The 57,671-nt window shown below is 62.0% G+C and carries 35 protein-coding genes and 2 pseudogenes (1 of these 37 running past the window's edge); 7 read left to right on the plus strand and 30 right to left on the minus strand.

What is annotated here, in order from left to right; genetic code table 11:
- The first annotated feature begins 174 nt into the window (after positions 1 to 174).
- Both QMX79_RS02695 and QMX79_RS02700 read left to right on the plus strand, forming a co-directional pair.
- On the plus strand, positions 175 to 810 hold the full coding sequence (locus tag QMX79_RS02695) for a hypothetical protein (protein WP_012480241.1): 636 nt from the start codon (positions 175 to 177) through the stop codon (positions 808 to 810).
- Positions 807 to 1,940: a hypothetical protein gene (locus QMX79_RS02700; RefSeq protein ID WP_282244129.1), complete on the plus strand. Its 1,134-nt coding sequence runs from the start codon at positions 807 to 809 to the stop codon at positions 1,938 to 1,940. Before QMX79_RS02695 ends, QMX79_RS02700 begins: the two co-directional genes overlap by 4 nt.
- A gap of 461 nt (positions 1,941 to 2,401) precedes the next feature.
- Here the strand turns inward: QMX79_RS02700 and QMX79_RS02705 are convergent, their stop codons facing one another.
- From QMX79_RS02705 to QMX79_RS02820, 24 genes and pseudogenes are all read right to left on the minus strand, one after another.
- Entirely contained in the window at positions 2,402 to 2,800 is a 399-nt protein-coding gene (locus tag QMX79_RS02705; protein WP_282244131.1) for a hypothetical protein, read from the minus strand.
- 998 nt (positions 2,801 to 3,798) lie between these two features.
- A complete protein-coding gene (locus tag QMX79_RS02710) occupies positions 3,799 to 4,809 on the minus strand; it encodes an ATP-binding protein (RefSeq protein WP_012480243.1) in 1,011 nt (336 codons plus the stop codon).
- A gap of 11 nt (positions 4,810 to 4,820) precedes the next feature.
- Positions 4,821 to 6,758 carry a hypothetical protein gene (locus QMX79_RS02715; RefSeq protein WP_282244135.1) on the minus strand — a complete coding sequence of 646 codons (1,938 nt, stop codon included), beginning with the start codon at positions 6,756 to 6,758 and terminating at the stop codon, positions 4,821 to 4,823.
- A gap of 1,091 nt (positions 6,759 to 7,849) precedes the next feature.
- Positions 7,850 to 16,888: a putative Ig domain-containing protein gene (locus QMX79_RS02720; RefSeq protein WP_282244137.1), complete on the minus strand. Its 9,039-nt coding sequence runs from the start codon at positions 16,886 to 16,888 to the stop codon at positions 7,850 to 7,852.
- Positions 16,889 to 16,933: 45 nt separating this feature from the next.
- On the minus strand, positions 16,934 to 17,527 hold the full coding sequence (locus tag QMX79_RS02725; protein ID WP_282244139.1) for a hypothetical protein: 594 nt from the start codon (positions 17,525 to 17,527) through the stop codon (positions 16,934 to 16,936).
- 63 nt (positions 17,528 to 17,590) lie between these two features.
- On the minus strand, positions 17,591 to 19,009 hold the full coding sequence (locus QMX79_RS02730) for an HlyD family type I secretion periplasmic adaptor subunit (protein ID WP_282244141.1): 1,419 nt from the start codon (positions 19,007 to 19,009) through the stop codon (positions 17,591 to 17,593).
- Positions 19,006 to 21,186 (minus strand): type I secretion system permease/ATPase, encoded by a 2,181-nt coding sequence (locus tag QMX79_RS02735; RefSeq protein ID WP_282244143.1) that lies wholly within the window; start codon positions 21,184 to 21,186, stop codon positions 19,006 to 19,008. Before QMX79_RS02735 ends, QMX79_RS02730 begins: the two co-directional genes overlap by 4 nt.
- A gap of 168 nt (positions 21,187 to 21,354) precedes the next feature.
- Positions 21,355 to 22,125, minus strand: coding sequence for a hypothetical protein (locus tag QMX79_RS02740; RefSeq protein WP_282244145.1), 771 nt, complete (start codon positions 22,123 to 22,125; stop codon positions 21,355 to 21,357).
- Positions 22,126 to 22,217: 92 nt separating this feature from the next.
- Complete coding sequence (locus QMX79_RS02745) at positions 22,218 to 23,114, minus strand: hypothetical protein (protein WP_282244147.1); 897 nt, start codon at positions 23,112 to 23,114, stop codon at positions 22,218 to 22,220.
- Between the two features lie 104 nt (positions 23,115 to 23,218).
- Positions 23,219 to 23,539: a hypothetical protein gene (locus QMX79_RS02750; RefSeq protein ID WP_282244149.1), complete on the minus strand. Its 321-nt coding sequence runs from the start codon at positions 23,537 to 23,539 to the stop codon at positions 23,219 to 23,221.
- Between the two features lie 640 nt (positions 23,540 to 24,179).
- A pseudogene (locus QMX79_RS02755) lies at positions 24,180 to 24,346 on the minus strand (conjugal transfer protein); the annotation flags it as partial.
- 435 nt (positions 24,347 to 24,781) lie between these two features.
- Positions 24,782 to 26,326, minus strand: a complete 1,545-nt coding sequence (locus tag QMX79_RS02760; RefSeq protein ID WP_282244151.1) for a DUF4365 domain-containing protein — start codon at positions 26,324 to 26,326, stop codon at positions 24,782 to 24,784.
- A gap of 419 nt (positions 26,327 to 26,745) precedes the next feature.
- Positions 26,746 to 27,432: an HNH endonuclease gene (locus tag QMX79_RS02765; protein ID WP_282244153.1), complete on the minus strand. Its 687-nt coding sequence runs from the start codon at positions 27,430 to 27,432 to the stop codon at positions 26,746 to 26,748.
- Positions 27,429 to 28,907 carry an AAA family ATPase gene (locus QMX79_RS02770; protein WP_282244155.1) on the minus strand — a complete coding sequence of 493 codons (1,479 nt, stop codon included), beginning with the start codon at positions 28,905 to 28,907 and terminating at the stop codon, positions 27,429 to 27,431. Before QMX79_RS02770 ends, QMX79_RS02765 begins: the two co-directional genes overlap by 4 nt.
- Positions 28,908 to 29,504: 597 nt before the next feature.
- The gene (locus QMX79_RS02775; protein WP_282244157.1) at positions 29,505 to 29,927 is read right to left on the minus strand and encodes a hypothetical protein; all 423 of its coding nucleotides are present in this window, start codon (positions 29,925 to 29,927) and stop codon (positions 29,505 to 29,507) included.
- 133 nt (positions 29,928 to 30,060) lie between these two features.
- On the minus strand, positions 30,061 to 30,363 hold the full coding sequence (locus tag QMX79_RS02780) for a hypothetical protein (protein ID WP_282244159.1): 303 nt from the start codon (positions 30,361 to 30,363) through the stop codon (positions 30,061 to 30,063).
- A gap of 237 nt (positions 30,364 to 30,600) precedes the next feature.
- Positions 30,601 to 30,903, minus strand: coding sequence for a hypothetical protein (locus tag QMX79_RS02785; protein ID WP_282244211.1), 303 nt, complete (start codon positions 30,901 to 30,903; stop codon positions 30,601 to 30,603).
- Positions 30,900 to 31,982: a low-specificity L-threonine aldolase gene (gene ltaE, locus QMX79_RS02790; RefSeq protein WP_282244161.1), complete on the minus strand. Its 1,083-nt coding sequence runs from the start codon at positions 31,980 to 31,982 to the stop codon at positions 30,900 to 30,902. The genes QMX79_RS02785 and ltaE overlap by 4 nt, the downstream gene beginning before the upstream one ends.
- Before the next feature lie 40 nt (positions 31,983 to 32,022).
- Positions 32,023 to 32,565: a hypothetical protein gene (locus QMX79_RS02795; RefSeq protein WP_282244163.1), complete on the minus strand. Its 543-nt coding sequence runs from the start codon at positions 32,563 to 32,565 to the stop codon at positions 32,023 to 32,025.
- Positions 32,566 to 32,784: 219 nt separating this feature from the next.
- Complete coding sequence (locus QMX79_RS02800) at positions 32,785 to 34,170, minus strand: NAD-dependent succinate-semialdehyde dehydrogenase (protein WP_282244165.1); 1,386 nt, start codon at positions 34,168 to 34,170, stop codon at positions 32,785 to 32,787.
- Between the two features lie 336 nt (positions 34,171 to 34,506).
- On the minus strand, positions 34,507 to 38,325 hold the full coding sequence (locus QMX79_RS02805) for a M48 family metallopeptidase (protein ID WP_282244166.1): 3,819 nt from the start codon (positions 38,323 to 38,325) through the stop codon (positions 34,507 to 34,509).
- A gap of 177 nt (positions 38,326 to 38,502) precedes the next feature.
- Positions 38,503 to 40,413, minus strand: coding sequence for a hypothetical protein (locus QMX79_RS02810; protein WP_282244167.1), 1,911 nt, complete (start codon positions 40,411 to 40,413; stop codon positions 38,503 to 38,505).
- A gap of 155 nt (positions 40,414 to 40,568) precedes the next feature.
- Entirely contained in the window at positions 40,569 to 42,083 is a 1,515-nt protein-coding gene (locus QMX79_RS02815; protein WP_282244168.1) for a hypothetical protein, read from the minus strand.
- Positions 42,080 to 43,759: a hypothetical protein gene (locus QMX79_RS02820; protein ID WP_282244169.1), complete on the minus strand. Its 1,680-nt coding sequence runs from the start codon at positions 43,757 to 43,759 to the stop codon at positions 42,080 to 42,082. Before QMX79_RS02820 ends, QMX79_RS02815 begins: the two co-directional genes overlap by 4 nt.
- Positions 43,760 to 43,931: 172 nt before the next feature.
- On the opposite strand from QMX79_RS02820, the gene QMX79_RS02825 reads away from it, so the two are divergent.
- Positions 43,932 to 46,085: a DUF262 domain-containing protein gene (locus QMX79_RS02825; RefSeq protein ID WP_282244171.1), complete on the plus strand. Its 2,154-nt coding sequence runs from the start codon at positions 43,932 to 43,934 to the stop codon at positions 46,083 to 46,085.
- A 184-nt stretch (positions 46,086 to 46,269) separates the two neighbouring features.
- Here the strand turns inward: QMX79_RS02825 and QMX79_RS02830 are convergent, their stop codons facing one another.
- Complete coding sequence (locus QMX79_RS02830; RefSeq protein WP_282244173.1) at positions 46,270 to 48,207, minus strand: WG repeat-containing protein; 1,938 nt, start codon at positions 48,205 to 48,207, stop codon at positions 46,270 to 46,272.
- A 162-nt stretch (positions 48,208 to 48,369) separates the two neighbouring features.
- Here QMX79_RS02830 and QMX79_RS02835 point away from each other — a divergent pair, with 162 nt between their 5' ends.
- Positions 48,370 to 48,897 (plus strand): DUF6622 family protein, encoded by a 528-nt coding sequence (locus tag QMX79_RS02835; protein WP_282244175.1) that lies wholly within the window; start codon positions 48,370 to 48,372, stop codon positions 48,895 to 48,897.
- Between the two features lie 28 nt (positions 48,898 to 48,925).
- On the opposite strand, the gene QMX79_RS02840 is transcribed toward QMX79_RS02835, so the two are convergent.
- Complete coding sequence (locus QMX79_RS02840) at positions 48,926 to 50,122, minus strand: serine hydrolase domain-containing protein (protein WP_282244177.1); 1,197 nt, start codon at positions 50,120 to 50,122, stop codon at positions 48,926 to 48,928.
- Between the two features lie 113 nt (positions 50,123 to 50,235).
- Here QMX79_RS02840 and QMX79_RS02845 point away from each other — a divergent pair, with 113 nt between their 5' ends.
- From QMX79_RS02845 to QMX79_RS02855, 3 genes are all read left to right on the plus strand, one after another.
- Entirely contained in the window at positions 50,236 to 51,018 is a 783-nt protein-coding gene (locus QMX79_RS02845; protein WP_282244179.1) for a hypothetical protein, read from the plus strand.
- Between the two features lie 169 nt (positions 51,019 to 51,187).
- The gene (locus tag QMX79_RS02850; RefSeq protein ID WP_282244181.1) at positions 51,188 to 51,598 is read left to right on the plus strand and encodes a hypothetical protein; all 411 of its coding nucleotides are present in this window, start codon (positions 51,188 to 51,190) and stop codon (positions 51,596 to 51,598) included.
- On the plus strand, positions 51,595 to 52,122 hold the full coding sequence (locus tag QMX79_RS02855) for a hypothetical protein (protein WP_282244183.1): 528 nt from the start codon (positions 51,595 to 51,597) through the stop codon (positions 52,120 to 52,122). Before QMX79_RS02850 ends, QMX79_RS02855 begins: the two co-directional genes overlap by 4 nt.
- Before the next feature lie 7 nt (positions 52,123 to 52,129).
- On the opposite strand, the gene QMX79_RS02860 is transcribed toward QMX79_RS02855, so the two are convergent.
- The 4 genes and pseudogenes from QMX79_RS02860 to QMX79_RS02875 form a co-directional block, all read right to left on the minus strand.
- Positions 52,130 to 52,948 (minus strand): aldose epimerase, encoded by an 819-nt coding sequence (locus QMX79_RS02860; protein ID WP_336618847.1) that lies wholly within the window; start codon positions 52,946 to 52,948, stop codon positions 52,130 to 52,132.
- 7 nt (positions 52,949 to 52,955) lie between these two features.
- Positions 52,956 to 53,972, minus strand: a complete 1,017-nt coding sequence (locus QMX79_RS02865; RefSeq protein ID WP_336618849.1) for a glycoside hydrolase family 43 protein — start codon at positions 53,970 to 53,972, stop codon at positions 52,956 to 52,958.
- Positions 53,955 to 55,418 (minus strand): annotated as a pseudogene (locus QMX79_RS02870) (MFS transporter); the annotation flags it as partial. The pseudogene QMX79_RS02870 and the gene QMX79_RS02865, both read right to left, overlap by 18 nt.
- On the minus strand, positions 55,405 to 57,671 hold the 3' portion of the coding sequence (locus QMX79_RS02875) for a glycoside hydrolase family 3 C-terminal domain-containing protein (protein ID WP_336618848.1). It continues 403 nt past the right edge of the window; the window shows 2,267 of its 2,670 coding nt (coding positions 404-2,670); the start codon falls outside the window, past its right edge; it ends in the stop codon at positions 55,405 to 55,407. The gene QMX79_RS02875 and the pseudogene QMX79_RS02870, both read right to left, overlap by 14 nt.

Here is a 57,671-nt window from a genome sequence, read left to right on the forward strand (position 1 = left end):
TTAACTCGGGCTGCCTTTGAATCGTCGCCCTATGCCCCCCCCCCCCCATGCCACCTGAGCGGACTCTGCTCTGGCACCGGGGGGGCATTCGCGGCGTTTCCCACCCGGTTGGGTGCGGGCGCCTCGCACTCGCAATCGCGGTGCCCTGCTCCCCTCATCGTCGGAGATCGGTCTATGGAACATGAGTACGCTGTCTTGGGCGGCTTCAACCGTGCCAATGTCGGCAAGTGGGTAATGGGGGCCTCTGTCGGGCTGGCCGCGGCAGTGAGCGCCTTGGCCGGCCTAGTTGTGGCATTGGTTGTGGATTTCGGTGTGGAAATGCCGCGACTGGTGCTCTGGCCGATCACCGCCGGCTCGATCTATCTACTGCTGTACGCGCTCTTTGACCGGTGGATGTGGCGGATACCGCGCCTTTCTAGGTGGCTGCGCGTTCCCAATCTTTCTGGCACATGGGTCTGCCACGGGCAAAGCCTGCATGCTTCTGACGATCGCCCCCTCCTGGCATGGGAAGGCGAGGTCGAAATTGCACAGAGCTGGGACAAGATCCAGATTCGCCTCAGAACGCGCCAGTCCGTCTCCAAAAGCCTGTCGGCAGCGCTGATTTATGACTGCACAGATGGCTACCGCGTCCTCTACAACTATCGCAACGACCCGGGCATCGGCGAGCCTGAACTCAAGGGGCATCGCGGCTGCGCAGAACTGCTGTTCCGCGCCGACCTGACCGCTGCCACCGGTGAGTACTTCAACGGCCACGGCCGCTACACCTACGGAACCCTCACCCTGACCCGAAAGGAAACCACGACACCATGAGTGCGGACATCACCAAACGTTTGCGTGCGCTTGACGCGCGGCGCCATGGCTTCGATCGGAGCTCAGTCATCTTCGACTCCGCCTCCGGGTTTGAGGCACGCGCGCACCTGAGCGAGACCTATCAGAAACGCAGTAGTGGGTACCATACGCGCTATGCACTGGGCGCCATGCAAGCGGTAGCCGCCAGCTACACCGCCCTGAGTGTTGCCGAGGCCGAGCGTGTGCAAGCGCAAATTGCAACGCGATTGGACCGCGATGGGCTGAGCTGTACGTTCCGTCTGCAGGGCTCCGTTCCGGGCAACATTCATATCCGCGGCGTCAGTGATGTCGACTTCCTGGTTCTGGAGCAGCGGTTCCATCACTACGATGCGACGGGGGTCTTGGCGCTGGCTGGGCACTACCGTAACCCGTACCTGCCGTCAGCCGTCGATACATTGCTCGATCTGCGTCACCGACTGGAGGCGGCGCTGAAGGACGCCTATCCGGCGGCGGAAGTCGACTGCACAGGTGCCAAGGCCATCCAGCTGTCGGGTGGATCTCTGCGTCGCGAAGTTGATGTTGTGCCAGCTTCATGGAATGACACCGCCGAGTATCAGCGGACACAGTCCGAGGACTTCCGGGGCGTCAACATCCTCGACAAGCCTGCGCGTCAGTTGATCCACAACCTGCCCTTCCTGTATCTGCGACGCCTGCGCGAACGTGATGACGAAACGTGGGGCGGGCTTAAAAAGGCCATTAGGCTTTGCAAGACACTGAAGGCGGACGCCATCAGCGACGGAAAGAAAGTTGAAATCAGCAGCTATGACATTGCCTCTGCACTGTGGAACGCTGCTGCTGGAACTCTGCAGGCGGGTATCGTTAAGGAACTCAGCATCCTCGCAGCAACGACCGACTACTTCTTGTATCTGGTCGCCAATCCTGCTTACGCGAAGACGCTTCAGACCCCAGATGGATCGCGCAGGGTATTTGACACCCAGGTCAAATTGGATGCCGCGGCGGTGCTCGCGCAGGAGCTGCTGGAGCTCTCTCGCGCCGTCAGTGAGGAACACGCCCCGCGCACAGCGCACGCCAGCCTGCAAAACGATTGGCTAAACACGCTCAAGCAAACCTCTGTGCCAGTTGTCGATTGAAAGCGTACCGCGTGGGAATGAAATCCCACTGACCTGAGCAGGTCGATCGTTGACGCCCCGCGAATAGCAACGGGGGCACTCAACAGGTTTGGGAAGTATCGGGCGCGTGAGGTAGATTCCTCACGCTGGCGCCTGCGGTACAAAAGTATGCCACGCGCACGCCCCCCCTCCCTCACGAGAGGTCCGCGTCACCACCGCTTGGCCTGGCTGGACGTTGAGGCCCGCATGCCAGGAATGCTTGATGGCCGCAGTTTTGCGGATTGGTCGCTGTTGCTGGCGTGGTAACGCAATGCGCGCGGGTTTCCCGTCAGTTTTGCCAGTGACCCTCAGCCCTTAGATTGAGGTACTGGAGCATCTCAAAGTCAGTTCGCCTACTCGTCAGATAGTATCGAACGACGCGACCGGCAACGTGGTTCTTCATGCAGCCGCCGGCGATCTAGCGTCAGGGCCGCCTGGCACACTCAGAGAAGGATGTCTGGCGTGATGTCCGTGGGGTCATCGCGCATCTTATCGACCCGCTTGAGAATCCGCTCCCTTTCTCGCCCCAGAGCGATGACATACGCTAGATCCTCCTGTCGAACGCGGCCCCTGTCGCAATAAGCACGGTTCTTCTGTTGGTCCAGACGCAGGTGAATAGGGCAGCTTTTGCTGGCACCCGGCTGATGCAGCGCCCAGTTCGGAGAACAGCGGAATTGCTCATACAGCACCGATTGCCTGTTGGAACGGTCGATCAGTGAATGTAGACGGGCAAGGTTTGCAATCCACGCCTCGAACGAGCTTATGTAACTGGACACCGTTGCGTGCAGATCTGGCAACCGCATAGGGACCTCAGAGCGTCGATGCCCAAGGAGACGATCCATGCGAGACACGCTCATCCGCTCGGAGATCTCGCGAAGCTCCTCGCGCCGCTGCAGTAGCCATACGGCGTATGCCTGGCCTCTACAGCATAGGTGCGGCCTTAGAGTCACTGGAGCCCATCTGTTTCGCTGAGTGCGGCCGCCGCCTACTGTTCTCATGGCATGGACTCGGCAGCTGGAGTGTCCCCTGAGATAGGTGCGCCTAATTTGACGTGCAATGCACCTAAGAAGCTCCTCGTACGGCCTGATGGCAGTCTCGTGATCATCGGCAGGAAGGGGTAGCAAGAGTGCGGTCTTTGGCCGCTGCGTGAAGGAGGTTGGTGTTGGCAACAGCGCGTTGCGTACCATCGTGTTCGGGAGCTGGATCAGTGCGTACCAGTAACTGCCTGCGTTGCTCACAGCGTGATTCCCGTTCCAGCGTATTGTCGTTAGACCGCTGTGAGCCCTCTGGCAACCGGCGAGCGAGTCATTCGCGGTCCTGAGCCACTGGTGCAATTTGTCTAGGGTTCGCGCGTATGACGCAGCCTTGCGAGCGGTCAATTCACCGGAAACGTCGGACTCCAGCAAGGTGCTCCCGCATGATTTACATGTGAATCCGTGCACCAGTGTCCCTTTCGTGTCCAAAGCAATTCCACAGGACGGGCAGCCGGTCTTCAATCTCACTCGATGCAGGACGCAGCGAACAAATCGGTCATCTTGTTGATACTGGTAGTGTCTCCCAACTTGGATGCAAGCTGGACAGTAACGAAGAGCTTCAGCATCCAACCATCTGATTCGCTCACCCAGGACTGACTGAACATCGCGCAGCTGCTCCGAACAGTTGGGCGGGCGCTGCTCGTCAAGCCTCTGCTCCGAGAGATACACGGTGGAGCGCGAAAGCAGAAGGCACCAGTCCTGGCGACCATTCATCCACTTGGCATCGAAGCCGTTGAATAGTTCCAGCGTCTGGATGACGGTCCACGAGGAACAGTAGGCATCGATCAGAGCTCGACTCCATGCAATCACGGCGACCTCCGTGCGCGGCCTCTCCCGATTGCCGTTGCAGCCAGCACGGCAGGCGTCCTGCTCCGATAGCCTGAGTCAACGATGGCGCGCTCCCAAACTTCCCGCGAAATATTCATCCCTTCAGCATCGCTGCCCTCACTATCCTGCCCCACCAACATCAGGGCCTCAGCCACCCATTGCATGCTGATTCCCTCTTGGTCAACTGCACCTCCGGACTGAGAGCGAAACGCGTCGTACAAATCTGTGGCGCTGCGCGCCAAGCGGAATCCATTGGCATGTGCATTTGGCCACAAGTACTGTGTATAGGACCAGCCCGATCCACGGGGGTACTCAGTCTCGTCATCACATGACTTAAGGACCACGTGCAGATCTGCTGCATCTTGCAGACTTCTGAACTCAACAAGCTCCGCCATGAACCTGATGGTCAGATCTGGCATCTCGGCCATGAAGCGTTGATGCATCGTGCACAACTGACTCTGACCGAACAGTACGACAGTAACCTTTACCTCATGCGTGTTCAGCCAGTTCACCATGCGCTTGAGCCAGCCCAGGTCCTTGACGTGCAGGTTCTGCGCTTCGTCAATCACCAGAAAAAGGTGTCTGCCAGCGACTGACATGGCATAGAGGGCTCGCAGCAACTGATCGCGCTTTCCCGCGAGGGAACGCAATGCACGTGGTTCGAAGTCGATTGCGGAGAGCATATCTTCGATCAGAGCACCCTCAGCGGCCACGTCCTTGGACGAAGGCTCGTAGATCACAAAAGCCGCTCCCGGGTACTGGGTAGGGGCCAGCTTTTCCAGCGCAGAGATGCAGGAGGACTTGCCGCACAACGGGTGCGCCCAGAATGCTATTGAGGAGCGAAACCGTTGCGCTCGATCAAAGACCAGACGAGCCACCTCTTTGACTGGCGCGGTGGGAAGAATGGCCGCTGCCATGAGCAAGGGGTGCCGATCCCGTAATGATGGATAGGTTGCCTGGATTGCGGCAATGCTCTCGTGGCTCGTCATTGTTGACCTCCTCACTTTCCGATGATGGAGAAGTCGATGTCTCTAGACTTGCGAACACGGGACGCCAGTGTCTGCGTATTGACACGCTTTCCGGCGTTCGTAGGCGTCTTGCTCGGCGCGTACCCCTTCCTCTTCTCCTCGGCCAGGACAGTCGCCGCGTGCGTTGTACGGGGCGCTCTTGCGCAAGTATCCAAGGCTTTCTGAGCTAATTCTTGAAGCTCCACGCCAACGATGTCGGCAAAGGGCGCGTCCCGAGCGCCTTCGATCTTGGATCTGAGCAGTCTTCGGAGCTCTCGGGAGTGCGGATACCGCCACCGCGCGCTCAGTGGCACGAGCTCACCAAGCTCCCGTCCGTCACCTACATATGCATGAACACGTGAGATGTCGTAGGGATCTGCATGGAGCGTGACCGCCTGCCCAATCAGATCCCAGCGCGTGGCCAGGATGGGGGATCCGTACTCGACGCTCGCGTAGCTGACACGAGGCAGTCTGCCCTTCTTCTGGGACCCCCTGACGGTGGCTGAGGCCACATCCACTCGAAGCGGAGGTGTCAGCACGGGACGCGGCGGCCCCAGTGGGGCCAAGCAACCGGAGCCAGGGGCGTAGTACTCAAGCATTTGGTCAGTGGGACTGCTGCCGTAGTTGGCCTCTGTAGGCGTTGAGTTCCAGTGCGCAACGGCCTTGGCCGTTTCTTCCATCAGCTTTTCAAGGGTCACCTTATGCCTGACCGCTTGACGTTCCGGCTGGTTGCGCCGGGGGTCCGTTGGGCTGTTTCCCGTGGTCGCTGGTGATTGCTGAAAAACACTCGATGCCATCCAGCCAAACACTCGCTCGACGAGCGAACGGCGTTTCGGTCGCCTAATTGCGCCAAACGAGATCGCAGCGCCAGTTTCCGCTCTGACCCTGTCGGCTACTGTGTCTGATAGGTGCGCGAGCGCGTTGTCTACAAAGAGGCTGCCAAAACCAAGGCGCAATTCTAGATCGCCAGCTTCTACTGAGAGAGTGGCTTCCAGTGCGTGTTGCAGCTGGTTCGATAGGCACTGTCCAGCTGACGCATGATCGATGCACCTGAGGAAGTCGGAGCTGGAAATTGTCCGGCGGACAACGATGTCCCAGCCCAGAATGAAGTTGGTGAACCTATCGGCGATGACGATAAGCGTCATACGACGGCTGGGAACGTACTTGATTCCCTTTGGAGTATTCACACCCACGGCAAAGATGATGTCGGCCGTATGCTCGTCAGCCTCTACTATCTCAAATGGCGCCAGGGCAATGGGCCCCTCGGGTTGTTTGCCCGGCCTCCTTGAGCGCTGCCGGCACTCTTCGCCGTACTGCAGGGATGCAACCTTCTCGTGGTTTGAATTGAAAAATTGCTTCACGTAAACCCAGATTGCCTCTCTGCCATACCGGCCGACACAGAACGGCCATTGATTCTTGCCCAGCCCGGCATCACGACAGAGGTTAAGAAAGATCTGATGTGCCTCCTTGTTGGTGATCCGCCCCCGCTTTTCCCCGTCTGGAGTGACGCCAGTGGCGAGGTACTTGTCCAGGGCGAGGTGCACATTGGGCTGCGAATCAAGTAATGCTGACAGAGCGCCCGTATAGCCGCCGAATGACTGGCTTGGCATCGCGCCTACGGGCTTGATCCGCGTTGGCGCTTGCGTGCGAAATCCCTTGATGAGGCCGGCCCAACCTGCAATGCGGCCATCGTCCATGACCGCCACGCATCGATTGAGGTACCGCAAGACTTCAGTTCGCTCGATCCCGAATTGCGAGGCAATCTCGGCAGTTCGGACGCCGCCTAAGTACGCAACTAAGGCTTTCCGTCTTTGCTCAAACAGCGCCAGATCAGCCGGGTCCAACTGATTGGTTTCGCAAGCCGGCCACTCACGATAGTTCGCAAGATTTGCCGGAAGCGTTCTCCGGTTGAACTTAGATTGAGCGGTCATGTTCACACCTGAGCAGCCTTGTGTGCACAGACCATGGATGTGCATCCATATCCGAGCCGATGGATCGAGCGCGCAGCGCAAGAACCGCAGCTCCCACCACCGCTGCTGGGTGCCTTGAGTTAAGTCCTCGTATGACCTCTCCTAAGGTCAACTTGCCGCGTCGCCGAACCGCCGATTCGACTTCCTTTGCCAAAGAAGTAAGATCCGAACCGCGGCACCGGTGAAAGGCAGATATTGCCGCCTGCCAGTTGCGGATCCTCATCTTGGCCTGACCCAGCTCACGTGTGCTCAAGACGGAGACTGAATATCCAAACTCCGTGCCCAGTGCTTCGATATCTCGCCTGGCTCTGTCCGATCCATCGTCGATCATCCGAGCCTGAATAGAGCCATCAGTCAGGGTAGTAAGCGCATCAAGGCAGATTGAGCCGCTGCCTAGAGACACCTGTATCAGTTGCTCGCGATACTCTGCGTCACGGACGCTTGCGTCGCCTTCGCAATAGAAGAAGAGCTTCATCCTCAGGTCACCACTCAGCGTCACCTGGCACTCCGCCATAGGAGACTGCAGCGTCCAGAGGTTAGCCGAGTTGCTTGTCCGAGCTTGCCTCACACCTAGTCGGCGTTGCCTGGCCTTGGTCGTAACACTCATTCGCGTGCTCCAAATAGACCTCTCTGCGGGGGGCAGTGGTCTGGGCACCTACGCAGATGCATTCGGTCTCGGTGGTGCGTCATGGTCAACGCGGGCCTGAATCGCTGCCGAAAGCAGCGTCAGTAAGCATCGCTGACATGCTCTGGACGCTACTCCTGAAAGGCTCGGGGTGCAACCGATCCGAGAGTCCTGTCAGACCCCAAGCTGAACTAGTAACAAAAATACCTGCAGCTAGCGTACAAGTAACACATTTACCCCTGGGCGCTCACCTATTCAGCTTGTTAGGGATTGGAGGTCTGCGTCTGTAGACTGTTGAAATGAAAAGACTTCGAGGTAACACGAATACGTGCTCCATCAACAATTTGCGGTGCGCCAGCTCAAACTTGAAGCATCATCGATCGGGCCGCTGGCGGAAGGGACCAAGCTGGCCCCTTCCGCCTGGGCATTACAGCTCCAGTTGGCGTAGCCGCCCGTCGTAGCGCTGGCTGCCACCCCAGTAATTGCGGCTGCTGCCATGCAGACCCAGTTGCCGCTCTTCCAATGGGTCATTTGCGGCAGACGGCGCGCTCTGGTCGGTGAAGCTGCCGAGGCTGTCCACAAGGAGCTGCAGTTCTGCCTGCGGGCTGCCTGCCTGATTGAGCGACGTGGACGGCAGCGTCGTCTGCTGCGGCTTCTCGACATGGATCGCCGATGCCCCGGGCACCGGCCGCGTTGCGGCGATCGGCAGGGCCTCGGGCCCATAGGGCGGCAGCTCCAGACTTCCGGGTGCCTGCAGGAGCGCTCCCCGCACCGCGAAACCCTCCATGGCCTGGACCAGTGCAGTGGCTTCATCGACGGGCAACGCAATGCCGACAGACCCCTCGGTCACATGCATCGTCGACGGGCTTGCCGATGCGCGGCTGCTCCCCAGTGGCGTCAGCTGCCCGGCGATGGTCGCTGCCGAGATGGCGTAGCCGCCATCGCCGGGTTGCACGTAGGCGATGGCGTGCTCGCCGCCGAGGAAATGGTCGATCACGCGCATCTGTTGGCCGGCGTCGCCATCCACGCGCACGATGAGGTCGTCGCCGTCGCGGTGATAGGCCAGCCGAGTGCGCGAGATCGCGTCCAGGTACAGCCAATCGGTGCCGCCGCCGGTGTTGTCGATGGTGTCTGCGCCGGAGCCTGCGGCGTAGAAATACGTGTCATCGCCGGTGCCGCCAAACAGCAGGTCGTTACCGTCTTCGCCAACGAGCTGGTCGGCACCTGCGCCACCTATCAGGATGTCCACGCCCGAGCCGCTGAAGCTGCCGTTGCCGCCGGACAGGTAGTCATCGCCGTCGCCGCCATCGAGCTTGTCGTCGGCTCCCATGCCAAACAGCGTGTCGTTGCCACCCAGGCCCTTGATCAGGTCCCGCCCGCTGGTCCCGACGATCTGCTCGCCAGCCGCGGTGCCGGTCTTCACCGATGGGTAGTCGGCATCGTTGCCCGTGCCTGGGGTGCCGCCACTGCCGTTGCCGGGGTTCACCAAGGCGTTGATCGCGGCGGTGTTCAGGGCAGAGCCGCTGGCTGGTTGCAGGTAATCAATCGCCATGTCACCGCCGAGGAAATGGTCGTTGACGATGACACGTTGGCTGGCGTTGCCGTTGACCGTGATGACCAGATCGTCACCATCGCGGGTGAAGCCCAGCTGCGAGGTCGTGATGCCGTTCTGGAAGATCAGCCAATCGGTTCCGCCGCCGGTGTTGTCGATGAGGTCGCTGCCACCGCCGTAAACGTACTGGTCGTCCCCCGCCCCGCCCGTGAGGGTGTTGGTGCCGTCTTCGCCGCGCAGCGTATCGTTGCCCTGCCCCCCTTCGAGCACGTCGTTGCCGGAACCGGCACCACTGCCGTTGCCGCCGGCGAGGTAGTCGTTGCCGTCGCCGCCGCGCAGGGTGTCGTTGCCGCCCATGCCAAACAGCGTATCGGCCCCACCCAGGCCTTCGATCAGATCCTTGCCGGAGCTGCCGGTCAACTGCTCGCCGGCAGCCGTGCCGGTAATCGTCTGGTCAAAACCGTTGCCGGGGTTGCTGCCACCGTTGATGATCGCGGCGATCTGGGCTGAACTGTAGCGATTGTCACTGGCCTGCACATAGTCCAGCGTGGCGTCTCCGCCGAGGAAATGGCCGGTGACCCGCGCAGCCGGCGTGGTGGCTCCATCGATGCGGACCAGCAGGTCGTTGCCATCGCGGGCGAAGCTCAAGCGGCTGATGGCAATGCCGTTGGCGTACAAGGTGTCGGTACCGCCGCCGGTGTTGTCGATCACGTCGCTGCCGGTAGTGGCGTCGACTGCGTACAGGTCATCGCCCTCCCCGCCTTTGAGCACGTCGTTGCCATTGCCACCCCACAATGTGTCGTTGCCGGCCATGCCGCGCAGTTCGTCGTTGCCGTCCAGGCCCATCAGCGTGTTGGCAGATGCGTTGCCCTCGATGACGTTGTCCAAGGCGTTGCCGTTGCCTTGGGTGGCGCTGCCGGTGAGGCGAAGGTTTTCGACGTTGTTCGCCAGCACGAACTGGCTGCCGAAGCTGCGCACTATGGTGTCCACGCCCTCGCTCTGGTTCTCCAGCACCCGGTCGGCTTCGACGTCCACGTAGTAGGTATCGTTTCCTTCGTACCCATACAGGGTGTCGCTGCCCAGTCCACCATCAAGCGTGTTGTCCGAGGCATTTCCGTGGAGCGTGTTGGCTGTGGCGTTGCCGGTCAGGTTCAGCGATGCGCCCTCGCCCAGCCTGCCGATCTCCACGTTGGCGGACAGGGTCCAGGACACCGTGGTGGTGACATCGTCGGTGCCGCCATTGGCCAGTTCCACAACCACATCGCCTGCGTCGTCGACGTCGTACTGGTCATTACCCGCGCCGCCGACCATGCGATCGGCACCACCACCGCCGTTGAGATGGTTGTCCTGCGAGTTGCCGATCAGTTCGTTGGCGCCGGCCCCGCCGTACGCCACCCAGGCTTGGCTGCCTTCGACCATTACGAGGCGCTCGACTTCATCCGGGGCGTCGTAGGAGAACTGCGAGAATTCAACCGTGTCATAGCCTTCGCCAGCCAACTCGACTATGGTGGCCGTGTCGCTCTGGCCGATCACATAGGTATCGTCACCCAGGCCACCATAAAGCACGTCGTTGCCGCCGTTGGCGATGATGCGATCATCGCCGGCCAATCCGCGGATCTCCTCGCTTCGCGCCGTACCCAATAGCTCGTCGTCGCCCTGCGTGCCGGTCACTACCACCAGGATCTTCAGGTTCAGGTAGAGCGAGGCCTGCTGTCCAAACCTGTCCGTGGCCAGGATGGTGAAGCTTACGTACTCCTCGTCCACTGATGGCGTTCCACTGACCGTGCCGGTAGCAGGGTCGATGCTCATCCAGTCGGGTCCGCTCAGGCTGTAGGTCAGCACATCATCCGGTTCATCAACGAAGGTGCCTGCGGGCAGCAACAGTTGGAAGGCCTCGCCGGCACGCACCGGGTCCTCGATGCTGAACCAGTTCACCACCGGGGGATTGTTGGTGTAAGGCAGATGGTCCAGGCCGCCGCGACGAATGGTGCCGTCGAAGAAGACGAATTCGTCGACGGACTTCACCAGCGTGTATTCGCCTGGTGTGTCCTCGCGCCAATAGTTCTCCACGATCAAGCGGTCGTTGGGGTCGCTGCCCACCTGGACAATAAGACTGGTGCCGTCCTGCGACCAAGTGATCGCGTCCGGGTCGATGCCCTCGCCGAAGATCACCTGGTCCAGGTCACGGCTGCCGTTCACCGATCGGATACGGTCGGTGCCGTCGCCGATCTCATAAAAGAAGCGATCACTTCCGCTGCGATTATAGTTGTACTGACCGCCGTCAGTTCCAATCAACACGTCGTTGCCTCGCCCGCCGTAGAGATCGCCGCCGTAGACAGAGGCTTCGATCGTATCGTCGCCGTCCTCGCCGTACAGCAGGTCCACGCTGCTGATGTTGTTGCCCTCGCTCAGGTAGGGCAACTTGTAGTAGCCGCGGATCGTGTCATTACCTGCACCGCCGCGGATTTCGTTGGACATCATGTTGCCCATCAGCACGTTGTCGCCGGCATCGCCCTGCAAGTTGCCGCGCATGTAGATCGTGCCGAAGGGTCCCTGCGTGGCGACGTTGTCGAGCGTGAGGTTTTCCACGTTCGCATAGTCGGACACCGACACCCACCTGTAGATATCGGTCAGCTCGTCCCAGCCGGAAATGACCACGGTGTCGTTGCCGCCGCCGGCCGCTTCGATCACCTGATCCTTGAGCGTAACCAGATAGGTATCGTTGCCGCCCAGGCCGGTCAGCTGGTTTACGCCCGCGACGAGATGCCCTTCAAGCACATTGGCATCGCTGTTGCCAGTGGCTGACACGGCCGTGCCGGTCAGCCGGATGTTCTCCAGGTCCAGGCGAGTCTGGATGGAGTAGTCCAGGCCGGTTTCGACGGTGTCGATGGAGTCGAAGGTGGTGTTCTGCTCGATGATCACATCGGCATAGCTGTCCACCACGTAAGTGTCGCGGCTGGTGGTTCCCATCAGCGTATCGGCGCCAGCGCCGCCATCCAGGCGGAAACTCAGGCTGGACGAGAAGGTCATCTGGATCAGCTGGATTACATTGTTCAAGGCATTGCCCGTGAGCCGGCTGGGCGCGTCCCACCAGTAATTGGCCGCGGTCTGAACCATGTTCTCGACGTTGGCGCTCAGGGTCACATGGTAGAAATTGGTGTAGAGCGTGTCGATGCCGCCATCGTCGTCTTCTTCGATACCGGCGCCATCGAAGCGGGGTACGAACGCGCTCCAACCGTAGTTGTGCTGCAGGTAGTAGCCGTCGTTTCCGCTACCGCCGATATAGCGATCGATGCCGTTGTCGTAGTAGGCCATATGCAGGCGGTCGTTGCCCGCGCCGCCACGAACGATGTCGTTTCCTGCCTCGCCGTAAAGCGAATCGTCGCCGTCACCGCCATCCAACACGTCATCGCCATCGCCGCCATACAGCCAGTCGTTGCCGCCCAGTCCGGAAAGATTGTCGTTGCCTGCCATGCCTGACGCGACATCCGGCGTGTAGCTGCCCACGAAGACATCGTCGCCGGCGGTGCCGTCCCAGGTGCGTTGGGCAAAGTCGGCTGAGGTCATCTGCGCGCCCTCGGCGAATACAACCCGGTGGCGGCTGTTGGCGAGGAACCCCTCCAGCACGATGACGTTGTCAAGGCTCGCGTTGGGTTGCCCATTGTTGCCGGAGACGAAGATCGTCAAGTTGTGGCCGTCGATCTGGTAATTGGTCACCATGTTCTGGGTGATGCCGATCAGATTGATCGTGTCTGAGCCGGCGTTGGCGGCGCCCAGGTTGGCGATCACGTCGTAGCCGGACAACCGGGCGATGTTGTAGGTATCGTCGCCTGCGCCGCCATCTGCGAGGTCCTGTCCGAGTGGGCCGCCGTTGTAGACAAGGTTGATGACGTCATTACCACCTCCGCCCAGCACCAGATCTTCGCCCTGGCCGTCCGTCAGCGTGTCATCGCCGTCCCCGCCCTCGATCAGATCGTTGCCACCGAGCCCGTCGATGGTGTCATCGCCGCCTCGGCCATACAGCCGGTCATCTCCTTCGGTACCCAGCAGGTTGTCGTCGCCTGTGCCACCCCCGCCGATCGCGCCGTAGTAGGTGCCTGTATCCATCTGCATTCTGCTGATCCATGCGCCATCGCTGAACTGCAGCCACGCCGCAGCGCCGGCGACGAAGTATCCGGCGACACGTAGCTGGCTGCCGTCGTCCATCGCCAGCAACAGATCATCACCCTCACGGTTGAAGACCACCTCGTCGGCCGTGATGCCGTCATACAGGTAGATCTGGTCCTGGCTGGCGACTTCCAGCCGGATGACGTCCTGGCCGAACGCGCGGTTGAAGTAGTAGCGATTGAGCCCCGTGCCGCCCACCAGCGTGTCGTTGCCGGCGCCGCCGTCCAACATGTCGTCCCCGTCGCCGCCATTGATAAGGTCGTTGCCCTCATTGCCGAACAGCGTGTCGTTGCCGGCGCCGCCGTCGACGTCGTCATCGCCTTCCGCGGCGGTGACCACGTCGTTGCCTTCCTCGGCAAGGATGACATCGCGCCCGAAGCCGCCGTAGATGCTGTCGTCGCCGAGACCGGCCTGGATGAGATCGTCCCCGTCGTCCCCGTCGATGGTGTCGTTGCCGGCACCGCCGTAAATCTGGTCATTGCCGGCCTCGCCGTCGAGGATATCGTTACCGTCGTCGCCGTAGAGTACATCGCTGCCATCCCCTCCGACGATGGTGTCTGCGCCGTTGCCGCCGCCCAGGCGATCATCGCCGGCGTCGCCGTACAGCTTGTCGTCGCCATCGCCGCCGCCCAGCGTATCGTCGCCATCTTGACCGAAGAGAAGGTCCTTGCCGAAGTCGCCTTGGAGGTTGTCATTACCGACCCCGCCCTGCAGCTCGTCGTCGCCATCGCCGCCGTCCAGCGTATCGTTGCCGTCTTGACCGAAGAGGAGGTCCTTGCCGAGGCCGCCGTCGAGGTTGTCATTGCCGTCCCCACCCTGCAGCTCGTCATCGCCGCTGCCGCCGATCAGCTGGTCATCGCCCCCGTTTCCAATGAGCAGGTCGTTGCCGGCGCCGCCATCCAGGAAATCGTTGCCGTGGTAGGCCGCCGCCAGGGTCTCGTTGGTAGCCTTGTCGCCGATCAGCTGGTCGTCGCCATCGTCGCCATACAGCGTGTCGGCGCCCCCGTTGCCATCGATGATGTCGTCATCCGCGCCGCCGTGGATCAGGTCGCGGCCGTGCAGCGAGCCATCGATGTCCACCGAGTCGCCGGACAGCATGTCCGCACCACTGCCGCCGGCGATGACGTCGTCGCCGCCGTCGCCGTTGGCGATATCGTTACCCGCGCCGGCATCGATGTTGTCGTTACCGTGGCGAGTTCCCGCATCGTTGTTATCCCCCCAGATGACATCGTCGCCGGTACCGCCGAGGATGACGTCGTTGCCGTCGTCGCCCGTGAGCAGATCGTTGTCGGCACCGCCATCGAGGAAATCGGCGTCGGCATCGTTGCCGTCTGCGGGGCTGGACAGACCGCGGCCCCAGATGCGGTCGGCGCCATCGCCGCCTGCGAGCACGTCGTTGCCGCCGTTGCCACTGATGGTGTCGCTGCCGGCGCCGCCGTCGATCACGTCATTCCCGTTTGGGTTGGCCTGGTCGGAATGGCGCCAGCCCACCGCGATCGCGGCATTGGCCCCGTAGGGATAATCGCCGTTGATGATGTCGTCGTCATCTCCGCCGAAGATGACGTCGTTGTCGAACCCGCCGATCAGCTGGTCGCTGCCGCCGCCGCCCAGTATCGTGTCGTTGCCGTCTCCTGCCACGACGGTGTCGTTGCCCATGCCCGCGTCTATTGTGTCGTTGCCGCTCGGCGTTCCATTCGGGTTCAGCAGGCTCCATCCGGGCGCATTGATGACATGGGCGATGTACCATGCCTTGCCGCGGTCAAGCACGGCGGCGCCCAGCTGGGCTATCTCATCTTCAAACCTGTCCTGCTGGCTCTTTCCGGTGTCCGGATCCGGGGTGGTATCCAGCGGGTGGAAATCGGCCTGCTCATAGCCGTCATAGATGTAGTCGTTGCCGTCGCCGCCCAGCAGGACGTCATCGCCGGTTCCGCCGAGGATTAGGTCGTTGCCGGCGCCGCCGTCGAGATAGTCGTTGCCGGCACCGCCTTCAAGGCCATCGTTGCCGCCCAGCCCGCTGACGGTGTCGTTGCCGGCGTTGTTGCCGTTGCTGCCAAAAAGATCGTCTTCATTGGTCATCAACGACCCGCTGGCTGCAGGCACCTGCCCGCCCAGGGTAATGCCGAGATCGCCCAAGGCCCAATCCCGTACTCTGATAGTGTCCTGGGTATCGATCACATCGATGACCAGTGTGCCCTGGCCATAACCATTGTCCAGGAATGTCAGCTTCAGCTTGCCGGTGCTGTCCAGCCATGCGTGCTCGGAGGTACGCTGACCTGCAACCACGATATTGCCGTCGAACCAGATGCGGCCACTGCCGTCGGAGTCGATGATCTGGTCAACCGTGATGCTGGCCGAGTCGTTGCTGAAGAACCGGTAATCGTCGGTGCCCGCGCCGCCGGCCAGGTAGTCGTTGCCGGCCCCGCCCTCCAAATCGTCATTGCCTTCCAGCCCGTACAGGGAGTCGTCGCCGCCCGCACCCTTCAGGGTGTCAACCTCTTCGCCGCCGATGGCCAGGTCGTTGCCGGCGCTGCCGTCATAGGACAGCGCGCTGGTGCCATTTTCCACCACCAACGTCGCCAGGCCCGACAACAGGGGCGCAAGGTCTCCGCGCTCCTTGAGGAACGCATAGAGCGCCTGTGAAAGACGGAACTTGCCCAGTCCGTCGGAATTAGCAGCAATGCGGGACATGTCCAGTGAGATACCGCCGTTCACCTCCTCCACGATGCCGGAAGTCACCGCGGCGGTCGTGAAGTTATAGAATTCGGCCAGTACATCAAGGATTCCCTTGTTGAGCACCTTGTCGGCCACCGTGCCCGCCGTGCCGATCCGGAACAAATCCTGTCCCAGTGCGTCCAGCCTGGCCAAAGTGCTGCCATCGGCAAGGTCGGCCACGTGGTCATTCATCAGCTTGGTCAGAAGGTCCGGAAATCTGCCGTCCGGGCTGCGGCCGTAGAGTGACGTGCTGAGCAGCTCGCCTACGGCTTGGCTCTGCTGCGTCAGACCCAGCCGGAAGTCGTTGGAATACATTGCGGCCTGCAGCAACGTCATGGAGTGCAGTTCGATACGCGCGAGGGTCCGCGCCACCAGGCTGTCGGTCTCCAGGATGGAAGGCGTGCCGATGTCGATTGCCGGTTTTGCGTCGCCTTCGATGACGGACCACGGCTTGCGGATCAATTCAAGGATCTCGCCCTTGAGGAAGTAGCTGGTCACCTTGCTTTCGCGCCCGGCGAATTCCGCGCCGTCTGAATCGACGTACGCGTCGAATGCGGGGTTGCTGAATCCGGACAAGGCCAGCAGTGAGTGGATCGCTGACAGGGTGTAGGAGTTGACCGCTGTCTGCTCGAATGGCGCGGCGTCGAAGGTTGTCGCGTTCAGGTTGAAGAACACACTCATTAGTGAGGCCAGGCCTCCCCCCAATGAGTGTCCGGTAAAGCTGATCGTCGCACCGGGATGCGCGCTCATCACCTGTATCACCAACTTCATCGCCTGGATCACCTGCACCGACGTGATGCCGAGGCCGGCGGGGAAGTTCGCCAGGGCGAAATCCTCAAGCTTGGCCTGATTCGTGCCGGTGAACGAGATAACGATCTCGCCGCTGCCCTGATAAACGCCTGCCGAATAGCCACTGATCAGGTGGTCGTCATACCAGGCCAGCTCCTCCCATTCCTCCGGCAAGTTGATCTTGTTTTGATTTGGGCGGTCATACACCCTATTCGCCAACAGCGCATAATCAAGTTTGTCTGCCATGTCCGTTCCTTGAGCGTTGGTGTGACTTCCAGATGGGATGACGCACTAGCAGTTGGTTTTCCAGGACGTTGAGATCGACTTGAACTGGTCCGGTTCCCTACGCCAAAGCATTTCCTTGTCCGCCTCCCGGACCAGGCGCGGTTCGCCTGCCGGGCTAATCTCGGTCAACAGATTCGCGCGCCTGCCCGCCCAGCCCGGTTGCAGGGGCACGACACGCCACGCTTCCCCGCCGACCGAGATGTACTGCACGTATGGCGAGATCGGACGGCCCATGTCGTACCAAGTGCTGCAGAACACATAAGTGGCCACGACCGACCACGTTAGTGAAGACGGGTCGTAGTCCATGACCACCGGGATCAGGACCGATCGCCACACGGGCGGATTGGCTTCCCCAGCCAGCTGCGAGATCCGCAACGTGGTCTCTTCGGGTTTCCAGCCAGTAACACGCATTGCTATATCACGCGTGAGGGTTCCCTTCGCGGTGCGCTTTACTACGATCAGCCGGCCATCTGAAAGCCGCACTTCCTCTTTCCACGACTCACTCATGCGGCTGCAGCCAACCATCGTCAGCACCAGCGTGCACAGCAGCGTCAGGCTAAAAGCGCGGACCAAGGCTTCGGTTGCCCTTGCAATCTTCATGCTGAAAGCTCCAATCAACGTCAGAGAGTCATCATCTGGCCACGCGAATGCGGGCCGGAACGTTTACCGCTCCCGCAAAGCCTCTTGCCCGTGCTGTTGCAGCGGGCTCAGCAGGTAGTCGATCACCCGCCGCTTCCCGGTCTTGATCTCGGCGCTCAGCGTCATGCCGGCGCTCATGGCCACCACCACGCCGTCGATATCCAGCGTGCTGCCGTCCAGGCGAATGCGGGCAGGAAACACCAGGCCCAGTTGCTCGTCCTGCGCCGCGTCGTGCGAAACACTGACGACCTTGCCGGTGAGATAGCCATAACGCGTGTACGGGAAGCTCTCAATCTTCACCGTTACCGGCTGGCCGGGACGCACGAAGCCGATATCCTTGTTGAGCACGCTGGCCTCGACCTCAAGCGCTTCCTGCGGCACGACCGCCAGCAGTTCCTGCGCTGGCGTCACCACCCCGCCGACGGTATGAACCGCCAATTGCTGCACAGTGCCGTCTACGGGCGCACGCAGCGTCATCAGCCGGTCGCGCTGGTCGGCCTTGGCCAGCTCCGGCGTGCCCTGCGCAATCTGCTGCTCGGCTTCGCGCAGTTCGTCCCGGGTCTGGCGCCGGAAATCGGTAACCAGCACGCTCAGCTCCTCTTCGGCGGCACTGAGTGCGGACTCGATCTCGCGCAGCCGATTCCGCTGGGTGGCCAGCTCGCGCTCGGCCGCAATGCGCTCCTGCTCGCGCAGCAGGTACTCGTGGCGGCCCACGTATCTGCCCTCGACCAGGCGCCCGTAGTCCTCCGCCCGGACCTTGGAGATGCGTGCCGACTCCGAAAGCGGCTGGATCACATCGCGCGTGGTCTGCAGTTCGGCGCGCCGCTGGCCGATCGTGGCCAGCAGGTTGTGGCGCTTGGCTTGCAGTGCGTCGAACTGGCTGTTGGCCAAGGCCTGCTCGGCGGCAAAGCGCTCAGCCGGCACATCGGCGGCCGGGGCCAGCTGCGGCGTCGTGCCGCTGTCGATCGCCTTGTCCAGCGCAGCCAAGCGCAGCGAGGCCAGGCGTGCCTCGATCAGAGTCTTGCGGACCTGCACCAGTTCGGCGCCTGTCGCGGTGGCATCGAGCTCAATCATCGGCTCCCCTGCCCTCACCTTCTGGCCGTCACGCACCAGGATGCGGCGCACGACAGCAGTATCAGCAGGTTGCACGATCTTGGTCCGTGAATCGACCACCATCCTCCCGGGCGCCACCGCGACGATGTCGAGCTTGCCGATGCCTGCCCACAGCAGCGCCACGACGAAGAAGGCGATGATGACCCGCATGGTCCAGCGGGCCGTCGGAGAAGCCGGGGTTTCAATAAGCTCCAGGTGAGCCGGCAGGAACGCACGCTCATCCGCATGGCGCACCGGTGTGTCCATTTCGCGGCGCGACGCCCATGCAGCGCGGAACACGCCGAGATAGCGTTGCGCGAACGCCTTCCATCCTGAAATCACATGCTTCATGGCGTTCCCGCCTGCAGCCGGTGCAGCCGCGCATAGTGGCCGTCGGGCCGGTCGACAAGCTCGGCATGCGTCCCGGTCTCGACGATGCTGCCCCGCTCCACGACCACGATTCGGTTGGCGTGGCGCACGGTGGAGAGCCGGTGCGCGATGATCAGCACGGTGCGGCCCTTGCAGATCGAACGCATGTTGCTCATCACCGCGTGCTCGGACTCGTAGTCCAGCGCGCTGGTGGCCTCGTCCAGGATCAGGATGCGCGGGTCGGTGATCAGCGCCCGCGCGATCGCCACGCGCTGCCGTTGGCCGCCGGACAACCCTGCGCCATGCTCGCCCACCACGGTGTCATAGCCTTCGGGTAGTTCGGCGATGAAATCATGAGCGCCAGCCAGTCTGGCCGCGTGGATCACGCGCTCCAGCGCCATGCCAGGATCGGCCAGTGCGATGTTCTCGCGGATGCTGCGGTTGAACAGGAAGTTCTCCTGCAGCACCACCCCAAGCTGGCGGCGCAGCCAGGCCGGATCGGCCAGCGCAAGGTCATGCCCATCGATCAGCACCCGGCCGCGCTCCGGCGTGTAGAGCCGCTGGACCAGCTTGGTCAGCGTGCTCTTGCCGGAACCGGAACGGCCGACGATGCCAATCACCTCGCCTGCCTTGATCTCAAGCTCAATCCCGGCAAGCACTTCCGGCGCCTCCGGGCGGTAGCGGAAATGCACGCGCTCGAAGCTCACCCGGCCCTGGATCGGCGGCAGCGCCATCCGGCTGCCCGGCACTTCGGTTCGGGTGTTGAGGATGTCGCCCAGCCGCTCGACCGAAATGCCGACCTGCTGGAAGTCCTGCCACAGTTGCGCCAGGCGGATGATCGGTGCCGCCACCTGCCCGGAGAGCATGTTGAAGGCGATCAGCTGGCCGAGTGACAGCTTGCCCTCAAGCACCTGCTTGGCGCCGAAGAACAGGATCGCCACGCCCACCAGTCGCTGCACCAGTTGCACGCTCTGCTGGCCGATGGTGGCCACACGCGTGACCCCGAAGCCCGCGCTGACATATCCTGCCAGCTGGTTGTCCCACGTGCGGGTCGCACGCGGATCGACCGCCATTGCCTTGACTGTACCAATGCCGCTGATCGTCTCGACCAGGAACGATTGGTTGTCCGCTCCGCGCGCGAATTTGTCCTGCAGGCGGCGCCGCAGCACCGGGGTAATGCCGGCCGAGATCAGGACGTACACGGGCAACGACAGCACCACGACCAGCGTCAGCCAGCCGCTGTACCAGAACATCACTGCCAGGAATACCACGGTGAACAGCAGGTCCAACACTGAGGTCAGCGCTTGGCCAGTGAGGAAGGTGCGGATGTTCTCGAGTTCGCGCACTCGCGCGATCGTGTCGCCGACGCGGCGTGATTCAAAGTACGCAAGCGGCAGCGCCAACACATGCCGGAACAGCCGAGCACCCAGCTCCACATCGATCTTGCTGCTCGTGTGCGCGAATACATACGTACGCAACCCGGTCAGCACGACTTCGAACACCGCCATGCAGACCAGGCCGATGGCGATCACGTCCAGCGTCGTGAGACCGTTGTGCACCAGCACTTTGTCCATCACCACCTGGAAGAACAGCGGGGTAACCAGCGCAAACAACTGGATGAACAGCGAGACGACAAACACCTCCAGCAGCATGCGCCGGTACTTGATGATCGCCGGGATGAACCATGTAAAGTCGAAGCGTGCCAGCTGTCCCAGTACCGAGGCGCGCGAAGCGACCTGCAGCAGGCGCCCGTTGTAGCGCTCCTTAAGCTCCTTCAGCGGAATCTGGCGGGGGCGGCGCTCAGCCAGGTCATGAATCAGCGCCTGCTCACCCTGGATACGGGCGATCAGGAAGGCACGGCCATCGGTATCCCATGCCAGCGCTGGGAGGTTGGCCAGCGACAGGCGCGATGCTGCCAACGTGGAAACCTTCGCTTTCAGGTCGAGCTTGCGCGCCGCGAGCAACAGCGTGGTCTCGTCGAAGACCTCTCCATTGCGGCCAAACTCATGCGCGAGCTGTGCGGCATCGGCAGCGACACCGTGGAACTGCGCGAGCAGTACCAGGCCGCGCAGGCCCAGATCGTATTGATGCGTTTCGTCGGATGCGGCGCTATCGCCTTCCGCGCCCACGACGGTAAGTGCAGCGGTCCCCTGTTGCATAACGTCCCTGCTATGCGGGCCCGGCTGGGCCTTGTCTTGCTAGCATTTACACAAATGGAGGCCCGTGTCAATACCTGGGCGAGAACTGAGATGGGCCGCTCACTTTTAAGCCTGCTCAAGGCCGATGAAGGCCCCTGGAACCCCGGTCAGGGCTTGGGGTTGCGCGACCTAGAACTCCGCTTCCTTGCTGGCAGCAGGCTGCAGCACTTGCTGCCCCAGATCATTGCCGATGCTGAGGAACCCGATTCCGCCGGACAGCCCTTGTGCTCGCATGGGCTGCGATTGCACGACCGAAGAATAATCCGCAAAGAAATCGGGCTTGCGCCATTGCGCGGAAATCGAATCGCGGCTGCCGCCAAGATCGTTGTTCCAGGTCACCGCTTTCTCCGCACTGGGCGAGCCGAACTTGCGTTTGAGCAGCTCCATCACGCGCGGCTGCGCCTCGAACCCGGTGGTGTTGAAGCGCAAGGCGATCACGCGCCCGTTGCGCAGCAGGACCAGGCCGCCCGCACCTTCCAGAGAAAAAGCGTCACCTGCGCCCGCGCCGATCGCCATGCCGATGGGCGCAACCCACGCCGGGAACTCATCCGTGGCGAAGACCAGGTAACCGTACTCCCCTGCCCCGAACTCGGTATTGCCCACGGCCATGTTGGTCGTGCCGGGCGCGACGCACAGCCCTGTCGCCGGTGGGGTGGCCTTCGGCGGTTCCGGCGGCGGGGTCATCAGCTTGTTGAACGCCCTGGCCCCAATCCCTCTGTTGCTTCTGGGGGCGGCTGGAGCGGGCAAGGATAGCTCGCAAAGGGGCAGCGCCAATGGTGCCCCTAATTTGATGCCGAATACTTCAGGTTCCGCCGCAGAGACCGGGACGGTAGACGCCATGGACAGGAGAACGACAAGCGAACTGGCTGCTGCAGTGAAATGCATGGGGCTGTAATCCATCCTGGATCCTGATTGGGGGGAAGTATATCTCCTATGGGAGACCTGACTCTGGCGAGTGGTTCGGGGTCCGCTCAGCCGGGCAAGGCCCGGCTCTACGTGGCGGCGGGTGGCATCGCGCGCAGGATCGCCTCGACCTGGCGGTCAAATGCTTCGCGTTCGGCATCTGTGCCCAACCGTCTACGTGTGGCCTGCTCGAAAGTGCCCTCATAACACCAGCCCTGCAGCAGACACAGCCTGCTGGCTGGCGGGCTCTCTGGTCCGCAGTCAAAACCCATGCGGCAGGCCGCGACCTGCCAGGCGCGCCCGGCGAGCCAGCCCTCGGCCAAAGGCGTGTAGGGTTCGGCGACTTGCATGCCGCGGGTCTGACCGATGGAATCACCCAGGGCAAACACCGCCGCAGGATCGTTGGATGCCAGCACGTCTTCCAGCAGCGCAGCGGCTTGCACCTCACCCAGTGGTTGTTGCAGATTGAAGAGGGTCTCCGTAACCCGTGCAGGCAGATCGCCGCCCTGCGCCGCCTGCGCATACAGTAGGCGCATGTCATCCCAGTCGATCGGTGCCCCGCCCTCCACGGCAGCGCACTCCTGCAGAACGTGCTGCAGCAGGGGCCCCAACAAGGTCGCCTCTTCTTCGGTCTCCGCGCTCTGGATGCGACGCTGGATCTGCTCCTCGTACTGTTCGACGTTTGGATTACCGGCGTTTTGATTGACGACCATGCATCTTTCGTAGGCCTGTGCCAGCAGGCGCTGGGAAGCTGGGTCGCCCGCGTCAGCGCGCTGCTTCAGGGCCAGGAACCAGGCGCGCTGGGGGTTGGTTCTGGTGAAGTCATGCCTTTGAGAGGAACCGGCGGCAATTGGCGGCGCGGGCTTGCGGGCCGATGTCTCCGCTTGCGCGGTATGGGTGGGGAACAAGGTGGGCTTCCATGTCAGCCACACGACCAGGGCCAGGGATGCTGCCGCCAGTGTCAGGAGGATGCGCTTTGCTGCCATGAACCCAGGTTCGTTCCGTCGATCTTCCCTCATCTTAGCGTGTCAAACGGGGAGCTATGACGGCAGCCGGGGCGTCGCTGCCGGCGCCCCGCGTGTTGCCACTCTCACCCTACCGGCCCCAGCTTCCAACTGCCCCCGGTCTTCTCAAATCTGACCACCGCCTTGGACAGCGCCTCCGGCGACGGGTCTGCGGCCAGGACGAACATCTCACGCCCGATGCCCAGGTACATCCGCGTCCCAGGCTCAATGCCCAGCCCTCGCATCCACAGCCCCCTCGCCTTCAGGCATGGAATGGTTGGGCAGCCGGGATACGTTTCGAGCCCTTCATGATGAAGCGCATTGATCATTACGCTCTTCGGCGCGCGCCAGAAGCCCCTTAGGAGGGCGCGTTGCTCGGGGGTCAAGTTCGTCCAGTCGTCGTGCATGATGGTTCTCCTCTGTGTTCTCCCTCGCCGGGATGGCGAGGGAGTCGGGAGGTTCAGAACCGTGATGTGGATACGGTGCGACGTATTTCCGCGAGGGTGTTGTATTGCGCCACCCTCCCGACACAGGACGTTCAACATGCATTTCCACATCGGGTTCTGACACCCAAGGCACACCATGCGACAGACGTGAGCGTACTGGAACTCGACGTCGTCCGGTCGCGGTTCATGGCATCAATGGAACCTTGAAACGGGATGGGGCGAGCGAATCGTTTCGTGAGAATCCGTGCGCCGGCGCGCATTTGCGACGGCAACAGGTCGCATTTTCGGTTCTACTGGCGCTGAAAGAATGTTCGCCAAGCAGCCGGGATCACTGTCGCTCCCAACCCACACCGCGCACCCACAGCAATGCGCGGGCCGAACGTCCTAGTGCGCGAATTCAATCAGGCCCAGAAGCCCGGTGACCACAAGTAGCCACTCAATAGGCTACTACGGGGTGCTGTTCACGCTGGGGCCGCATGAACGTGCCCATTGGATAACCCAATGGATAGCCTAAGGACCAACCGAGCATTTCTGCTAACCGGGCGCGTCCCGCAGTTGCTGCTGGCTCGAACGTGAGAAGAGCGTTGAGCGAAATCAGCTACCCACGCGCCAGTGCGTGAACCGGTTGCGCGATGATGCCCCATACCAACAAAGGACGGACGGACTTCCCAATGTCCGCACCTGGCTGCGCATGACGGCAAGGTGATCCCCAGTCATTAGCAAAACGGCAAACCATTTCAATACCTCACTCGCGCCGCTTCGCATCATTTCCCTGGTGGCGGAAGCCGCTTCGGTTTCCGTTCTGCAGGGTGCAGAATCAAGGAGCGACCCAGCGGATCGCGTTTGGCCGTTGACGAGACTCCCCGCCAGTCCCATTGGGTCGCCCAGCCCCGCACCCGGGACGTGAATAATTGGCGGTGGCGCGTGGATGATTGCTCGGAAGTCCCATATGCAAAGACTTCGGGAGACAGCGTCCGAGTCGCAGTGCGAAGAGCAGGCGCGATTGATTTGAGTGGCTTGGTTCACCGGCCAGAGATGGCTCGCAGCCCACGCTTGCGATCTTCCCGGACTACCACACTTGACGATACGCGCGTGTCGGAACTCACTCCACTGTGCTCAGATTGATATCTGCCGCCAGCTCGCCTCGGTCAAGCGTTTCAGCGGGCAGTTCCCACCTGAAACCCCCATGAGCTTACTCACCAACTATGAGGAGAGCGGGCCCTGCCCATTTACTAAGTGCAGATCGTGCTCAGCGGAATCGGCTTCTTCAATTGTGGCGCTGCTGCCGACCTGACTACGGAGGAGCATGGTCCCGTCTGAAGTGTTGTCAATCCTATCGTAGTTTAGAAGCTCGATGTGCAGAGGTATTGTGCCGATAACCGTGTCGGCAACTCTGATTGAGTGATTGACCTTGCAGAAGTATGTGCCGTCAGCCTCATGGTCCGGAAAGTGCTCGATACCATCTACCCTGAGCTCAGGCATACCAACCACGACCTTCTCTCCGTTCAGTACGTCGTAGAAGATCTCAATCGTCTTGACATCCTCTCCTTTGAGCTGTGTTTCATCATCAATCGAGAAATCAGAATCAAAATGGCGCGCGATTTGCTGAAGGCGATGTAGATCGCGGATGAGACGTAGTACCTTGGGAGTTCGAGAGTCGCGTGAGGAAAGCGGCCATGTTGTCCGATGTCGGCTGTAGCTCGTCCCAAGTATGAAACCCCCTGCCTCTAACGACGCGCCTGCCCATGCACCGAACTCGGCCAAGCTAGGCGCCAATGCGAGCGGACCATTGCAAAGTTGCGCGAGGTCCAATCCGAGGCTGAAATTCGTTTTTGGTGGACCTTCACTAAGGTCAACACGAAGCTCAAAAACGGCAGGGGTGAGCCGGCGGCTACGCATCGTCGCCCCGCCGTGGCCATAGTACGCATCAACCGAAATCTCCATGGATGGTGCAGACACTAATGGACGCAGTCCAGCAAACAGCGTCACTACGCCAATTCTTCCATTTCGAATGATGTCAACCTTCGCAGGCTGCAGCTGATCGAGCTCCAGCTCACTAAACAGTGGAGAGCCGGAGACCTTCATCCCATCAAGATCCAGTGACACAGGTAGTCCGTACTTCACCGCTTCGTCCATTGCGGCTGCATCTGCGGCATCGCGCAGGACCATCTCGATCGGAACGGAGAATCCGCCCTCTGCTGCCAGGAATGTGTACGTCTCCGATCCTGCCTCCGTTGACACCCCAACTGAAAGTCGAGGGTCGATTGAGCTGAGGAGCTCACCTCTCCTTTGTGCCAGTTCGGCGAGCGCGCCTTGTCGCGCCTCAGTCGGGGTGAAAATCTTGGCAAGATAGGCAACGAAAGACTCTCGATCTTCAAGCCGCTGATTCACATCCATGCGAACGGATATCTTACCCTCGCCCTTGAGGCGCGCCCGATTCGACCGGGCCCACGGCTGAGCGTGCAGCCAGTACAGCGCCCCATCTGCAGTGACGCGAACAATGAAGATTGGATGGGGATTGTCCAGGTACTGCAGTAGCCTCTTTTTCCTCACTGGCGCGGTGACGTGCCCTCTGTTCTCAATGAGCGTCCCTTTCACCTGCACCAGAAAGCGTTGACCTTTGAATTGCTCAGAGTCAGGCTGGACGAAAAGGTCGTAGCCAATATCCTGCTCATCTTTTGCTGTCGCCCATCCCCAGCTGAGGAATAGATGTTTAGTTGCATTCTCGGCGAGGCCGCCGATCAGCATGTTCTGAGGTATATCCACTTATGCAGCCTCGCGCCTAGATCGCGAGATCATAGACGGTCCTGGTGCGAATCGCATCATCTTCTGCTCGAGCAATTGCTCACCGAAGTCAACTATCGAGCATTGATTAAATACGCGACCTGGGCCTAGCCGATTGACTTGGGTGGCAGCCCGAAAGGCGAGTCCCACCGATGGTTCGATGCCAATGGACAATTGAATGTGATACCGACAATAATTAGATAGTGATAGAACACCGAATTTGGGCGAGCCAGAACCCGCCTACCCTCGACGACTGCAGGTCGCCAGTCTAGTCAATTGGCCATCCAATACGATGTCCGTGGATATCTCCACTTGAGAGATCATCGGCGAATACCCGCACGACATTGAAGGACCAAGCCCTAGAGTTTCCGACCTCATGACCGTTAGATTTGACCGCCAGGCCTTGCCTTGATGTTCCAGTCATCATCAAAACAATCCTTCGCAGTTCCAATATGAGCGTCAACGAGGCGTCGGCGCATATCTGGATCATCGTTGAACGCATCGATCCAGATGCTAAAGAATCCGCTATGCTCGGCCAGCGCGACAACCGTGTCTCGAAAAACGTCACTGTCATTGAGCTTCAGTCCTTCACGCGTGCGTTGAGCAAGTCTCCATGCCTGCTCTCGATCCACGTAGCGCTTATCTCGGTCGGCAGGCTGCTTTGTAGCTGGCTGGCCGGGATGCCGATCCAGTCCTACAAGTTCAATAAGCGCGACAGCCTTCGGCAAGATATGCGCTGGCAGCTCCTGCGACGGTGAAACAACCCCCCCAGCCTTGTACTTCAAAGCTGCTAATGTGTTGTCCTTATCGGGCCACAGAAAGTCAACATCATTCGTGGGAGTATCCCCTTTCGCCGAATTGCAATTGGCGCAACCGAGGAGAAAGTTGGTCCAATCTCTTTCACGAGCTGCGTCAGAGATTTTCGGAGATACGTGCTCAACTGCCAGTAGAACAACGATGCGGCGCTCACAGTAGCTGCAGTAACGGCCGAAACAGGCTTCCAGGTCGTCAATGGCGTCACGGTAAGCCGCATATACTTTAGTTGAAGTGGCTCTCAGGACGGGCCTCATTTGCTCACACCATCCTTAAGCAGAATCGTTAGCAAAGCATGCAGAGCGGGATCCGATGTGAAAGGCTCACTTGCGTCTCGGTAGGTTTGCTCGGCCACGAGCAAGTCGGATGGCCTCACCACTCCTGGATTCCTCTCTTGCGCCTCAATGAGCGTAAAGTAGTGCTTCGCGGCAGAACTCAGCCGCTGCGCTCGAACGCTGCGCTGAGGCTGAGGCACGCCCTGAACATCCTCCGCTATGTCTTCCAGACTATTGCCGCCTCCGAGAATGGTCGAGGAGCTATGCGAATCGATAAATGTGACTCGCTCTCGACCGACCGCTTGAATCACAAACGGCGAATGAGTAGTCGCAATAAACTGACAATTGGGGAACAAGTCCTCTAGCGCTGGAACTATGCGGCGCTGCCACTTTGGATGGAGGTGCACATCAATCTCGTCGACAAGAATTATTGCCTCACCCTCGCCAAGCTTATGATGGTACTGACCGAGGGATAATTGCCTTGCGATATCAACAAACAATGAGAACAGTCGCTGCTCACCATCAGACATTTGCTTTAAGCTCAGCTCGCCGATTTTGCGCCTAAGCATAATTCGCGGAGTGAGTTTTACTTCCAATGAACAAGACATTATGAGGTCACGAATAGCCTCCGACGGAAACTTCATGCCGGCCCAGACATCGTTCAGCCGGGGCAAGTTCCTTTCGCCGCGCTTGCCACCCGCATCGTTGGGATACAGAACGACTTTCGATTGATCAGGCCAAGAGTAAGGCGCCTTTCGCTCCAACCTTCTCTCCTGGAGCTTGCGCATCGCAAAAGCTCGCGCAAGCTTGTGCGTGCTTGCATCTAGGGACTCGCTCGCCCCGCCCCCTGATGCGGAGACAAGGGAGCATTCATAAGGCTCGAATATCCAATAGAATTCGACCATGTCGGGGGAAAACGTGTGGAGCGCTCTTCCTACAAAATCTTTAACGGAGCGACTATCTCCGAACCTGCGCCCACTCGCAACCCTTGATCCTTGCGGAAAACCTTTTTCAATCGCATACAGGAATTCCTCGCTGGTGCGAAAGGATTCCCTTTCTGCCACGGAACTTCCTTTCGCGCGCTTTACCTTCATCGATGAGCATATGGCCTCATTCGATGAATAGAGGAGAACCAGCGGAAGGTCCTTCCGGCGAGCCGAATGCTTTGCGGGTTCCCAAAGGCTCTTCTCAAGTCCGAACTCCACGGGGTCCTTATTCGCGGAACACACCACGGCACAGACTTCGGCAGTGCGCTCCCTCAACCTAATATCGTCGTCTTCAAGTCTCGGACGCCTCCCCGTTTGCCGCGCGCTCCCCAATGCCGCCAACAAGCCGCGAAGGATGGTTGTCTTTCCGGCACCATTCTCGCCCACAAGCAAATTGAAACCAGGTTGAAATTTGAAGGTTCTCCGCTCGAACTGGCGTACGTTGGTCAATGTGAGACTGAATAGATGCATGGCGCGGGTTAGCGACGGCGCGTTTGGGGTCAGGGTGACTGAATAGCAGATTGCTTCGACGCTGTAAATCACCCCGCATCGCGATAGATCATCGCGGATTCTGCAGTATTACGAGAACGCCGGAAGCCACCACTCGCGCGCACATCGAAGCATCGTCGGGCTCTAGCCATAAGTTGTAGCTGCGCAGGCTTGACGATTGCCAATCGCAGAAGTTCAAAGGGGCGCCATCTCCATTGCGGGGTATCGGGCTCTACTTCCCCCTACTTTCCTCCGAGATTTCGGTCCCTGCTACGCCGGCCAGCAGGCTGGGGTGGCAATCCAGGTGCTTAACGCTGGTGATCCTTCAAGAACAACCACGTAATCACCGTAGCATCCCGCCCCTTGGGATCCGTAAACGGCAGCCCCCGCGCTTTCGCTCCACGCATGCCCCATCCCCTGCACCACGCAATGTTGCGCCAGCGTTTTACCGCCTCAGTGTTCCGAACATCCGTTTGTTCCCCATCGGCCGCGGCTGATGCTCGGGGACGTGCGTTATCGCCTCCCTCATTGGTCAAGGACCGTTTCCGGCCATGAGCGGAAATTCGCACCAGCGCAGCCTCAATCCTCGTCCATGCACCAGACGCATCCAACCGTCTGATCGGTCACGACCAATACACCAGTGTCGAACGTTGCGGACGTGACTGGAGTCCAGCCAACACCAAGTGCCGCCGTTGAGCGCCCCCACTCACCATTTGTGAAGAAGCGCGCATCGCTGCCAGCGAACGCCGCTACGAACTCTCCCGAACGCTCACGGGCGAGGGAAAAAGGCATGATCTCGGTGTTGTAGGCCATGTCCCTATGAAGGACGTTCTCTATGACCTTAGCTGCCTCGACAGCATCAATCTCTTCGTAGCACTCCGAGGACTCCAGCAGTCCAAAACTCCTTGCAACGTCGGTCACGGACGCTGAAGCAGCACCAGGAAGTATCCCGGCGATAGTGTCCTGTCCTCGCTCCTGCTTGATGCGCTCGGTGGTGTCCACAGCTTTCCCCGGCTACCTGATGGATGTGACTTGTGGCTCAAAGAACGTTCGCAATGGATCGGTGGCCGAGATTGCCATCCTTCCCAGCGGTCGGACTCGGCCCGGTGTCCGCTTTCGGCGCGGAATACTCGAATTAGTCGGTTACATCTGCGACGCGGCAGACGCCCCCGCCGATCTCTGCTTCAGCGACGACGTAAATGTTACCGGTAAAGTAAACGTCACCATCGCACGAAACAGCCCGCCCACCATCTACGTAGAGAATCCGAACAGCTGAGTCCGCCTTGATCTTGGGTCTCAGCTTTACTGATTCCCCTACCCCAAGCTGCCCAACATCGACAATCGCTCCACCAATTTCCACCTGCACTTGATGGAGCGGACCAGCGCCCACGTTCTTCACAATAACAACGGCTCCACCAACCCAGTGGCAGCCGCTCATGCAGAGCATCATCAAGACCGCCACCAGGAGTCCACGAGTTGCGGAGCGGGTGTGGCCTCTACCTGACATCCGGCTGATCATTGCTTGCAGCCTCCAAACAGATTGATGAACAAGCCCCTTGCTATTCATCAAGCGTGCTACGCGATGACGACTACACGTCTCGCCAAGGCCTTTTCTAGGATGTCACGCGCTTCAGTGACGCGGCGTAGCTCAGCCTTAAGGCGGCGCACTTCCGCGTCATCTGACAATGAACGACGAATGCCTTCCCTGATCGAATTCGAATCTGGAAACAGGAATGGTTTCGACAATCCGCCCCACACGCCCCGCGCAGTATTCATCAAGCGCGGCCCGTGCGTCATTTTCGTCAGCACCCACAAAAAACACAGCGTAACTATCAGGGTACTCATCCAGATCATCGTCAAATGGACTATAAAATATCCAAAAAAGAGATTTCTCACTTTCAGCAAGGATGATCCTTGGAAGGTCATGGAAGCCGCGGTATGCGACTATTCTGAAGTTCTTTCCAACAGGAACTTTCATTTGATGCGATCCACTTCAGGAACCGGATTTGGCTGAACCGGCCCGAAAGATCCGCCCGCCACCATGCTGCGGATCACTGAGACGGTCCTGTCAATGGCTTCCCGGTCGATCTGCCAATGGGTCACCAGGCGCATCTTGCCGCCGTACGCACCGTTGGCCCGTATGCCGGCCGCTTCCAGAGCTTCCATTAGGCCCGGCATGTCTACGCCTTCGGGTAGCGCGAACCACACCATGTTGATGTGGACGTCTTCCATGTCCACCTCAATGCCTGGCACTTGGGCTAGTTGCTGCGCCAGGTAGATTGCATTGTCATGGTCCACATCCAGCCGTTGCGTCATTTCAGTGAGCGCAAGAATGCCCGGCGCGGCAATCACCCCGGCCTGGCGCCACCCTCCTCCCAGCAGCTTGCGGTTGTAACGGGCGCGCTTGATGAAGGCCGCCGGCCCCGCCAGGATCGAACCGACCGGTGCGGCCAAGCCCTTGGAGAGGCAGCACATCACCGTGTCCACATGCTGGGTGATCGCTTTCACGTCGCACCCCAGGTAGGTGGCGGCGTTGAACACGCGTGCGCCGTCCAGGTGGATGGGAACGCCGTGTTCCCGGGCGATGGCGGCGGTGGCCTCCATTGTTGCGAGCGGGATCACGCGGCCGTTGCCGTGCGCGTTTTCCAGGCAGATCAGTCCGGTGCGGGGAATGTGGATGTCCTCCCCCACCCGGATGCGGGCCGCGATCTCGCTGGGTTCCAACTGGCCCCGGTTGCGGGCGATGGTACGCAGCTGGACGCCACTGATCACCGCCGCCGCCCCGTTTTCGTGCCAGACCAGATGCGAGTCGTCGCCGGCGATCACTTCGTCGCCCCGGCGGCAGTGCGTGAATACCGCGAGCTGGTTGCCGAATACTCCGGTCGGAACAAACAGCGCGTCGTCCTTGCCCAGCAGCTCGGCGGCCAGGCGCTCAAGCTGGATGACGGTGGGGTCGTCCTGGTAGACGTCATCCCCCACTTCCGCGGTGGCCATGGCCTGGCGCATCGCGGGGGTGGGCTGGGTGACGGTGTCGCTGCGCAGATCAATCCACTGCATCGGGGAACTCGCTGAATGGGGTGCCGAGGTGGCTTCGCGTCTACTGGGTGTAGTACAGGCACCCTGCCACGGCGGACGGTCCGTGATCGGCGTCGATCCGGGAGGTTATCAATGCCTTCACCTCGATGCCATCCCCTTCGGCTTCCGGCGTTGACTCAACAATGCGCATCCCGGCAGGACCCCCCTGCCCCGTCTCCGGTTCAATGCCCATGGACTTGGCGAGGTCTGCGCCGATGGCTGGGTCATCGAAGGTGGCGACCACGGAACTGCGCGACAGTATCAAGCGCCTGGTCGGATGGCCGAAAATGAGCACGGGCTCGGTGAGCTGCATTTCCGCCAGGACACCGGCAATGTTGCCCAGCGCCATGCCGTATTCCCCCGCTTCGCGGGCGACCGGTTGCCAGCCTGCCGAGGGCTCGCGGCTGGATGCGACGTCGCGTAGCCCATAGGCCAATGTGCGGAACGCTGCGCGGTCGGCCTTGCAGGTCGCGAGGGCTACGGCGCGGTCGATTTGTTCCTGATTGGGGGCGGGGTGCCGGGCTGGTTCTGCCGCTGACGCCATGGGGGCCAGGGCTAGTGCCATGCCAATGAGGCCGAGGGACTTACACCATTCGCTTGCGATCAATTTGTAATGCTCTCTTCCTGGGGCAGCCATGCATGGCGCGGCACTACGCTTCTTCGTGCACCGGTCAATGCGCGCGGTGCACGCGATTGTAAGCGCTGCTGGCACCTTGCCGATTGCGTCACTTCACGTGAGGGCGCTCGGTGCCGCAGAGCCGGTTGTTGGCGCCGCGGCAAACTGTCAAGCGGCAGCCGGAATCTTGATCGACTTGACGTTGACGAACTCCTTCAACCCTTCCGGGCCGTGCTCGCGGCCGTAACCGGAGGCCTTCACCCCGCCGAAGGGCAGCGCCGGGGAGGCAACGTCGAAGGTGTTGATGAAGACCATCCCGGTATCGAAGTACTTGGTGGCCAGCTCGCGGGCGCGCTTCACGTCGCGGCTAAAAATGCCGCCGCCCAGGCCATAGCGGCTGTCGTTGGCAATGCGCAGCGCATCCTCATCGTCCTTGGCGCGGATGATGGCCGCCGCAGGGCCGAACAGCTCATCGTCGTACGCCACCTGCCCCGGTGCCACGTCGGCCAGTACGGTGGCTGGATAGAACCAGCCGGTGCGCTCTGGCACCTCACCGCCCACCAGCAGGCGGGCGCCTTGCGAGACACTCTTTGTGACCTGTTCGTGCAGCTTGTCGCGCTGCGCCTCGGAGACCAGCGGGCCCAGCTGTGTATCGGCAGCGTTGGGGTCGCCCATCTTGATCGCCTTGAACTTGCTGGCGTAGGCGCTGACGAAGGCATCGTAGTTCTTCTGGGTCACGATGAAGCGCTTGGCATTGACGCAGGTCTGCCCATTGTTGAACAAGCGTCCTTTGACGCAGGTCTCCACGGCCAGATCAAGGTCGGCATCGTCGAGGACGAGGTAGGCGTCGTTGGAGCCCAGCTCCAGCACCGTCTTCTTGAGCGCGGCGCCCGCCTTGGCTGCCACGGTGCGCCCTGCGGTTTCGCTGCCGGTCAGGGTCACGGCCCGGACCAGGTCGTTCTCCACGATGCCGTTGGACTGGTCATGGGTGATCAGCAGAACGCCGAACAGGCCCTTGGGCAGCCCGGCACTTTCGTAGATATCACGGAGCAGCAGCCCGCTGCCGGTGCAGCTCTCCGCGTGCTTGAGCAGCACGCCATTGCCTGCCATCAGGCTGGCGATGGAATAACGGATCGCCTGGTAGGCCGGGAAGTTCCAGGGCTGGATGCCGTACACCACGCCGATGGGCGAATGGGTCACGATGCCGGTGGCGCCTTCTACATCGCGCTCTTCGTCCGCCAAGGCTGCAGGCCCCTGCTTGGCGGTGTAGTCACAGATGCCGGCGCACAGTTCGACCTCCGTGCGGCTGTCTTCAATGAGCTTGCCGACTTCGCGGGTCATCAGCTGGGCGAACTCTTCCTTGCGCTCGCGAAGCGCTTTGGCGATGGCGGAAACTACTTTCGCCCGCTCGTCCAGCGAGCGCAGGCGCCATTCCAGGTAGGCGTTGTGGCTGGATTCGACTACGGCTGCGGCTTCGTCGTCTGACATGTACGAATAGGTGGCAATCACCTCTTCGGTCAGTGGATTGATCGTTGTGAGCTGCTTGTTGGTCATGGAGAGCCTGCACTTCGTGGGGGAAGAACGTGACGGATGAGGGTTGCATCGTCACGGTTCCCACGTAGTGAAGTCTTGAGTGGTGCGCATCACCTGGGATTCACTGCGTGCGCCGGTAGTCCACATGGCGCCTTGCTGCGGAGGTGCAGGATTGGCAGGCAGCCAGTGCCCTGTTCCTAGGTCATGCGTTACCGGGTGTTGATGGTTTGAGGGCGGTCGTCTGGGGACCGACCCTACCAGCGCCACGTAGCACCCCGCAGTGTCCGGCCCGGCGTTGCACGGGACGACACGCCGCCGCACGGCACGGCGAGAGGGATTCTCGCCGTGCCTCTTGCCTCACATCAGGTGCGGGCGTTCGGTGCCGAACAGCAGCTTCTTGGCGCCATCGCGCCACGCCTGCGGGCACGACTGGCCGCGCACTACCGCTGCAACGGTGTAGGCGTAGCCGCGATTAGCGGGCCTTACGTTACCCAGCACGGCCTCGGCCTGCTGCTGGGAGGCATTGGCGCGCACGGCGTCTACAAAGGCCACCATGCGTGCGGCTTCTTCGGCGTCGGTGGCCAGTACCTTTTCCCGCCAGGCCGCTTCGTTCCTGCCCTGCCGCAGCGCCAGTGCCCACATGCTCCAGGCAGCATCCGGCGCCATGCCCTCCTCCACCGGCAGGTCCAGGGCCTTCTTGATCAGATCCTCCGGGGCGCCATCGGAGGCACCCGTCAGGCGAAGGACGTGCGGGAACAGGTCTGCGTCCAACTCCGCCATCGCCACTGCGCCCTGGTACTCACCCCGGTGCAGGTGGATGTAGGCCTCATACTGCGAGCCCATCACTTCGGTGCTGTCCAGGGCCAGCAGGGTGGTCAGGTGCGCAGACTCGGCGGCCAGCGGCTTCAGCTCCTGGTCGCTGGCGCCCAGCATGCGCTTGACGCGCGCCAGTTCCGGTGCGGTGAACTCTGCGGTCTGCGGCCCCATGGCGGCCTTGGACCACACCTCGTTGGCGGCGGCCCAGTCGCCCCGTGAGGCAAGCACGTAGCCGGAGGCCAGCGCGAACCACGGGTCCTGCGGCCAGCGCTGTTGGCCGGCGAGGAAGGCCTCATCCTGTGCTTGGCCTTCGGGCATGCAACGGGTGGAGAGATAAGCCAGCGCCGGCGATGCGGGTTTGCCCGCTGCGAGCTTCTGCTGGCGCTCGCAGGCGGCGTTCTGCGCCTGTTCGTCGCCGAGCTGCTGCTCGAAGCGCATTGCCGCCACATCTTCGGGATGGCGCGTCAGCCGCTCTGCAATGATGCCCTGCAGGGTGGCCGGGTTCTGCGAGGCCATCGCCAGCCACGTGGTCAGGTGGCGCGACTCCGGCGCATCCCAGCGAGCATGCGCAAGGATCATGGCCTGGCGCTGGGCTTCATCGGTCACCAGCCCCAGCTGCCGCTGCGGTGCCAGCTCACCGGCGGCCGATACCACCGAGCGCTTGCCGCCGTCGTTGCTGTGGGTCTGGATGGATTCCGGCGGGTCTTCCAGCACGTAGTCGGCACCCGTGGCGGACCAGCGTTCCGCGCCCAGGTTGCGGTCTTCATCGGGCTTGGCACCGCCATAGACGGCCGACCACTGCACCATGGGCGTGGCACCGGCAACGTTGTAGGTGAAGTGCGAGCGGCCGGTCATGCGCTCGGTTTCGAAGGACTCGATGAGCTCCCCGCCCGCGCTTTGGGTGGTCACCTGGTGGGCGGCGCCCGGGGCGACGTCCATGCTGGCGCTCTGCAGCGGTGCCAGCTCGACGGTGTTGCCGTCGATGGTGACGCGCACCGGGGTGGCCAGGCCGTTGTACAGCGAGACGGTGGCCGCGCCAGTGTGCATGCCGAAGGCCAGCACGCCCACGACAATCGCCGCCGCTGCAGAGGCACGCGCGGTGCTGGCGGCCCAGCCGTCGGCGGTCTGGAAGCGATCCCACCAGCCCAGCTTGGTCTGCAGCTTGCGCTCCTGGCCGGGCAGCAGCACCGGATAGGGCGTGGGTACCTTGGAAGGCGTCGGTGCGGGCGGTGCCACTTCGTCCGTTCCCAGCCGCGCTACCACGGCATCTTCGTTGGCCAGCAGGGCTTCCAGCGTCGCGGCGCGCAGCTGCGAGAGTGCGGCGCAGGTGTGGTTGACCCAGCCGCTGGAGTGCTTGATCCAGTTGTCGATGTTCGCCTGCACCGGGGTGGGCAGGCCCAGCTCGCCCAGCGTTTCCTTCAGTGGCTTGCCGCCGTGTTCGACCACTGTTTCATCGATCACGCAGTTATGGGCGTAGTCGTAGATCACGCCCAGGGCCTGCCGCACCTTTTCGGCGGTGCCCAGCAGGCGGCGCAGTTCCTTGTCGGAGACGCGCTTGTCGGCGGTCACTACGTGCAGGGTGTTGAGGAACAGCCCGTAGGCGTCGCGCAGGTCGGCTTCGACGTGCTCGCAGTAGTGCAGCAGGGTTACCTGCCCTTCCAGCAGGTTCTCCCACCCTGCCCCGCTGCGGCGCGCGGCCAGCCGGTGCAGGCTGCGGCATTGCTGGTCGTGCTGGAACACGGCCTGGCGCAGCGGTGCGATCTCGTCATCCAGCGTTGCGATGACCGGGCCGAGGCGGCGGGTGTCCAGCACCTGGTCACGCCAATGCACGCGGTTGCGGGTGGCGCGCAGGTGGCCGGCGCGGGCGGCGTCCAGCGTGGCGCGCTCGTCTTCCAGCAGTTGCAGCTGCTGCAGGGCCTTGCCATGAGCAGGCCCGTAGAGGCCGGTGATGCGCTCGCGGATCTGGGCGTCGGTCAACGGTGCAATGGTGTGCAGGAACAGCTCGGCCGGGGTGGCCACGCCGCGCACGAACGAGCGGCGCAGGTAGGTGCCCTGGTAGCGCTGGTGCATGGCGCGGATGGCGAACTCGGCGTCGAGCCGGGTCAGCGAGGTGTCGACCTCGGCGAAGGCCGGCGGGGTTTCGCGCAGCATGTCGCGGGTGAGCTGGTGCCGCAGCCCGTCCGCGTCACGGAACAGCAGCATGGCCGGGCGCTCGTCGATGGCCGCTTCCACATAGCGCCGCTTGAGGTTGTTCTCGCGGTCGGCATTGGCCGGATGCGTGGACCACATCTGCGGCACCCGCACCATGTCGCGGCGGAACACGCGGTGCTGCTCGCGCTCGCGTTCGGGCAGCTGCGGCGGGTCGGCATACAGCGGATCGGGCGACACGCGCCGCAGGTTGGCCAGCATGCGGGTCTGCACCGCGAACAGGTCGGCCACGGCATGGCCGGCCTCGAATTCGCGCGAAGCAAAGCCGACTGACCTGTCCCAGGCATCGTCGGCGGCGCCGAGGCGGTGCAAGGCGTGCACCAGGGCATCGCTGCCGGCGAGCGAGGCGGCCACCAGGTCGGCCTGGTATTCCATCTCACGCGACAGGGCGCGCTCGGACAGGGCGACCACGCTGAAGGCGGTATCCACCAGCGAGCGGATGGCCCAGACGATGAGCGACAGCAGCCAGCCCACCCAGGCAATGCGCAGGTCCAGGCGTGACACAGTGGCCAGCAGGGCATCGAGCGCGTCGCGGCGGGCAACCAGCTGGCTGGCGATCTGGTGGGCCACGTACACCCAACGGCCGACCGCCATGGTGCGCTGCGCGAAGTGGCCGAATTCGTGGGCCAATACGGCCTTGAATTCGCCCAGGTTCAGCGCGTTGACCAGCGGCAGGCCGATGTCCAGGTTCTTGCGCGAGGGAAACAGCAGGTTGAACAGCGAGAGGTCGTAGAAGACGCTGGCGTTGACGCGCGCCGACAGGTAGACCCGCTTGGGGCGCGGTGCGCCGGCCTCGTCGGCCAGGCGGTGCAGGAACGCGAACAGCTCGGGCTGCTCTGCCTGCTTGAGCTCCAGTTCCCTGGAGGCCTGCCCACGCTTGAGGAAGACCAGCCCCTTGGCCATGAAGGCGGCCAGGAACAGGGCGAACGTGCCGACGATGATGTTGACCAGGGTGTTGCCGCCCTCCCCTGCCAGCAGGGTGCGGAACACGCGGTAGGCGGTCCAGCCGAACCAGCCCATCAGGGCGAAGTAAGCGGTGGCGAAAACGAGCAGGCCGGCCACGGCCAGCCATGCATGGCGGCGGTAGGCGGAGCTGGGTGCGGTGAGCTGCGCGGGCACGGCCGACGGCCCCGCCGGATAGAGCGAATCCATTATCTACATCCCCCTGTTGTCCTGCTCCGTGCCGTCCCCCCGGACGTGGCATGGAGCTTACCCGGCGTCATGCCCGGTCCCGTGGGGATTGTGCACATTACTGGGCGGGTGTGCATCTATCCGGGCAGACTTTCGGGAAACTCGAACCCGGTTAAATCAACGCATTACCGGGTCGCTCTACGGGGGTGTATAGCGAAAGCCGGTTCCCGTGGAGAGTTTCCACGGGTTCAAACTCACGTCGCAGACGTGCCACCAGTCGGCACCTGCCTGATATTCCGGCGGATCGATTCGCTTCCTACCGGCACCGGCCTCTACCTCGACGAAGAATCCCTGGCGTGGCCATTCGCCTTGGAAGCGATGTACGTAGACCTCGAAAGCATCGCCCCCCGCCTTGAGGATTTTCACTTCCTCGATCGCAGGTGAGAACTGCTGGTCTCCCTGAAGTTCCATCCACGGCTCCGCGCTTATGCTTCCTCGGGAGGAATAGTGGACCGTGGTACGAACTCCGTCGCGCTTGCGCGCAACGTGCAGATCCAGGTCGCCGCCGTCTTTCCAGTGGAGTCGGATACTGGCTCTTCCTCCGAAAACGTCGGACGCTTCGTCCATCTGCGTGAACGCGCCCGACACCTGTTCCCGGAACGCGGCCACACCGGATCCCGAAGGACGCATCTCGCCGTATGCGCCACTGAACGAGCCATGGGCAGGGAGTGTGATCTCACCGATCCGGGTGTAATTGACAAGCAAGACGCTTGCGTCTGCATGTGCCCGCGCGTAGTCCCAGATTGCATCCTCAAAGGACTTCCTGGCCGCGATTCGATAGTGCTTGCACTCCACCACCAGCCCGGCCTTCGTTCTTCTTCCCGCATGCTCGCGATAGACCGTGTAGTCGGGCTGCACGGCATGCTTTCTGCCGCTGCCCTTCAGTGCAACAGTGGTCTCTTCCCGACTCTCGGCGCGAAGAAGCGCTGTTCCACCGGAAAGCGGGAACCGCGCGACATCCGCACCCGCGAACGAAAAGCTGAGCACTCCATTGGTGAGAATCCAATCGGGAGCGCGACCACTGGATGATGCGATCTGCGTGGCTACCCACACCGAGTAGAGCTCGTGCCGCTTCTTCCAGACAGGGAGATCCAGAACATCGTCGAGTGCACGCGCGGCTTCGACCCAGCGCTCCTGGTTCGATGGAACTTGATCGAGGAGCATGCGCAGGTGATCCATGATCTGGGTGCGCAGCGAGGACCACTCGTATAGTCTTGGAGCAGCTGCATACCAGACAAGCGGCCATGCACTAAGGTAGTCATTGTGAAGGCGCCTTGCCTCAACGACTGTCCAATCGTCCGGAAGCGCCATATCGGCGGGCGTATCAACGGTGTCAGCGTACCTACCACCTCCCATAAGCGTCATCACTCGCATGTGGCTGGCTACCGCAGACCGTAATCTTGCAAGCAGCGCTTCAAAATCCGGATCTGAATTTAACTGAATCTGAGGGGGCGGGTCGGTAACCCCGTCCCAAAGCGACCGGAACCAGTATCGAAGGTCGTGCCCTACAAAGTCATCGGCGGAACGACCAAATATGCTGGAGCCGCGCTCGCCGTTGTAACCAAGCTCAGATTCGATATGCGGATAGGCATGACTGAAGTCAAACCTTCCCCATGCGCTTCCTGTGCTTGTCAGCATGGCATGCTGAATCACCGACTGTTGACGACGAAATTCGCTCAGGCTGACTTGAAGCTCCTCATCCAAGGCGTCCCACTGCACATTAATGGAGAGCGCTTCGGTGTCCGCTCCACCACGCGCCTGCTCCACCATCTCCAGAATGTCGCGCATCATCCGCGACCAAGGTGTCAGTTTCGCAAGGATCGCGTTGAGCAACGCCTCTGTCGTTGTCCCTGCCTGCTCCATCGCCTGGTCAAGCGCTATGCCATTTGGAAGGGCCAAGGTCTTGCGCAATTCCGAGATGAGCTCTGCATCGTGAGCCTCCCTCTTGTCTTTGCGCTCTTTAAGGTCAAGACCAGCGCGGGCGCAGAATGCCCGCCAGAGATCGGGAGCCGTTCCTATTGAAGCAACCAGCGAAGGGACATGTGGCATTTTAGTCTCCTAGTCGAAGGCCCATTGGGCAGTCGCGCAGTAAGATCGGCGCAAGAATTTTCAACCTGTTATTACCATCGCTCAAGACATCCCGGTTGGTGAGATTGGACGGTTTATGGATAGCCATGCGCTCCGATACTCCACCGACGAGGTAGTCAGCAGTTCAGGAGGCGCGCCAGCTCCATCTCAAGATGTGCGTCCACGGCTTCGATATCCAGGCTGCCAGCAGCCACTACGGCCTTCACCTCAGTGAGGGAGACGTAGCCAAAGCGCACCCACGCAACCATGTTCCCCCGCAGCAGGAAGCCGATCAGGTCTCCACCCGAGCGCAGTGCAGCATCGCCTACGTCCACCATGCACAGGCTGCCATGGCTGACCAATAGCATTCGTCTCAGCTCGGGAATACTGCCGAAGGGCATGCACTCGCTCAAGGGGCGCTTATGCACCATCCACTGCTTTGCCACCCAAGTGATGCGTGTGAGTACTTCGGTCAGCATGACCGGTACAGACATGGCCAAGCCGTGGCGCATGTCGTAGCCCTGCTCGAAGACTCGTACGGCAATCGTTGCAAATGTTTGCCGATGCTGTCCGAAGCTGCCTACGTCGACGAACTGCAGTAATGAATAGAACGGGATCGGAATGCCGGAGCCGCGGTTCTCTGCACCGGAAGAGCCGGCCATGTCGGAGAACAGGTGACCCATCCAGTTGACAAAGCCGGCAAAGATCTTCGCGGCAACCGTACTGCCTTGGAGCTTGAAGTCCTTGGTGTCTACGGAGATGAGCCTGCCGTCTGCGACAAAGTTTGCCGTGTTGCAGAACTGGTCCAGAATGGAGAAGAACAATCCCACAAGGTCTGGAGAATGACCCAGGCTCTTGATGTGGTGGTTGTTCGTGCTCATTCTGAACTTTCCGCCGACATCGACGCCGTGCCGATGGTCATAGTTGACGGGGAAGGCGCGCTCCAGCCAGCCGATGGCGCTGCTGGTTGGGTCGCTTCCTTCCTTGGGGCCCTTCCACCCCATCAGGCGGGCAAAGGTACGCACGGCCGAATCCACAACGGAGTCAGCGGCGCGGCCTAGGGGGCTGGCTTCATCACCGCCCTTGACACTGGCCGCACCCACGAACACTACGTCCACGAGGCCACCAATCAGCCCGCAGGCGCCGGCAAGCATGTAGTCGTATCGGTCGCAGTTCGCCGTCTTCAGCGAAAAGTCCTCGCGCACCAGCCTTTCAAAGGCCACGCGCTGGCTGGCGCTCATCAGCTTCGCGAATGGGTCGGCCAGCAGATCGAGCCCGTTCCGGGCCGAATAGGCGATCAGTGCCTCTTCAAAGTCAGCCGTAGAGGTGTCAGGCGCGATGTCCATCCCGTCCACCATCGCCAGCGTGCGCAGCGGACCACGGTGCGATACCGACTCACCCGACAGTTCGGCGTGAATCTCCAGCACCAGATCAGTATCTCCGCCAGAGTCCAGCAACACGGTCCCCTGCCCCAGCATTGCTTCAGCCTGAGCCATTGCCTCTGCCAACACCGCATCATCCTCAGCCTGCCTGGCCGACATCTCGTCGAGCGCGGAGGACATACTGCCCAACTGCAGCTCAACTGCAGAAATCTGGTGCTTCTGGGCACGAAGTCGATGGGCGTGCGCGTCCAGCTCATCGCTGGGGTTCACGACAACAAGCCAGTCAGGCCGCGGGTGGCTTTGCTGGCCAGGTCGGTCATCTTGCCCGCCACCACATCTGAAACATTGAAGTAGCCGATGGCTTGGAACGCCTGCGCGAGCTCCTCCAGTTCACGGACCTCGTAGCTTTCCTTCAGTGCAAGCTTCTCGGTCTCGATGGTCTTGTCATCCTTGCTCTCCTGGATCAGCCGCGGTTCGTAGTGGCCGATGATCCAGTCGCCAAGCTCCTGGCGCGTGGCATCGCGGGTCAGGTATCGCACCCGATCTTCATCCAGAAAGCGCGCACAGCTGAGCCGGGTAGCGCTGCTCTGTGCCGCCTGCGAACGTTCGTTCAGCACCTTGCCCGCCCCGGTCAGCTGAGTCATCAGGCGCATCAACTTGGCGATCTGCTCGCTCTGCGCGCCGTGCGCGAGTATCTGCTCATTCAACCGCAGCGTGACGGAATTGATATCGGAGACCAGGAGGGACAGCGTCACCTGGGTCTGCTTGATCACTTCGGCAAGCATCAAGCCACGGCGCTTGGACCTTGTAAGTTCGTTGGCACCGGTAAGCTTGCGGATGCCTGCGTAGGTACCCACGCCGAGCAGCACAGCCACGCCGATACCGGTTGCCATGCTGGACAACCCAAGGATGCCCCCCAGGCCAAGCGTGGCGAGGCCTGATGTCATGCCGGCCGCTGACATGCCGATGACCGAACCAGAGAGGTAAACCGCCGCCAGGGGCGTGCCTACCGCTGCCGCCTTCGCTGAAAGCAGTTTCATGGTTTCCGTGAGCTGGTCGTCGCTGACATCCTCCCGAAGCATGTCGTGCTCGCTCTTGATAGCGAACTCGACCAGCTCCAGGTCGGCGTCGGACACCTTAAGCAGCTGGCGATGTTGATCAAGGAAGGCAAATTGCTTCCTGTAGCGGCCGGTCATGCAGTGGTGCAGGTTGATGAGCTCCTTCACCAGGGAGACATGCACAGAGTGCGCCTGCCCATCCGGGCAATGGGCATCCAGAGTCTCGATGAGGGTGGAAACGGCTTCCTGCCGTTCCCCGGCGGCGATGTACACGCGAACGGCCAGGCGCGAGTCCGAGGCGAGGTTTAGGCGTGTCATGAGCAGCATGAGTTCGGCAAATGCTTTGTGCCCCAGCTCCTGCTTGCCCTCGTACGCCATGCTTACCGCCACCTTGACGTACGCCACCTTCAGTTCCTCGGCCATGTCCTCGATGGGGATGGACTGCGCTTCCTCCTGGTGATCATCGAAGTCGGCAATTGCCTCTTGGAGCACATTGGCCAACGCCTGCAGGTTGAGGAACGCGCCGCGCACGTCCACGCTGGATCCGCTGATCCGGGTGATGCGCACCAGCTTGTCGACCTTGCCGGGCTTCGCTGCAATGGCTACTTCCAGATACTCCGCACTGGCCAGTTCGGCATACGGAAGCGGAACCGGAGTTGCCATCAGCGAACGAACAATGACCTGCTCGCCTGTGAACAGCAGGCCCTCCTTCGACCCGCCCAGCAGGCTGTCGTCATACAAAGCGACCACATTGCCTGGCTTGCCCGTGTAACCGAAGGCGCCAATAGCGTTGTTCAGCTTCTTTTCGTCGATGTTGGGCGCGATGTAGACGCGCTTGGCGGAGATATCCACCAACCGCTCCCGAAGGAAGGTATTGATGTTGCCCATGTGACCCCTGTTGCATCGAGTGATGTGCTCTGGGGGGGGCACTGTTCATCCTAAGGTGAGGCCTGCCCCCCGACGAGTCCCCGATAACAGTGTGACGAGGCTCTCACTGGTTGAGTATCGGATTAGTCTGACTGCATGTCGGGAGATTCCCGACAGAGCGAATCCGCACTTCATGAACACCGTTACCCAGCGACAGGACATTGATCTGTCGGGGAATCCCTTACATCTCAGTCGTCCAGGATTTTCTATCATCCCGAATCAAACAAGGACAGAGGCTACTGGGATGGGATTCAGCAAGGCAGATCTTTTTACCATTGAGCAGATCACCTCGCGAACGCCGCTTGTCATTCCTGAGTTCCAGCGCGGATATGCCTGGCGCGAGGAGCAGTGGGCGGCGCTATGGGACGACGTAACCAGCGTGGTCGAGCGCGATGCCGCACAGCACTACACTGGATCGGTCATGATCACCGACGCACCAGACGGCGAACCGAGCGAGCTCATCGATGGCCAACAGCGCATGGTGACCATCGCGCTGCTGCTCTCTGCGCTGGGCGATGCCGCCTATCCAGTGACTTTCCGCCGAAATGACGTTCTGCAGCAGTGCTTTGACTTCCACGCCTTGAAACGAGCAGCGCTGGCGCCAGCGGTAGCGCGCGACCGATCCTACTACGCGCGGAACATGACGAAGGCTTGGGAGTACTTCAGCAAGAAGTCTACTGAGCTGGACAGTGTCAGTGTCAGGGCATCTTATGTCGACGCATTGCGGCACCGCCTCAAGCTCTTTGTGCTGACTATCCAGCCGGAGTTTGATGTCCATGTGGCATTCGAAACCATCAACAACCGTGGGCGGCCCCTGAGTACTCTTGAGAAGCTCAAGAATCGCCTGATCTGCCTCGCCTCGCAGGAAGGCAACCTCAAGAGGTCCAGGCAAACAACGGATGAAGTTCACCGCTGCTGGAAGGAAGTCTACGCCAGCCTTGGCGCGGGCAAGGAGCTGCTCGCTGACGACGATTTCCTTGCAGCACATGCAACGGGCTGGTTCCGCGTGGAGCGGGTGGCGGACTGGCTCAGCACTCGCCTGTTCGACGTTGAATTCTCAGCAAAGCGAAGCACCGATTGCGACCAGATCCTGGCATACGTACAAAGCCTCGAGCACGCCGCAGCATGCTGGAGCCTGCTTCACTCTCCGGACGATCTGCCGCCGGCGGTAGCGGTAAGGCTTCGTGCCCTGTACAGAACCCCCCACAGTGCTTCGCGGCCGGTGTTGCTATGGGCGTTGATCAGGCTTGCGCATGAGTTCCCCAAGCTTCTGTCTGAGCCAGATACAGACACGGGCTGGGGTGGCGCTTTCTGCAAGCTCCTCTGGGAGGCGGAGCGGTTCCGGGTGATGGTAATCCAGGCGAGCGGCCGCCCGGCCCACACGGGTAAGGCCGATCTCAACTTGTCCGCGCATGCGTTGGCCCACCCTGGTACAAGGTTGACCACTGTGCGCCCCGATACGGCATCTCCGCCTCAAGCGACAGCCGCTGTTGAGTGGGCAAGCAAGCACCTGCACTGGATGGTGGACAATGTTTCGGACTTGGATAGTGGCGGTGCCGACCTGTTCACCAACCCCAAGTACACCTGGTCGGGATACTTCAGTAGGGAGCAGGTCCAGGCTGCGATCAACGACAGGTTCAACAAGAAGAACAGCAGCGGCTTCTATGGTTGGCCTCTGGCACGACTGGTGATGTTGGCGTGGGAAGAGCGCCTGCGTGGCACGCGCGGAAGTGTCAACAAGTTGCGAGGCGAGAAGTTCCATTGGACGGATTCAGTGGAGCATGTTTTCCCGCAGAATCCGGCTCCAGAGTGGAATGAGTCGATTGTTGTCAGTGGGCGCAACAAACAGGAAGCCCTGGCAGGTATTGCGGGATCGCTGGGCAACCTCCTGCTGCTCTCCAAGTCATTCAACTCTGAAGTTTCCAACCATCCCTTCCTGTGTAAGGGTGGAAAGGACAAAGCGGGTCGCTTTGCGACGGGAAGCTACTCGGAAATGCAGATTGCCAAGATCTGTGACAAGTGGACCATCGTGGAGATCACGGCGCGTGGCATTGCGATGCTGCAGCACGCTCAGAACCACTGGGCGTTTGAGCTCGTTCCGAGCACTGCGAGTGTGGATGAATGGCTCCCGTATCTCTATGGCCCCTTGGCTGAGCGCGTGCGTCGTGGTGACTTCTATCACGCGAAACTGAATGGAAACAACGTGGGGAGGATGGTCGAGAAGTTCAAGCAGCCGATCAACCTTAGAGATGACAAGTCTTTGGGTAAGCGAGTGGTGGCGGTGTAGGGTTGCATCCCGATCCACCGCCGGGATGGTGGCTACCCCTTTAGGGCATGACCTCGAACACATGCAGCGTGTTTCGGTTCGAGGTCATGCGTTACCGTGCCGATCATTCTTATCGGCGGTCGTTTGGGAACCGACCCTACCCCTTCGGGGGGGCATTCCATTGAGCTGACCCGCTGCGTCGGTGTCAGTCGGCAGGGGTCGCGGCCATGGCGGCTCGGATGTCATCCGTGATCGGGCAATCGGTGCCTTGGCGTCGCGCGGGCCCTGTGAGGGGTTCGATCACGCTGCCATCGGTCTCTTGTGAGCCGCGTTGGCAGTCCAGTGACAGGAACACGGTGCGGCCGTTGCGGTCTACCCATTGTTGGCCGAGGTACTCCCCATCGTCCCTTTCGAAGGTTGGGCCGATCAGCTCCGTCAGCGATCCTTGATTGGGCAGGTTGCGGAGCATGGGGCTGTCGTTCATTGAGGCATTGAGCCAGCTGGCGATGGGCGAGCCGTCCATGCGATGCAGGGTCGTGATCCTGCCCGGCGCGTCATCGGAGAGGTAGCGGGACGTCCACAGGCGATCTTCGCCCCAAGGGGTGATCGCGGTGTAGCGAGGTGGCAGCCGCTCGACCCCATCGGCGTCAATGAAGCCGTAGTAGCCATCGCGCAGGAACACGACGCCGCCAGGCAGCAGCGCATGCGCAGATCCGATGGTCTCGCCCACGAAGCGGCCGTGCTTTACGTGATACAGGCGGGACCCCTCCGCGTCGCTTCGTACGAGGAGCAACGCGCCATCAGCACTGACCTGGTCGATCCAGGTGCCCTTGGGCAGCAGGTGCTGGCCAAGCTCGGCGTCGAGCCACAGCCGGGGCTGGGATTCGCCGTCCAGCGTGCCGAAAAAGCCTGTGGCCTCTGCGCTCAGTTGGCTGAGCGGCGGTGTCTGGACCAGCAGCTTTCCCCTGCAGTCCACCAGGGTTTCCTGCCCGTCTTCCGCTATCGCCTGCCGCATCTCGGGACGCCCTTCGACCCCTTTCCACGCGTAGGCGGTGAATGGCCCAAGCACCTGGCCATTTGCATCAACCAACTTGTCACCGGCGTCCCCCATGCGCGTTCGCCACATGCCTGGGCAGACCTCCTCGCCGGAGGTCGCGCCGGCGACCGACTGGAAGCGCCCGTCCGGGTACATGAGGCCGTCCACGGCGTCGGCTTCGTTCGCGAAAATGCCTTCAGCGTCTTCGCGGATGACGTGGTATTCGGTTGCCCAGCGCGGCCAGGTGCCCACGTCTTCAGAGGCGGGGCTGCGCGACCGCGCCGATGAGTAGCCGACCAGGTAGATGAGCGTGCGATCTCCGGTCAGCTGCCCGCCCGCATCCAGCCGGCGCCAAGCCCTGCCCTGCAGCCCAAGCCAGCCGCCGTTGTTGAGCGGGATCAGGTTGTCGATGCGCTCGGTCCACAGCGTCTTTCCTGCCTCATCGCGCAGCGCGCAGGGTGTGCCCGGTTTGAGGTCGCAGACCAGATACTCAGTGCGCTCCGGGAACGGACCGGCTGCCCGGAGCTCGCCCTTGGCCAGCTGCATCCGAAGCTGTCCACGCGCATCGAAGATGCGTTCGCCTGCTTCCCGCGAGCGCCAGCTGTAGCGTTGCGGGTGCGCCGTGATAGCCCACTCGCCGCTGCCTGGCTGCCAGTCGACGAAGGTGCTTCCATCGGCGCGCAACAGGGCGGTCCCTGCCCTGGACCAGGTGCTGAACAGCGAGGTTGGGTCCGGGTCGTTCCGGTGACGCTCGAACGCCGTGTCGGATCGGAGCTCGACATACGGGCCCTTCAACGAGACCCGGCCAGCGTCATCGAACCACACGCTGCTGCTTCTCTCGAAATCCACGACGAGCCAGCGATCCGCGGCGATCTGCTGCGGCCGCCCGGGCCACGCTTGGATCAGCCGGCCCTGATCATTGGCGACCAAGCCGCTTTCGAACCCGCTGGCCTGCAGGACGAATGTCTGGGGCGCCGCCGCCCATGCCTGGGTGACGCCGAGGGCCAGTGCCAGGAGCGCCGGCTGGGTAATGCGCTGGAAACGCCGGGTGCGGCCGACGCCTGTGGCGTTGAATCGTTGCGTGGCTTCCTTGTCGTGCTTCGTCATCCGGCCATCTTGAGCGTATTGGTGGGCGCCTATGGTAGCCGCCAACCTGTACTCCCCGATGGCTGACAGCTGTCACTTGTTCCGTTTCGGCCCAAAGAGAGAATTACCCCATTCCCGCACGGCGCTGCACGGCCGGCACCCACCCCAAGCCAAGGACCCCCGATGAACATGCTGCAGCAATTCGCTTCGCACACCCCGCTCTGGGTATGGGCGCTTCTGATCTTCCTGATCACGCGCGGCATCGCCGCGATGAAGCCGGGTGAGATCACGCTGGGGCGGCTGGCGGTGGTGCCTGCCCTGTTCACCGCGTGGGGCCTGTGGTCGATCAGTGCCCGCTACGGCACCTCCTGGCAGGCATGGGCACTGTGGCTGGCCGGGATCGGCGCGGGTGCGGGCATCGGCTGGATGATGCTGCGCCGTGCGACGCTGACCGCGGACCGGGCAACCGGGAAGCTGTGGCGCAGCGCGGATTACAGCCTGCTGCCGCTGTTGCTGGTGACGTTCGCCGTGAAGTACGGGTTCGAATCCGCGCTGGCGATGTCGCCGACGCTTGCTGGAAATGTTGGTTTCCGGGCGGCCTATCTGCTGCTGTCTGGCGGTTTCACCGGTATCTTCATCGGCAAGTACCTCCGCTACCTGGCCGCTTTTCGCCGGACTGCGACGGGTGATGACCTGCAGGTCTCGGGTTGAGGTCTGCGTGGACACGCATGGCGTGTCGCTACGACCTGGGCTGCTCGGTTGAGGGGGTGCTGGCCTCCTCCTTTGCAGCAATCCTTTCGACCAGCGTATCGATCGCCGCTTCCATGGCATGCGCGGTCTGGTCGCCGCTCTGGTTGGTGATGATGAAGATGCCCAGATCGTACTTCGGGATGATGTAGATGTAGCACTGCGAGCGGGGCACGCCGCCGTGATGGGCATAGTAGAGGCCCTTCTGGCGGTCGCCGCTGACGATGTTCCAGAAGTAGCCGATGCTGAAGTCGGAATCGAATTTGACCAGCGTGCGATGCGATTCTGTTACGACGGGTCCGTTGGCCAGCTGGAACCTGAGGTACTTCACCATCTCCGGAACGGTGGCCTTTACGTTTCCGGAGGCGCCCCAGGGAAGCTGCGGCATCGGCGTGGTCGGTGTGGGGTTGTCGCTGTGGTAGCCAATCGCGAGCTGCTGCGCCTCAGCATCGGTCAGACGGATGGTGAGGCCGTTCATCCCGGCAGACTCGTTGAAGAAGCCGCGCAGCAGTGACTCGTAGTCGCGCTTGTAAACCTGTTCCAGAATGTCCGCGGTCAGTTCCGTGCCGGTGCTTGAGTAGGCGTAGACCTTTCCGGGACCGCGCGGGATCTCGACGGTATGCAGGTCATTGAAGAACTCGGCTTTACCGTAGTGCGCGTAGATGGCATTGAGTTCTGGCGGCGTGCTGTGGTCGGTGAAGTCGTCAAGCACGGTGTTTGCGCGCTCGGGCAGCATGTTCGGCAGTCCGCTGGTGTGGGACAGCAGGTGGCGGATGCGGATGGGTTCGCCTTTGTATTGCAGGTTCGGGTAGGCCCCCTGCAGGTACATCCGGATGTCGTCATCCAGCGTTACCCTGCCCTCGAGTACTGCGTTCGCCATCAGGGTGCCCGCCAAGGTCTTGCTCAACGAGCCGATTTCGTAGACGGTCGCATCGGTGGGAGCGCCGGGCTTCCCTGCCTGCATGTCGCCGCGGTGGCGGATGTATTCCTTGCCCCGGTACACCACCCCGATAGAGGTCGAGTGGAGCAAAGGCTGCTCGATGAGCGTGGCGGCGACCTCGTCGATCTCGGTCCCCAGATCCTTGGGCGTGGCCGGCTTGCCCGCACAGCCTGCCGCCAGGAGCGCGGCGGAGATTACGAGGTAGGTGAGCCACTGCCTGGGTCGAACAACCATCGAAGTCGCGGGCATGCGTGGGTGCTCGAAGGCTAGGTGGAAAGGGGGCTCAGGATAGCCCATCCCCTGCCCGCCCCCGGGGTGTTTCCCGGGGGCTGAAGAAACCCTATAGTTCGGTTCCCCAAGGGATGTGGTGGACTGAAATGCCTTTCATTGGAATCGGACTCCATGTGCTGGCCGCGATCCTCTTTGCGGTGCACGCCATCCGCTCCGGCCAGAGCCTGTATTGGCTCATTCTGCTTTTCTCGTTTCCGCTACTGGGGAGCTTGGTCTACTTCCTGGCCATCTATTTCCCGGAGGTCCGCCATTCGCGCGGGGCACGCCAGACGTTGCGGGCGGCGAACCAGCTGATCAATCCCGGGCAGGAACTGCGCAAGGCGCGGGCTGAGCTGGAGCATGCGCCGACGCTGCAGAACCGGGTGCGCCTGGCGACGATGCTGCTGGAGTCGGGGCACGTGCAGGAGGCGCGACCGCTGTTCGAGAAGGCGGCCAGTTCGCCGCTGGGTGATGAGCCGCATATCCTGCTTGGGCTTGCGCAGGCACGGCTCGAATCGGGGGATGCTGGGCTTGCGGCGGAGGCGCTGGAGGGCATGTTTGCGCGCCATCCTGATACCCGGCGGAAGTCAGAGGCAACCCTGCTGTATGCGGAGGCGCTGGCGGCGAGCAATGCGCCGGGTACGCGTGCGGCGTTCGAGCATGCGGTTAAGTGTGGCAATGAGGCGGCTGCGCGGTGCCGGTATGGGGAGTGGTTGCTGGCGCAGACGGATGCCGAGGACCAGCAGCGGGCTCGGGTGTTGTTTGCGAGCATTGTTGAGGATTCGAAGCGCTGGTCGCGGTTTGCGCGGGATCACAATGCGCGTTGGCTTGAGCGGGCGAAATCGGTGGCTAAAAGTGGGCCGGTTGCGGGTTGATTCACAAGCGGCATGTAGATCTGCTTGAGGGTATTGCGCGGCGGAGCAAGCTTCGCTACGCTCACGCGCCGTTCACACATTATTCACGTGGCGGGATCGGTCCGTCCGGTAATTGCCGGGTGCCCGTGCAGCCGGGATTGCTGCATCTTCAAGGCTAAGGAAGGCTTACGTGCTCTTCCCCGATATTGTTCGCTCCCGACTGGGAGCACGAGTTGTGGTGTGCTTGGCTTTTCTCGCTTTGTCCGCCTGCGCCATCGTGAAACCTGTCTGGTATCAGACGCGCCCGGACGATCCCGAACAAACGGTCATCATCCAGCTTGTGGGGTATTCCTACATTGAATCGCTGGACGGAAAGCGACTGGCCGAGCCACTGGAAACATGGAACGGCGGATACTACGCAGTGCGCGAAATACGGATTATTCCGGGGAAACACACCATTGCCGGCACCGTTTCCGAACACAGCATCCGAACTGCCTTTGAGTTCGAGGAAACATTCCTTCCGGGGCGCTACGAGATATCTGCCGTCGTCGAGGGTTACTCGGTGAACCCTCAGCTGAAGCGAATGGAGGATGCCGAATGAAACACATGCTGATGTTGATTTCTCTGCTGGGCACTCTGGTGCTGGCCACTGGAAGCGTGACGGCGGGTGAGCGCCCTGTGCTTGACCTCACGAACGGGGACAGCCAACAGGCGGCCACCCTGGAAATAGAAAGCAAGGAAGGACGGTTCGGCGCGTTCGCTCTACCAGACCGTTTGCGCGTGTTTGCGGTCGACGACGTTCGACTCAAAAAGCCCGCACTTGGGCGCTTTTCGGGCTACCGGGGGGAGCTCGTCAGTGAGGTGTTGCTGCGGCCCGGAAAACATCGGGTCCTGCTCCATGCAAAAGGCAAGTTGGGATGCGGATGGGCTTACCAGTGGTTCGTCGCCGAACCTGGCAAGCGTTACATCGCCAAGTTCAAGTTCGACCGGCTTTTGTATAAGGTCTGGATCGAGGATGTGACGTCTGGGAAACCGGTTGGGGGTTTGGTGCTTTCCATTGACGAGCCGGAACCCAAGCCGCGATCGCAGGATATGTATGACGCCACTACCCTGACCTTGTGCTGACGGCGGCTTAGCTTTCCCATGTCATCTCAAAACCAAGCGTCTTGTGCTGGCCTGCTGCCAGGCGTTTCGGTGACAGATTGAACCCGTCGGGTGGGCCGGTCTGAGGCTCAACACAGGTGGCGTTTGGGGCGGCGTCGTAGACCACCCAGTGGTCGGTGTTGGCACGCAGCGTCAGGCGCTGGTCGGCGTACACCAGGGTTATGGCCTTCTGGTTGATGAAGCAGTCGTCCCATGGGCCGGGGGATGCGCTTTCCAGTGGCAGCCTGGCTATGCCCTCCTCGTCTCGCGGGTACATGGCGTCGGGCTCGAACAGCAACTCATCCGGCTTGCGGAACCACGGGTGCCAGCCGAGTACCGCCGGCATTGGCTGGGTGCCGGCCTGCACGGCGAGGCGCAACTCGAGACTGTGCGGCGTCAGGTGTATGACCTGCGTTGCGGTGCCGCCAAAGGGCCAGTAGTCGTCCTCGGGAAGCTCGAGTGACAGCGTGGCGCTGTCCGCCGCGATGCTGTCGATCTGCCACGGCAACGCGAACCCTACCCCGTGGATGGCGTGCTCGCCGAAGTTCGTTGGCAACGCGTGCGCCCTGCCATCGAAGCTGAAGCGCCCGTGCCGGATTCGCCCGGCCCACGGCACCATCGGGTAGCAGCCCCAGGCGATGGTGGCTGCCCCGCCCTCCTGTTCGTCCACCAGCCATTCCACGCCTTCATGGCGGATGCGGGCAACGCGTCCGCCGGCCTCAGGGGCAAGTGCCACCTCTAGCCTGCCGGCCCGCAACCAGTGCAGGTGGCCAGCAGGCAGTGGCGCCTGCGCGTCGTCGATGGGCAACTTGCGCTCAGTTGCCATAGGGATCAATGGTCCGGATGCTGCCGTCCGCTTCCATGTGCAGCGGGGTGCACTTGACCGAACGCAGGTGGGTGACCCCGCCGGACAACAAGGCGTCGTGGTAGAACAGGTACCACTGCCCTTCGACCTGGCAGATGGAGTGGTGCGTGGTCCAGCCGACTACCGGCTTGAGGATCACGCCGCCATAGGTGAACGGGCCGTACGGGCTGTCGCCGATGGCGTAGCACAGCAGATGGGTGTCGCCGGTGGAGTACGACAGGTAATACCTGCCCTGGTACTTGTGCAGCCACGGCCCTTCGAAGAAGCGCCGCTGGTGGTCATCGGCGCGCAGTGGCTGGCCGTGTTCGTCCAGGATGATCACCTCGCGCGTAGGCTCGGCCAGCTGGGTCATGCCCGCGTCCAACCGGCCGACGCGCGGGCCCAGCGCGGGCGCGTCCCCAATGGGTTCTTCGTGCGCCACGTCGTAGCGGTTGTCGCGGTACTTCTGCAGCTGGCCGCCCCAGATGCCACCGAAGTAGAGGTAATGCGCGCCGTCGCCGTCTTCGTATACGGCCGGGTCGATGGAGTACGTGCCTGCCATTGGCTCGGGTTCGGCGGTGAACGGGCCCTCGGGGCGGTCGGCCACGGCGATGCCGATGCGGAACCTGCCCTCCCCGTCCTTGGCCGGGAAGTAGAGGTAGTAGCGGCCATCGCGATGCGCTGCGTCCGGCGCCCACATCTGCTTTGCCGCCCATGGCACGTCGCGGACGTGCAACGCCATGCCGCAGTCGGTGGCCTCGCCGGTGGGGCTGTCCATGCGCAGGACGTGGTAATCCTCCATGCCGAAGTGCCCGCCCTCATCGTCGAACGGTGCGCCGGCATCGATGTCGTGCGAGGGATAGATGTACAGCTTTCCCTCGAACACATGGGCCGACGGATCGGCGGTGTAGATGTGGGTCACCAGCGGCTGGGAGATGGCACGGGCCGCCAGGTGCCCCAGGTTGTTGCCCTCGCGGCGCTGCTGCAGGTCCTGTTCGATGCGGGTTTCCATGCGCTTGTCGATCTTGTAGAGGCACAGCATCGCCACGGCGACGAGGAACGGAATCGAGCAATAGGCGCTCACGGTGAGGCGGATGCCGTTGACCACGCCCTCCGGCTGCTGGTCTGCGCCGGCCTGGTAGCCGTAGTACGCCAGGATGCCGGCGACCAGTGCGCCACCGATGCTGAGGCCGATCTTCAGGCCGCACAGCATCGCGGAGAAGATGATGGCGGTGGCGCGGCGGTTGTTCTTCCATTCGGAATAGTCGGCGACGTCGGCGATCATCGCCCACAGCAACGGAATGGTGATGCCGTAGAAGAAGCCGTGCAGCATGAAGGAGACGAACGCCACGGCCACGGCGGTGGGCGGGAAGAAGTAGAACACCAGCAGGAACACGGTGGAGACCAGCAGCGCGCCGCCGAACACATCGCGCTTGCCGAAGCGGTCGGCCAGCCGGCGCGAGACCCCGATGCCCAGGATCATGCAGATGATGCCGCAGGCGTTGAACAGGCTGAACGCAGAGGTCGCCGGGTCCTCAGGCCAGGCGAAGCCGGACAGCCCCATGCCGTTGAGCGTGGCGTTCAATCCGCCGATGAAGCGGTTGAAGCCGGTGTTGTCGAGAAAGCCCGCAAGAGCAGGCTCGCTCATGTAGTACTGGAAGTAGTAGATGTAGGTGCCGCCCTTCAAGGCAAGGTTGATGAAGACCAGGATGGTCAGGGCCAGCATCACCTGCCACGGCCGGTTGCGCAGCAGGTCGGACAGGTCCTGCAGCACCCCGCCGGTCTGTTCCTTGGCCGGCACGATGCGCTCGCGGGTAGTGGCGAAGGTGATCAGGAAGAACACGGTGCCCACTACCGCGAACACGGTCATCACCCGCTCGAAGCCCAGCACGCGGTCGCCGTCGCCGAGGATCAGCACCAGCGGCAACAGCAGGACTTGGATGATGAACTGCGCGATCATCACCGCCACGAAACGGTAGGCCGAGAGGCTGTTGCGCTGGGCCATGCTGCCGGTGAGCACGCCGCTGAGCGCGGAGTACGGCAGGTTGTTGGCCGCGTACACCAGCATCAGCAGGCCGTAGGTGCCGAGGGCGTAGATGATCTTGCCCTGTGCGCCGAGCTGCGGGGTGCTGAAGGCCAGCAGCGAGAGCACGCCAAACGGCACCGCCGTCCACAGGATCCACGGCCGGAACTTGCCCCAGCGGGTGGCGGTGCGGTCGGCGGCGATGCCGATCAGTGGGGTGAACACGAAGGCGCCCAGCAGGCCGATCACGAAGATGATTGTTGCCGCCGTGGCCGGCGGCAGCCGGTACACATCGGTGTAGAAGAACGCGAGGTAGGTGATCAGCGTCTGGAAGATCAGGTTCGCCGCGAGATCGCCCAGGCTGTAGCCCAGCTTTTCCCGTACCGACAGGACGTACTCAGTCACGGGCAGCCTCCACGGTGAAGCGGGCCTGCACGCGGGCGTCGGCACTGGAGCTGCCTACCCTCACCTCGTACGCCCCCGGCGGTACGACATACGCCGCCCGCGCTTCGTCGTACTGGCGCAGGGCCTGCGTTGCGTCCAGATCGAAGGCCACGGTGCGCCGCTCACCCGGCGCCAGCTGGACACGCTGGAAGCCGCGCAGCGCCTGCTGCGCATCACCCGGTCCCGCATCCACCCGCCGCACATACAGCTGCACCACTTCATCGCCTGCGCGTTTGCCCGAGTTGGCCACGTCCACCTGCACCTTGAGTTGCCCGTCAGCGGCGATGCGGGGTGCATCCAGGCGGAGTTTGCCGTAGTCGAATGTGGTGTACGACAGGCCGTGCCCGAACGGGTACAGCGGCGTGCCGCGGAAGTAGCGGTAGGTGCGGCCTTCCATGGTGTAGTCGTCGAAGGCCGGCATCGCCTGGTCTGCCTTGTAGAAGGTCACCGGCAGCCGCCCGCCGGGGTTGGTGTCACCGAACAGCGCCTGGCCCACGGCGGTGCCGCCGCGTTGCCCGGGGTACCAGCTCATGAGGATCGCGGGAAGGTTCGCCTGGGCCCAGTCCACGGCCATCGCGGAGCCGCCGGTCAGCACCATCACCACCGGCTTGCCGGTGGCATGCAGCGCCTCCAGCAGGGCGCGCTGCGGTGCGGGCAGGCGCAGGTCGGTGCGGTCGCCCCCGGCGAAGCCTGGGTAGTTGACCTTCATTTCCTCGCCTTCGACATCGCCGGTGAGGCCGCCGACGAACACCACCACATCGGCATTGCGGGCGGCATCCAGTGCCTCTTCGAACGGCGGTTTTGCACCGGGCATGCGCCAGCCCAGCCGCACGCCGGCGTCGCGCTCGGCATCAAAGTACTCAAGCGTCAGGTCGTAGGCGCGGCCGGCCTGCAGGTCCAGGTCCACGCCGTCGCCGTGCAGGCGGTCGCTGTTGGCCCAGTGGTCGAGCACACGCTTGCCGTCCACGTAGAGGCGGAAGCCATCGTCGGCGGCGGCCTCGATGCGGTAGCGGCCGGATACCGGCGGCAGCAACTGGCCACTCCAGCGGATGCTGAAGTTGTCGTTGGGTATGCCCTGCCCCGGTGCGGCTTCCCCACGGGCCAGCAGGTTGTCGGTGGGCGAGCCGCGGTCCCAGCCGAAGCCGATCTGGGCGTCGGTACGCACCAGTGCCGGCGTGCCGGAAAGATCGGCGGTGCGGAAGTACTCACCGCGCAGGCCGCGCTCCGGGGAATTGGCCGAGGGCCGCAGGTACGCCGCTTCGATCAGCGGGGTGGCGCTGGGATCGTCGCGCCCTTCCACCAGGTCCACGCCGCGTGCGTAGCGTACTTCGACACCTTTCGCCGCATCGCGGATGCCCTGCAGGATCGTCACCGGTGCGGCCGGGGTGCCGAAGTAGTTGCCGAGCAGCGCCATGGTGTCATCGGCAGTGGGGCCGACCACGGCGATGCGCTTGAGAGTGCGTGACAGCGGCAGCACGCCATCGTTCTTCAGCAGCACCAGCGATTTCTGTGCCGCCTTGAGGGCCAGCGCGTCGTGTGCGGGCGCCTGGTTCACCGATGCGGGAATCTGCGCCCACTTCACGCGCTCCGGTGGATCGAACATGCCCAGCCGCATCCGCGCGGTGAACAGTTGCGTCACCGCTTCGTCGATCTCGGCTTCGCTGATCAGGCCCTGCTTCACTGCTGCCGGCAGCGTGGCGTATTCCTGGCCGCACTCCAGCTCGGTGCCGTTCTTCACTGCCAGCGCGGCGGCGGCTTCGCGGGTGGGGACGATTTTGTGATGCTTCCAGATATCGACGATGGCCCAGCAGTCCGAGACCACGTAGCCCTTGAAGCCCCAGTCGCGGCGCAGCACGTCGCGCAGCAGGAAGTGGCTGGCGCTGGCGGATTCGCCGTAGACCCGGTTGTAGGCGCCCATCACGGCATCCACCTGCCCTTCCTTCACCAGTGCCTCGAACGCCGGCAGGTAGGTGTCGTACAGGTCGCGCTTGCTGGGCCGGGCGTCGAAGTGGTGGCGGTCGGCCTCGGGGCCGCTGTGCACGGCCAAGTGCTTGGCGGTGGCGTCGAGCTTGCGGTACACCGGGTCATTGCCCTGCAGGCCGTGCACGAAGGCCACGCCCATGCGCGCGGTGAGGTACGGGTCTTCGCCGTAGGTTTCCTGGCCGCGGCCCCAGCGCGGGTCGCGGAAGATGTTGATGTTGGGCGACCAGAAGGTCAGCC

It is taken from the genome of Stenotrophomonas sp. PS02300 (assembly GCF_029959395.1).
Taxonomy (GTDB): domain Bacteria; phylum Pseudomonadota; class Gammaproteobacteria; order Xanthomonadales; family Xanthomonadaceae; genus Stenotrophomonas; species Stenotrophomonas maltophilia_AD.

Bases quoted from the DNA above. Each gene is read 5' to 3' on its own strand.
- QMX79_RS02785 (WP_282244211.1), bottom strand. From the start codon at position 30,903: ATGAAAGTTCCTGTTGGAAAGAACTTCAGAATAGTCGCATACCGCGGC.
- QMX79_RS02705 (WP_282244131.1), bottom strand. From the start codon at position 2,800: ATGGATCGTCTCCTTGGGCATCGACGCTCTGAGGTCCCTATGCGGTTG.
- QMX79_RS02855 (WP_282244183.1), top strand. From the start codon at position 51,595: ATGAAACACATGCTGATGTTGATTTCTCTGCTGGGCACTCTGGTGCTG.
- ltaE (WP_282244161.1), bottom strand. From the start codon at position 31,982: ATGCAGTGGATTGATCTGCGCAGCGACACCGTCACCCAGCCCACCCCC.
- QMX79_RS02765 (WP_282244153.1), bottom strand. From the start codon at position 27,432: ATGAGGCCCGTCCTGAGAGCCACTTCAACTAAAGTATATGCGGCTTAC.
- QMX79_RS02725 (WP_282244139.1), bottom strand. From the start codon at position 17,527: ATGAAGATTGCAAGGGCAACCGAAGCCTTGGTCCGCGCTTTTAGCCTG.
- QMX79_RS02810 (WP_282244167.1), bottom strand. From the start codon at position 40,413: ATGCCACATGTCCCTTCGCTGGTTGCTTCAATAGGAACGGCTCCCGAT.
- QMX79_RS02845 (WP_282244179.1), top strand. From the start codon at position 50,236: ATGTGGTGGACTGAAATGCCTTTCATTGGAATCGGACTCCATGTGCTG.
- QMX79_RS02715 (WP_282244135.1), bottom strand. From the start codon at position 6,758: ATGACCGCTCAATCTAAGTTCAACCGGAGAACGCTTCCGGCAAATCTT.
- QMX79_RS02695 (WP_012480241.1), top strand. From the start codon at position 175: ATGGAACATGAGTACGCTGTCTTGGGCGGCTTCAACCGTGCCAATGTC.
- QMX79_RS02700 (WP_282244129.1), top strand. From the start codon at position 807: ATGAGTGCGGACATCACCAAACGTTTGCGTGCGCTTGACGCGCGGCGC.
- QMX79_RS02825 (WP_282244171.1), top strand. From the start codon at position 43,932: ATGAACACCGTTACCCAGCGACAGGACATTGATCTGTCGGGGAATCCC.
- QMX79_RS02735 (WP_282244143.1), bottom strand. From the start codon at position 21,186: ATGCAACAGGGGACCGCTGCACTTACCGTCGTGGGCGCGGAAGGCGAT.
- QMX79_RS02720 (WP_282244137.1), bottom strand. From the start codon at position 16,888: ATGGCAGACAAACTTGATTATGCGCTGTTGGCGAATAGGGTGTATGAC.
- QMX79_RS02740 (WP_282244145.1), bottom strand. From the start codon at position 22,125: ATGGATTACAGCCCCATGCATTTCACTGCAGCAGCCAGTTCGCTTGTC.
- QMX79_RS02800 (WP_282244165.1), bottom strand. From the start codon at position 34,170: ATGACCAACAAGCAGCTCACAACGATCAATCCACTGACCGAAGAGGTG.
- QMX79_RS02710 (WP_012480243.1), bottom strand. From the start codon at position 4,809: ATGACGAGCCACGAGAGCATTGCCGCAATCCAGGCAACCTATCCATCA.
- QMX79_RS02795 (WP_282244163.1), bottom strand. From the start codon at position 32,565: ATGGCACTAGCCCTGGCCCCCATGGCGTCAGCGGCAGAACCAGCCCGG.
- QMX79_RS02835 (WP_282244175.1), top strand. From the start codon at position 48,370: ATGAACATGCTGCAGCAATTCGCTTCGCACACCCCGCTCTGGGTATGG.
- QMX79_RS02745 (WP_282244147.1), bottom strand. From the start codon at position 23,114: ATGGCAGCAAAGCGCATCCTCCTGACACTGGCGGCAGCATCCCTGGCC.
- QMX79_RS02830 (WP_282244173.1), bottom strand. From the start codon at position 48,207: ATGACGAAGCACGACAAGGAAGCCACGCAACGATTCAACGCCACAGGC.
- QMX79_RS02750 (WP_282244149.1), bottom strand. From the start codon at position 23,539: ATGCACGACGACTGGACGAACTTGACCCCCGAGCAACGCGCCCTCCTA.
- QMX79_RS02760 (WP_282244151.1), bottom strand. From the start codon at position 26,326: ATGCTGATCGGCGGCCTCGCCGAGAATGCAACTAAACATCTATTCCTC.
- QMX79_RS02730 (WP_282244141.1), bottom strand. From the start codon at position 19,009: ATGAAGCATGTGATTTCAGGATGGAAGGCGTTCGCGCAACGCTATCTC.
- QMX79_RS02840 (WP_282244177.1), bottom strand. From the start codon at position 50,122: ATGCCCGCGACTTCGATGGTTGTTCGACCCAGGCAGTGGCTCACCTAC.
- QMX79_RS02820 (WP_282244169.1), bottom strand. From the start codon at position 43,759: ATGGGCAACATCAATACCTTCCTTCGGGAGCGGTTGGTGGATATCTCC.
- QMX79_RS02805 (WP_282244166.1), bottom strand. From the start codon at position 38,325: ATGGATTCGCTCTATCCGGCGGGGCCGTCGGCCGTGCCCGCGCAGCTC.
- QMX79_RS02770 (WP_282244155.1), bottom strand. From the start codon at position 28,907: ATGCATCTATTCAGTCTCACATTGACCAACGTACGCCAGTTCGAGCGG.
- QMX79_RS02780 (WP_282244159.1), bottom strand. From the start codon at position 30,363: ATGAGCGGCTGCCACTGGGTTGGTGGAGCCGTTGTTATTGTGAAGAAC.